We start from the raw sequence: 41,786 nt of genomic DNA on the forward strand, positions 1-41,786 counted from the left end.
ATTTATTCTGGAAATGTATAATCACGTAATGCACTACTAATGTCATCATATGAAAAGCCTTTTCTAGCCAAAGCCTGTGTTACTTTCTGCTTTCGCTCGTACCCCTCGTAGTTTTTACTGTAGCGTTTGGCAACTTTTTCTAGTGCTGTGTAGAGAAGTTGGGTCTCATTTTCTTCATCTGTTTCTAATTCAAGTGATTCTAAAGCAATTGAAGAGATAGAATACGTAAAACCTTTATTCATTAGGTTTTGAACAACTTTATCTCTCAGCTGTTTTTGGGTCAATCTTTGCCCATAAGTTCTGCTTGTTTTTTCGGCAAGTTTGTAGGCAACATCTATTTGTTTTTCCTCATCATAAATGTTAGAAAGTGCTTGGTCAATGATCAGGGGATCAATACCCTTTGTTATTAATTTCTGTTTAATTTGATAGGGCCCAGCGCTTCCCATTGAAATTTTCCCTTCAATAAAATTTTCAGCGTAGGCCTTATCATTAATTAGCTTGTTTTTTGCAAGAACATTTATGATCTCGTCAATTTGGTCAATATTGTCAATTTCGTGTTCACTAAGATATTTTCTTACTTCCGAACTTGTCCTCATTTTAAAGGAAAGGTAGTAGACTGCCAGTGATTTTCCTTGAGCAAATTGGTCATAAGATTGGATCTCTTCTAAATCAGTATCATCGATCTCTTTATCGACATTTAGAAAAAAGTGAACAATTGTATCCTCGGAAAGATATATTTTTTCTTCATCAAATCCAGATAAATCGATACGGTATAGTCTTTTTAATTTTTTTATTGCAGTGATTTTTCCCATGTCTATATTATATACGAAAATAATTAAAAATTGTCACCTATAAAACGTGTATTAAAACAATTATATGAAATGAAAGTGTAGTTTATAAACTTGTTTGTAAAAAAGGTGAGAGCAGTTTTGCACCTGACCCTTCAAACTTTAAAGGTATGCCATTTGGAGCCTTTGTTGATGGGTTGAATGGACAAGCTGAAACAATAGCTTCTAGTGCTAAGGGGATTTCTGAACCATCAAATAATAACTTTGTGGACTTTACGATGAGCTATAATGGTGCAACTAAAATAATGTCAGTTACCTATGGTGGGCAAACATGGACACAAGATGTTTCTTCTTTTGTTGGAACAAATCAGGCGATGTCTTTTTCAATTGCGGCCTCAACTGGTGCCCAAATGAATTTGCAACAATTGCGCAATGTTAACTTTACTTATACGGTGGCTCAAGGTACTGTTATTGCTAATTATGTGGATGAACAAGGAAACACGGTTGCTCCGTCAGAAACAACAAGTGGAGATATTGGTACTCCATATGTGACAAGTCAAAAGACTATTCCAGGTTATACGTTTATATCTTCAAATGGAGCAGCAACTGCGGGGAATTATGCTGCCAATGACCAAACTGTAAACTATGTTTACACTCGAAATCAAGGAACCATTGATGTTATTTATATCGATGAAACAACTGGAAAAATTTTGACTACAAAAGATTTGTCAGGTGGAACTGGAGATGATTCAGGTTATACAACGGCTGACACGATTAAATCTTATACAGATAAAGGTTACGAGTTAGTTTTAAATGATTATCCAGAAGACGGAACTAAATTTGCTGATGACCCTCAACATTATATTGTGAGACTAAAACATGGCACAGTAGTTGAGACGGAAAATAAATCAGTTAATGAAGTCATTCATTATGTTTATGATAATGGGGATAAGGCTGCTGACAACTATAAGGCAACAATTGTCTTTAGTCGGACAATCACTACTGACAAAGTGACGGGTGAGAAAACTTATAGTGACTGGACAGCTGATAATGGTGGAAGATTTGCTGCAGTTCTTTCGCCAATCATTAAAGATTACATCGCAAGTCAACTTAAGATTGATGAAATGACAGGAATTACGGTAGATACAGCGGACATTGAAAGAATTGTCGTTTATCATAAGGTGCCTGCGGGAATTATCGTTCCTCCAGTTCACCCAGATAAACCAAGTCAACCATCTAATAATCAATCAAAAACACCTACGGCTAAGGCTGTAAAAGATAGTAAGCCAACAGATGTTCTCCCAAGTACTGGTGATAGTCAAAAATCACAAATTGTTTTGACTCTGCTAGGAATTATGGCAGTGATTATTTCGCCACTTGCTCTTTTACTTAGACGTAAAAAACAATAATTAAAGAAAAAATAAAAGCTCTGACAGTGTCAGGCTTTTTATTTGGAGAGTAATATTCATAGATGAAAAAATAAGTTCAAATCTTTTAGATTTCAAGTAGAAAAAGACTACAAAAAGAAATTGTGAAATGTTATAATAGTGTATCACACAATCCTTTATTAGTGATTTTTTTATAATGGATTGAAAATGGTCATTTAATTGACGAACTAGAGGGAAAATAATTAAAGAATGATAAATTTAAAAATAGGACAGAAACTTCAACTCGAAATCGAGCGAATGGGGATAAATGGGGAAGGAATTGGCGTCATTTCAGGACGACTTGTTTTTATTCCTTATGCACTTCCAGGGGAAGAAGTTTTAGTTGAAATTACTGAAAATGCTAGAAATTTTAGTCGTGCAAAATTGGTTAAGATTATTGAAAAATCACCAAACCGTGTGAAACCACAGGATAGAGCTTATCATGAAATGAGTCAATCTCACATCATGCATCTTTCTTATCCAATGCAATTGGAATTTAAGCGTGATGTTATGCGTCAGGCCTTAGAAAAATATAAACCAGCAGGTTGGCGTAATTATGAATTGCGTGCAACTTTGGGAATGGAAAATACACTTGGTTATCGTAACAAATTGCAGTTCCAAGTGCGTCGTTTGAATGACGGAACAGTGATTGCGGGACTTTATCAAGAAGGAACGCATCATTTGGTTAACTTAGATAACTGTTTGGTTCAAGATCCCAAAACCCAAGAAATTATCAATCACATTTGCCGTTTGATTGAAAAATTTGATTTACCTGTATATGATGAACGTAAAATCGGCGGAATTCGTACGGTCATGGTTCGTCGTTCACAAAAAACAGGTGAAGTACAAATTATTTTTGTGACTTCAACACCAATTATTTTGGACGGACAAGTTTGGCCTGAATTACGTGAAGAACCTTCAAAACGTCAAAAAAATTCTTTTGTTAAATTTGATAAAATGTTGTCAGCACTGACAGAAGAATTTGAAGAAATTGTGACGGTTGCGGTCAATTTCCACCCAAGAAAAACCAGTGAAATCTATGGCGAACGCACACAAATTTTATTCAATGAAAAAGAAACAATTACCGAAGGCGTTTTGGATTATGAATTTGAATTAAGTCCTCGTGCTTTCTACCAATTGAACTCTGAGCAAGCCAATGTACTTTATGGTGAAGCAGTTAAGGCTTTGAATCCTAAAAAAGATGACCGTGTCATTGATGCATATTGTGGTGTAGGTACGATTGGTTTTGCGGTGGCTAAAAAAGTAAAATCGGTTCATGGAATGGATATTACACCAGAATCAATTTTTGATGCGCGTGAAAATGCCAAACGTTTGGGGCTTAAAAATTGCCACTATGAAATTGGTAAAGCGGAGCGAATTATTCCAAACTGGAACAAATCTGGTCATAGAGCAACTGCAATGATTGTTGACCCACCACGTACAGGGCTTGATGATGCCTTACTTGAAACAATTACTAAATTCCCACCGGAAAAAATGGTTTATGTCAGCTGTAACGTTTCAACTTTGGCAAAAGATTTAGTCGTTTTGGCCAATTATTATAAAGTAGAATACATCCAATCAGTGGATATGTTCCCACATACAGCAAGAACTGAAGCAGTTGTTAAATTGACAAAACGTGATGAACCTTTGAAAATTGTTAAATTTGAACATTTGGAAGAAGAACGTAAAGCTGAAGCTTTTGCTAAAGGTAAAAAACGTGGACGCCGTCCGCAAAAATATGGTAAATATTGAGAAATTTTGCTGACAGAATTATTAGTTGCTAGTAGCTAAAGTTTAAGTGAAAATTTACTGACAGAATGGATATTTTAGTTGTTCATTCTTTTAATTACGATTTACCTGGCCGTTGTTCACTCGTTGACGATGGATAGAATGCTCAGCTTTGCTGTTCATTCTTTTATCCACAGATAAAATACTCCTTATTCAGTCGTATTTTACTGACAAGATTTTCGTCAGTAAATTTTATAGTTAAAATTAGAAAAGTAAGAAAAAATTATGAAAAAATTTATTGTTGAACCTGAATTTTGGGAACTTTTTCCTGAGACAAAAGTCGGAATTGTTTTAGCTAAAAATATTGATAATAGTATGGAATCAAGTGCTGAAATCAAAAAAAATCTTGATGAGGCGAATGAAAATGCAGAGCAATTTTTAGAAGCGGCTGTTTTTAGTGAAAATCCTGTAGTCTCTGTTTGGCGCAAGGCTTATCAAAAATTTAAAACAAAAAAAGGGGCTAGAAGTTCGATTGAAAATCTGCTTAAACGAGTAGATAAAGGTAAAGCTGTGGGTTCGATTAATCCTTTGGTTGATATTTACAATAGTATTAGCTTGAACTATGGGCTACCTGCTGGTGGTGAGGATATTGATACTTTTGCAGGAAATCTACGTTTGACAAAAGCTGTTGGTGGCGAACATTTCTTGGCTTTGGGTGATGATGAAGCTGATAATGCTTTGCCTGGTGAAATCTGCTATCTTGATGATGAAGGGGCAGTTTGTCGCTCATGGAATTGGCGTGATGGTCAAAGAACGATGCTGACAGAACAAACCAAAAATGCTTTTTTGATTATTGAATCTGTTGACCCTGAACGCGGTGAAGTTCTAGATGCTGCAACTCAAAAATTAGCTGAATTGAGTGAAAAATATTTAGGAGGAACGGCACAGGTACTCCTAGTCACTAAAGAAAATCCAGAAATTTCTTTAGACTAGCGTTTTGTGACATCTAAAAAAATTAGATTTACTGACAGATAAGAGATTTGATAGGAAAGTTGATGACACTGTCAATAAAAAGAGCCGTCAGTAAATCTGACGGTTCTGTCATTAATTATTTTTATGATAAAATGGAAAAAATCCGAGGTTTTATATGATTTATATGAGAAAAGCAGGCCCGAAAGATTTGCTGTCAATTATGAAAATTATTGAAGAAGCAAGAACTTTTTTGGCTGATTCCGGGAGTGACCAATGGCAAAATGCCTATCCAGCAGTTTTTGATATTGAAGAGGATTTTGCGAAAGAACAGGCCTATGTCTTGCTAGTTGATAATAAAATAGCCGGTTATTGTGCAATTATTACAGGTGAAGAACCAGCTTATACTCAAATTACTGACGGCGCTTGGTCAAATCAAAATTTTGATTATGTGACCATTCATCGAATTGCTTTGTCTAACGAATTTCGTGGACAATCTTTGACAAGATATCTATTTTCAAATATTTTTACCTTGATGTTATCTAAAGGATACTCTGATTTTCGCCTAGATACTCATCCGGTCAATAAATTGATGCAACATGTCTTTGAACGTGAAGGCTTTGTAAAACGAGGGCTTGTTCAATTTGAAGGTGACCGTTTTGCTTATCAATTGGAGCTTAATAAATAGATGAATAAAAAAGAACTTATTGATTTTTGCTTGTCTCTTGGGCCGACTTTTGCAGATACTCCCTTTGCCAAAATGGAGAAGGGTCAGCCAACGGTAGTGATGCGACATTTAAAGAATAAAAAATCATTTGCTTATATTTCTGAGCGAGAAGGCCGAGTCAATATCGCAATCAAGCAGAAGCCAGAAATCGCAATCGAATTGCGAGATTTCTTTGTGGATATTAATCCAGCATTTCACATGAACAAAACGCATTGGAACGATGTTTTACTTGGTGGAGATGTTGCTGATGAGCAAGTTTGCAAAATGGTTGACCAAAGCTATGATTTAATCAAACCCAAAAGATAATGATGAGCCAACAGCTCTGAATTTTAATAGGAGAAAAAATGACTTACGAACAAAATTTTTTAAAAGATTTTCAAGAATGGGTGGACCAACAAGTTCAAATTTCTGAACTTGCCATGAAAGCAGCTGAAAAAATTGCCACAGAAGACGGTAAAAAAGAAGCGAAAGAAGCTGCTATTCGCTATGAAAGTCGTTTAGACGCTTACCAATTTTTGCAAGGAAAATTTGAAAACTACAAAAATGGTAAAGATTTCCATGACGTTCCAGATTTTGGAACAAAAACATTTTAATGAGTGACTTCTATTTTTAGAGAAGTGACTTCTAACCATTAGATAAAAGGAGATTCAAATGAATTTTAAGAAGATGGTTGGTAATCAAGTGCGAGTAAGAGCTCTCGCTTAGATTACCGCAAAGTCTTATTTCTTTGCGGATAAGAACAAATTGAGTTCACCCTCCTTGAAGTGGATGAAAATGGACAAAATGGAACTTGTGCCTTGCACAGAACCACATTTTCTCAATTTTCATAACTTCAAAGCAGTCGGGTTCACATCTTAAGGAATAAGAAAATGTTAAAACCATATGAATATAATCGAATTAAATACCTGACCTTTGACCTCGTCAATGTCTATCACTCTGTCAATGATAAATCGACAGTTGAGGCAGTTTACGCCCAAGTCGCCACAGAAATTTTGCAAATCGCTGAAAATGCTGACAGCCTTGTCAGTGAAAATAATCTGTCAGTAAAAGTTGATATCCAAGAATACTTATCAGCCATTGATAATCCTAAATTATCAAGAGAACAAGCTGAAAAATTACTGACAGAACTTAAAACTTTAGTCGAAGCTTTTCATTTACCGAGTGAAGCTCAAATGAAAAAAGCTTTCAAAAAAGTTAAAAAGTTAAAAATTCCAGCGACAAGTCAATGGGACTTACGTGATGTCACTTACTTTGCTTGGAATGAAGTTTCAAGCGGCCGAAAATATCTTTTGACCGCTGACGGGCGTGGTTTCTATGGCAATATCTCTGGCAGTATGAAAAATATCTGTGCCATTTGCCAAAAAACAAGTATTGTCACTCAATTTCTAGCGACAACAAAAAGAGGCGCTGACGGGACCTATACTAAAAATGGCACCTATATTTGCTTAGATTCTGAACAATGTAATCAGCAAATTCAAGCCAAAGAAGGCTTGGAGCATTTTTTAGAAATCATTAAAGAAAAATAAAAATTTAGAAGTATCTTGTAAAAAAACAAGAATTCTGCTAAAATAAAAACAAGTTGACGAGGAGTAATAGAGCAAGACTTATAGAGAGAACACGGTTGGTGAAAGTGCTCAGTTAAACTTTATGAAGGTTGCGTCATTTCAAGAAATAATTGCTGACAAAAGTCCTGTCAGTAATTATGACATAAAATGAGTGTCTGTCAGTAAATCTGTCAGGAATTTAGGTGGTACCGCGCGTGAGCGTCCTATTTTTAGGAGGCTTGTGGGCGGTATTTTTTTTGAAGAATGTTAGGAAATAAACAAAAATTAGAGCTTCGAATCGACATTAGCAGTTTGTAAAAAAAGATGTGTGTACGGTAATTTAATCAAGTTTTAGAACAAAATTATATTTGTTTGGGAACATTAATTTTTACTCAATGACTAAGAAGGATAATTATGACAATATTAATTAAAAAATTTTGGAGGAAGAATAATGTCAAAAGTAAATACCGTTGTAAAAAAAGTGGCATATTCGACTGAAGGACTTTTATCAATAGGTGATATCCAAACAGTATTATTGACTGATTATCCAACTGTTTATTTTATTTATGACAAGGAAAATTTAAAATATTCGGTTTATGTTGGTGAAACAAATGACGTATTTCGTCGAACAAAGCAGCATTTAATTGAAACAAGAGAAGATTGGCAAGAATTAAATACTTCCCAATCTTCCCAAATGCTTATTTTGGGAAATGAGTTTTCAAATAAGTCAGTCACACTAGATTTGGAAAATAAATTTATGAATTATTTCTTGGGTGTGCCTTCGATAAAAAGTGATAAAGGTATCAATAATCGTAGAGGAAATCCACAAGGAAAATATTATACAAAAGAAAGAATAGATGAAATTTTTAAAGAGGCGTGGAAAAAATTAAATCATGAAGAACCTAACCTTTTCCCCGATTTTAAAATAATAAAAAATTCTGCATTATTTAAGTCATCTCCTTTCAAAGAGCTCAGTGAATCTCAAAATAAAGCTCAAAAACAAATTATCATGAGAATTGAAGAAACAATTTCTCAAGAAAAGGATGCCCTAATACTTGTAACAGGTAATGCAGGGAGTGGAAAAACAGTTTTATTGTCTAGTGTTTTTTACAACTTACAGCTTGAGTCAAAGGGAGAGGACAATGTCCTTTTAAATGGATTGAAATCATTCGTGTTAGTCAATCATAATGAACAACTATCCGTTTATAAGCAAATATCAAGAAAACTCGGACTTGACGAACAACAGATAATGAAACCTAATTCATTTTTGAAGAAATATGAAGGAAAAAAAGTAGATATTGTTATAGTAGATGAGGGACATTTACTTGCGACTAGAAATGGCCAAGCTTTTCCAAAAAAATACGGTTCAACACAATTAGAAGCTTTGAAAAAAATTGCAAAAGTTGTGGTCCTAGTTTTTGATGAACACCAAATATTGACTGGCGAACAATTTGTGGATAGAGAAGAGATATCTATATTGATAAATGAGGCTAATCTAGAAAATAAATTAATTGAGTTACATGATCAACATAGAATGCAGATGTCGGTGAAAACAAATAATTGGCTAAATGATTTTATTTGGAAACATAAAATTAATGAGATTCCAAATGACGATAAATATGACTTGAAGATTTTTGATTCCCCCTCAAAAATGTATGAAGCTATAAGAAACAAATCCGATGACGAGGCATATGGGCTTTCAAGGATGCTTGCTTCGTATGATTGGGATTGGAAAGCAGATGGTCAGAAATGGTGTGTAAAAATTAAAGATTTTTCGCTCCCTTGGAATTATTATTATACCAACGCCAAAAACAATATACCTTGGGCAGAAAACCCAAAATCAATTGCTGAAGTTGGGAGTACATTCACCATTCAAGGCTTTGATCTAAACTATGCAGGAGTCATCATTGGACCCAGTGTTAAATATGATCCTCAGAGAAAGGAAATATTTTTTGATGCAAGTGCTTCAAAAAATACAAAAGCAATAGAGAAAACACATGGGGAAAAAGCCATCAATCAGAACCTCAATAATGAACTTAATGTTTTATTGACTAGGGGTGTCTATGGACTCTATCTTTATGCGTGCGACGAAAATTTACAAAATGCTTTACTTGAAGCTCAGAAAGGAAATTCTCAATGATTATTGATGATATAAATAAGTTTCGAGATGATAGAAATTGGCGACAGTTTCATAATGAAAAAGATTTAGCTATTTCTATTTCACTCGAAGCTTCGGAACTATTGGAATTGTTTCAATGGAAAACTGCTACTGAAGGAACTGCAGATATTGAAAAAGTTAAAGAAGAATTAGCGGATGTTTTGATTTATTCATATATGATGGCTGATAATTTGAACTTGGATATTGATTCAATTATTAAAGAAAAACTGATAAAGAATAATAAAAAGTATCCAATTAATAAAAGTAAAAATAATAATAAAAAATATACTGAACTATAAGCTATATTTGTAAAATATAATGGAGGAATTAATGAACGAACTAACCCCAAAATTCAACCCGACAGAGGTTGAGGCAGGACGCTACGAAAAATGGCTTGAAGCTGATGTTTTCAAACCTTCTGGAAATCCCGATGCAGAGCCTTATAGCATCGTTATTCCACCACCAAATGTGACAGGAAAACTCCACTTGGGTCATGCTTGGGATACAACGTTACAAGACATCATCATTCGCCAAAAACGGATGCAAGGTTTTGATACGCTTTGGTTGCCAGGAATGGACCATGCGGGGATTGCCACTCAAGCAAAAGTTGCTGCCCGTCTTGCCGAAGATGGTATTTTACCACAAGATCTTGGACGTGAAAAATTCCTTGATAAAGTTTGGGAGTGGAAAGATGAATATGCTGCAACCATCAAGGAACAATGGGGAAAAATGGGGATTTCTGTTGATTATTCTCGTGAACGTTTTACTCTTGATGAAGGACTTTCGCAAGCGGTTCGTAAAGTTTTTGTCCAACTTTATAATAAAGGTTGGATTTATCGTGGCGAAAAACTCATCAACTGGGATCCAAAAGCGATGACTGCTTTGTCAGACATTGAGGTCATTCACAAAGAAATTGATGGGGCTTTTTACCACATCACTTACCAAATTGAAGGAAGTGATGAGTTTGTTGAAATTGCCACAACACGCCCAGAAACTTTCCTTGGTGATACAGCTGTTATCGTCAATGAAAAAGATGAACGCTATAAACATTTAGTGGGCAAAAATGTTATCCTCCCAATCATTAATCGTGTCATTCCGATTTTGACAGATGACCATGCTGATATGGAAAAAGGAACTGGGGTTGTAAAAATTACACCTGCACATGACCCTAATGACTTTGAAGTTGCGATGCGTCATGATTTGCCAATGATTAACATGATGAACAATGACGGAACCATCAATGAAAATGGTGGAAAATATGAAGGACTTGACCGTTTTGAAGCCCGCAAACAAATTGTTGCTGACCTCAAGGAATTGGGGCAGTTGGTTGATATAAAACCAGTCCGCCATGAAGTTGGGCACTCAGAGCGAACAGGAGTGGTTGTTGAACCACGTTTATCAACACAATGGTTTGTCAAAATGGACGAATTAGCTAAGAATGCAATTGCTAATCAAACAACAGAAGATGCAGTAGAATTTTATCCGCCACGTTTCAATGATACTTTCATGCAATGGATGGAAAATGTTCATGATTGGGTTATTTCACGTCAACTTTGGTGGGGACATCAAATTCCAGCTTGGTATAATGAAGCGGGTGAAATGTATGTTGGTGAAGAAGCACCTGAGGGAGAAGGTTGGACACAAGATGCCGATGTACTTGATACTTGGTTTAGTTCAGCTTTGTGGCCGTTTTCAACAATGGGTTGGCCAGACGAAAACTCAGCAGACTTCAAACGTTATTTCCCAACAAGTACCCTTGTAACAGGTTATGATATTATCTTCTTCTGGGTTTCACGCATGATTTTCCAATCTTTAGAATTCACTGGTAAATCACCATTTCACAATGTTTTGATTCATGGTTTGATTCGTGACGAAGAAGGACGTAAAATGTCTAAATCGCTTGGTAACGGAATTGACCCAATGGATGTGATTGAAAAGTATGGAGCTGATGCACTCCGTTGGTTCCTATCAAATGGTTCTGCACCAGGACAAGATGTACGTTTTTCTTATGATAAAATGGATGCCGCTTGGAATTTCATCAATAAAATTTGGAATGTTTCACGTTATATTTTGATGAATGCAGAAGATGTCAGCGCTGATGCTGTTTCTTCGGCTTTGACAAAAGTTGCAAATAAAACTGCTGGTAATGTCACTGACCGTTGGATTTTGACACGTTTGAATGATACTGTTGAGCGCGTGACTGAACAAATGGATAAATTTGAATTTGGTGTTGCTGGTCATATTCTTTACAATTTCATTTGGGATGAGTTTGCAAACTGGTATTTGGAATTAACAAAAGAAGTTATGTTTGGTGAGGAAGAAGCTGAAAAAGACATTACACGTGCAGTATTGCTCCATGTTTTAGATCAAGTTTTACGTCTATTACACCCAATTATGCCTTTCTTCACTGAAGAAATCTTTGAAAAATTACCAAACACTTCTGGTTCAATTGTTGTTGCCGAATATCCAAAGGTACGTCCAGAATTTAATGACGACAAGGCAAGCGAAGGTGTGGCCATGTTAATCGAATTAATAACAGCCGTTCGTAATATTCGTGCTGAGGTTAATACTCCATTGTCTAAAGCTGTCCCAATGTTGATTAAATCTGAACATGCAGATTTCTTGAATGCTGTTTCTCCTTATATCAGCCGTTTCACTAATCCTTCAGAATTAACAATTGCTAAAGACTTGGCGGTTCCAGAACAAGCGATGTCAGCGGTCATTACTGGAGCAGAATTATACTTACCCTTGGCTGGTCTGATTAACATCGAAGAAGAAATTGCTCGACTTGAAAAAGAACTTGCCAAATGGCAAAAAGAGTTAGATTTAGTGAATAAAAAATTGGGTAATGAACGTTTTGTTGCGAATGCTAAAGCAGAAGTTGTTCAAAAAGAAAAAGATAAATTAGCCGATTATCAAGAAAAATTTGATACTGTGAAAGCTCGTATCGCAGAATTGAAAGAAAACTAATATAAAAAAACCAGTAGCTTTTGAGATACTGGTTTTTTATATTTCTACAAAAATATCAATAAAAATCCACCAAGAACAAGAAGACAGATAAGAAATGTAGTGATTCTTTTACTGGTTTTTGTATGTGGATTAATACTTACGCCTAAATTAAATTTTCGTGTAATCCAAAAATCATTTTCTTTGCTGACCGTCTGTTCACCGTATTTTTGCGTGAAGAAAAACAATAGTGCAATGCTAAAACATTCAAATCCAGCGGAAGTTTTGACAAAAATTGGGGCAAAAATGGATAAAATCACTGTGCTGATAAAAGTTAAAACGAATAAGGAGATACTGAGAATAAGACCAAGTTTATAATTATTATTTTTCATAATTTTTCTCTTTTCATCGATAATTATAGCACTTTTAATCATCTGTAAATCATTAATTTTATAAAAACTATTGTAAAAATTAAAAATAAAATTATAATGGAGGAAATAAAGACAAAAGGAGAGTTTTATGGAGGCTAAACAAAAGCAATTACAAAGAATTTTTAAAATTTTGCGTTCACTTTTTAAAATTGGAGAACTTGTACTTATAATAGGGTTCGCTATTATTTTTATTGCCCTTATTTTTGCTGTTGTCAATAAAAAAATTCCAAATTTTGGTTTGTTAGAAGTTTCAAACTCAACGACAAGCTCTTGGGTACTTCTTTCCATGGGAAATTCGACAAAAAATGTTCAATTTGCTAATTTTATAATTCGCTCAATTATGGGACTTATTAATATTTGCTTTTATCTGATTATCACTCAAAAAGCAATAAAAATTTTTTCGGTTATCATTGATAAGACACGAGATTTTTGGTTAGAAGTTGCGGGTCACTTAAAAATTATTTCATATTTGATGGCAGTTGTTGCAACGGTTTTCCCAATTGTTGGAGGCGTTTTTGGAATAATTTTTGCTCAAAATGGAAATGTAGGTGTGGATATTTTGACATTGATTTTGGCAATAATTTTTTATAGTCTTTCAATTGTTTTTGAATACGTCAAACTTTTGTCAGGTCAATTGGACGAAACATTATGAATGAGATGGGGTACTGACGGAACAAAAAATTACTGACAGAATTTCCTGTCAGTAATTTTTATCTCTAAGCTTTGCTGATTTCTTTTTTATAAAGATTTCCCCAAGCTGCCATCGTATCATGGATGGGTTTGAGGGTTCTTCCAAGTTCTGTCAGTGAATATTCAACACGAGGAGGTACTTCTGCATAGACTTCACGATGAACCAGCCCGCTTTCTTCGAGGGCACGTAAATGTTGGGTCAAAACTTTTTGTGAAATATGTCCAACTGAACGTTGAAGTTCGCCAAAGCGCATGGTTCGCTCTAATAAATCACGGACAATGAGCATTTTCCAACGGTCGCCCATCAAAACAAGTGCTGTTTCAACAGGACAATCTGGAAGTTCAGAAATTTTTTTCATTTTTTTATTACCTCAAATCGTTGATATTATACAATAGTATCTAAAAGGGGTGTATCTAACTTTCAAGTGCTTACTTTACATAGTGATAGTACAATGATATTATACACTTAGGTAGTCAAAAAAGCAAGCTACTTTAAAATATAAAAAAATAATAAAAAATGGAGGATTTAACATGAAATATTTAGTAACAGGTGCGACAGGTGGATATGGTACTTATGCACTCGGATTTTTGAAAGAATTGGTTCCAATTTCTGATATTGCGGTTTTGGCTCGCACAGAAGAAAAAGCAGCCCCACTCAAAGCGGCAGGTTTCGATGTACGTTTGGCAGATTATTCAGATTTAACTGCTTTAGAACAAGCATTTACAGGAATTGACCGTTTGCTTTTTGTTTCAGGAGCGCCGGGAAATCGTCAAGCTGAGCATCAAAATGTGGTTGATGCAGCCAAAAGTGCTGGAATTTCTTATATTGCTTATACAAGTTTTCCTCAAGCAGAAAGGGCAACAAGTGACTTAGCTGCTGACCACATCTATACTGAAAAGGCGATTGAAAAATCAGGAATTGCCCACACATTTTTACGTAATAACTGGTACTTTGAAAATGAAATGCCAATTATTGCTGCTGCACTTTCAACTGGAAAATTTGTTTACAATGCACAAACAGGTAAAGTGGGCTGGGCTTTGAAACGCGAATATGCAGAAGTTGGAGCAAAAGCACTTGCTGGAGCAGATTTTCCAGAAGTTTTGGAGCTTTCAGGAAAAAGATTAACTTACGCCGAACTTGCTCAAGCACTAAAAGCAGTTTCTGATAAGGAATTTGAAGTAGTCGCTGCTGATGACAAAACTTTTGTCAGTCATTTAGTTGAAACTGGACTTCCAGATTTTGTAGCGGAACTTTTCCTCGGCTTCCAAAAAGATATTGAAGCAAAAGATTTAGATGTGGAATCTAAAGATTTTGAAAAAGCCTTGGGACATTCACTGACAGATACAAAAGAAGCTTTGAAAGAACTTTTGGCATAATAAAAAAATTACTGACAGACCTGTCAGTAATTTTTATTTGAGTCTATAAGATAATTTCTCAACAAATTCATAAGCAGCTGGACAGTAAAGTGTATTTTTTATCGTTAAATTATTGATTTGATAAATCTTTTTACGGTCAGTATGGGGAAATTCGCGACAAGCTTTAGGACGAACTTCGTAAATGCTACAGAGATTGTCAGAACCAAGAAACGGACAAGGCATGGTTTGAAAAACTTTGTCACCATCTTCGTCAGTTCGGAGATATGCGGCTTCAAAGTCACTCACTTTCATTTTTAAATGCTTGGCGACGCGTTCAATATCGGCCTCTGTCCAAAGAGGGCCTAAGGTTTTGCAACAATTAGCACATTTGGTGCAATCAATTTCTAAAAAAACCTCTTCATGAACTTCTTTAACGATTTTATCTAATTGCTTTGGTGGTTTTTTGGCAAGTCCAGCTAAAAATTTCTTATGTGTCTTTTGTTTTTGTTGGGCTAGATTTTTATAACGGTCAAGGTCAATTTCAAATGTATATTTCATCATTAATATTTTAGCAAAAATTTACATGAAAGACTGATTTGTCAGTCGTCAAAGAGATTTGACACCCTCAAAATTGTTAGGAATTATCTTATCAGTAAATCTTTTGATAACAATAAATATTCATTGAAATCTTAAACTAAATTTTTATAAAAAAAGCTGTCTCAGAGCTGGAAAAGTTTCACAGATAGAAAGCTAAACAAATAAGCGCTTACATAACCTTTAGTATTGTTAAAAAGCCGAAAAAGTGATAAAATGAACTAGAAAATTCGAAGATAAAACAATGCAAAAGTTGTCGTTCTTCAATAGCTAAATTCTCGTAAAAAGCGAGAAATTGAAAGGAATTAAAATGGCTCATATTAAATTTGACTATTCAAAACTCACTCCATTTGTAGCTGAAAATGAATTAGACGAAATCCAATGGCAAATCGACGGGGCAGCTAAATTGCTCCACGAAGGAAAAGGTGCTGGGAGCGATTATATCGGATGGCTTGACCTTCCTGAAGATTACGACAAAGAAGAATTTGCTCGTATTCAAAAAGCAGCTAAAAAAATTCAATCTGATTCAGAAGTTCTTATTGTTATCGGTATCGGTGGTTCATACCTCGGCGCACGTGCAGCAATTGACTTTTTGAGCAACAGCTTTGTTAACTTGCAAACTGCCGAAGAACGTAAAGCACCACGTATTCTTTATGCTGGTAACTCAATTTCTTCATCATACTTGGCTGACCTTGTAGATTACGTTGCTGACAAAGATTTCTCTGTAAATGTAATCTCTAAATCAGGTACAACAACAGAACCAGCGATTGCTTTCCGTGTCTTCGAAGAAATGTTAGTTAAAAAATACGGTCGTGAAGAAGCAAACAAACGTATTTACGCAACAACTGATAAAGAAAAAGGTGCTGTAAAAGTTAATGCTGACGCAAACAACTGGGAAACTTTCGTTGTTCCAGATTCAGTTGGTGGACGCTTCTCAGTATTGACAGCTGTTGGACTTTTGCCAATTGCAGCTTCAGGTGCTGATATCACAGCTTTGATGGAAGGTGCTAACGCTGCGCGTAAAGAATACACTTCTACAAATGTTCATGAAAATGATGCTTACGCCTATGCTGCACTTCGCAATATCCTTTACCGTAAAGGTAAATTCTCAGAAATCTTGATCAATTACGAACCAAGCCTTCAATATTTCTCAGAATGGTGGAAACAATTGGCTGGTGAATCAGAAGGGAAAGACCAAAAAGGAATTTACCCAACTTCAGCTAACTTCTCAACAGACCTTCACTCATTAGGACAATGGATTCAAGAAGGAACACGTACTGTTTTTGAAACAGCAATCCGTATTGAAAAACCACGTAAAAACATCAACATTCCAGAACTTGACGCTGACCTTGATGGACTTGGATACTTGCAAGGTAAAGATGTTGACTTCGTTAACAAAAAAGCAGCTGACGGCGTGCTTCTTGCTCACACTGACGGAAATGTTCCAAACATGATCGTGACATTGCCTGAACAAGACGAATTCACACTTGGATATGCAATTTACTTCTTTGAACTTGCTATCGGTGTTTCTGGTTACTTGAACGGAATTAACCCATTCAACCAACCAGGTGTTGAAGCTTACAAGAAAAATATGTTCGCTCTTCTTGGTAAACCAGGATTTGAAGAACTCAGCAAAGAATTGAATGACCGCCTTTAATCTTTGATTAAAAGTGTCATAAAAATCACTGACAAGATTTCTGTCAGTGATTTTTTGTATTCATTTCTTACTGATAAATCCTGTCAGTAAAATTATTATTTAAGTGGCTTAATATCAGGGCGAAGTTCTACTGTGAGGCCAACATTACTTGCATAAACCCAAGAATTTTTATCAAAATTCGCAAAATTCTTAGTTTGTCCTGTTAAAATGACCCCCGAAAATTTAGCTGATTTAAGAGTAGGATATTTTTTAACTTGTTTAAGTGCATCTTTACTTGGGCTAAAGTCGTTAATTGTGATTTGGTTCTTTTTCGCAATAGCAGCTACTGACTTTTTAAAATCTTGATAAGTAGTATTGTCTAATTTTCCAGTGAGCTGTGAATTATTACCATTTTCAGCATAATTGCTATTACTCATCAAGCCAAACCAGTTTGTTTGTCCAGCAGCATCAAGAGATTTCGAATCATTGTAACCAATCCAATACCAATTAATTAAAAGATTTTTGGGAATCATTTTTTGGATTTCGTTGTAACTATAAGCTTTATCAAAGGTGACAGCAACTTCCGCCAAGTGGTTTGAAAGTTGTGAAATTTTGTCTGCATCATGGGTAGGCAGAATTCCATAATAGTCTTTAGATTTGTAGTTGGCATTTGTAGAGAAAAAACTAGCAATTTTTTGATTAGTTGTTTGGGTAAAATAGGCATTTGAATTTACTGACGGACTCAAGGTATTAAGACTTAAGCCCCCAACATTCGAAACATTAAAGGAAAAATTATAAGATTCCCAGGACACATGATAACCATCAATATCTTTATAAGTATCTGAATGAAGATTAGAGCTAAATACGCCATAGTCATCGATAATCCGATTATTATAAGCAACATTTGGGGCGGAAGCGGTGAAAATAGCTGTAGAGTAATCAAAAGTTTTAAAGAAATTTTTTTCCATGATAGCAGAGTTCACTCGCCAACCAATAACTATAAATGCTGAAAATACAGTCAAAGCAATCCAAGTAGTTAACCCCCAACGTTTTATTTTTGTTTTTAGGGCAAAATTATGAAAATCTTTGTTGAGATTAGAAATAGATTCAGTTTTTTGAAGTTTATGTCGTGTTTTATTGATTACAAAAATAAACAGACGAATCAGTCCGAAAAATAAAGTGAGAACTAAAACAAGGTAAGGGAAAATTAAGAGAGTATGCATTTTTAAATCCTTTCATGAGACGATTAGAGGAGCCACTGGTCATAACCAGCTTTTTCAAGTTGTTTTTTAAGCTTTTTTCGAGCTCGATAAAGGTCGATTTTGATTTTGCTTAAACTACATTCAAAATATTCTGCAAGCTGTTTAGTTGAACAATTTTCATAATAGTATGCATTTAAAAGCTCTTTATAATAAGGCGGAAGTTGTTCAATGATTTTTGGAAGTGGGCTAGACTCGACTAAAAAAGCTGCTGTTTCCAATTCTTTTTCCAAATTTTTAATAATTTTTTGATAATGTTTACTTCGATTATAACTATTAATATAAGTTCGGATAGATGTTCGATACATAAAAGCCCGTAATTTGTCAGGTTCAATGAAAATATCCAGACTTAAAATTTTAACCAGAGTATCCTGTACGGCATCTTCGGCATCGACCAACTGACTTCCCCGAGAGATAAGGTATTTAGTGATTTCTATCGCATAATCATTGACGTCATTTTCATATTCTTTTAAATTCACCATTTCCTCCTCTCTCATATATATAACAAATCAAATTAAGTTTGGTTACAGTTTATTTTAACAAAAATTGATATAAGTAGAAGAATTATTTTGATAAAGATGTAATTCATCTAGTTTTAGAAGTATAAATATGCTACAATTATAGATAAATTAATAAATTTAGAAAATTTAAAAGAATTTAAGGAATAAGATGAAAGAGTTTTGGAATTTAGACAAAAATTTGCAACTCCGTTTAGGAATTGTTTTTTTAGGTGCCTTTTCATATGGCACCGTTTTTTCTTCAATGACCATTTATTATAATCAACATTTGGGAAGTGCAATTACAGGGATTTTGCTTGCCTTATCTGCAGTAGCCACTTTTGTCGCAGGGATTCTTGCAGGCTTTTTTGCTGACCAAAATGGTCGAAAACCAGTGATGGTTTTTGGGACGGTGATTCAACTTTTGGGAGCTCTTTTAGCTATTGCCTCAAACTTACCTGGTCACGTGAATCCTTGGTCAACTTTTATTGCTTTTTTGCTGATTAGTTTTGGTTATAATCTTGTGATTACTGCAGGAAATGCCATGATTATTGATGCATCGAATGCTGAAAATCGTAAAGTTGTTTTTATGTTGGATTATTGGGCGCAAAACTTGTCAGTTATTTTAGGAGCAGCATTAGGTGCTTGGCTTTTTAGGCCAGCATTTGAAGCACTTTTAGTGATATTACTTTTAACTGTCTTAGTCTCATTTTTCTTAACCACTTTTGTAATGACTGAGACTTTTAGACCGATTGTAAAGGCCAAAGAGGAAGCAGAAAATATTTTTCAGGCCTATAAGACAGTGCTACAAGATAAAACTTACATGATTTTTATGGGTGCTAATATTGCGACCACTTTTATTATCATGCAATTTGATAATTTTTTGCCTGTTCATTTATCAAATAGTTTTAAAACAATCACTTTTTTTGGTTTTGAAATCTATGGACAACGGATGCTTACGATTTATTTGATTTTAGCTTGTGTATTAGTGGTCCTATTAATGACCACCCTAAATCGATTGACCAAGGACTGGTCACACCAAAAAGGATTTATTTTGGGAAGTTTATTTATGGCAATTGGGATGATTTTTTCATTTTTGACAACGACGTTTACCCCTATTTTCATTGCCGGTATTGTTTATACTTTAGGTGAAATTGTTTATACACCAAGTGTTCAAACTTTAGGTGCAGATTTGATGAATCCAGAAAAAATTGGGTCTTACAATGGCGTTGCCGCAATTAAGATGCCGATTGCCTCCATTCTTGCCGGTTTACTTGTTTCGATTTCACCAATGATTAAAGCAACAGGAGTTTCTTTAGTTTTAGCATTAACTGAAGTTCTAGCGATTATTTTAGTGCTTATTGCTGTAAATAGACACCAGAAAACAAAAATTAATTAAAAAAATGACTTCTAAAAACAGGAATTTATCTTGAAAAGGAGTCAAGATAGATTTTTTATTGAAAAAAATAGAAAGAAATAAAATGAAAGATTTTTTTGGATTACATCCAACACTTAAAATTCGTTTAATTATGAATTTTTTTGGGACGCTTTGCTTTAGTACAGTGGGTGGCTCAATGACAATTTACTACAATAAATATATGGGAGCGGGAATCACGGGATTACTTTTAGTCATTAGTTCAGTCATGGTTTTCTTGGTTGGACTTTATGCTGGTCATTTGTCCGACGTTCAGGGAAGAAGACCTGTGATGATTTTCTCAACTGCCATTACTGGTTTTGGTGGAGCTTTAGCAACATTTGCAAACTCATCTTTTTACTTCAATCCTTGGGTCACTTTTTTAGGATTTCTTATTATTAATTTTGGTTTTGGCTTTTTTAACACCGCAAGTCAAGCGATGATTGTAGATTTGACAACAAGTGAAAATCGGCGAGTCGTTTATAGTATTCAATATTGGATTATCAATTTTGCAATCATGATTGGTTCAGGACTTTCAGGCTGGTTTTTCCGAGATTATTTGGTTTGGTTACTTTTAGCTATCACAATTGAAGAAATCGTTAGTTGTTTGGTTGTAATTTTTTGGATTGATGAATCCTTCAATCCAGATACTCAGCAGCATAAGCAAGAATCAAACATTATTAAAGCCTATTTCACAGTTGCTAAAGACCGTATTTTCATGTATTATTTATTTGCTTCGGTCTTTATTGCGATGATTTTTAATCAAATTGATTATTATCTTCCAGTCCATTTGAGTGATAGTTTTAGAACAGCAAGGATTTTTGGAATTGAAGTTTATGGACAACGGATGCTGACAATTTTCCTAATGGTCAATACCTTAGTCATCGTATTATTTATGGGGAGAGTCAACAAACTAACCAAAAACTGGTCACGAAGTAGTGGAATATCCATTGGAATTATTTTGCAAGGTTTGGGCTTCATGATTGCATTTCTTGGTCGTGATTTAACTTGGGAACTGATTGCAGCATTGATAGCAACAATCGGTGAAATGATTTTGGTTCCATTTTCACAGGCTCTGCGGGCCGATTTAATGGACGGAGACCAAGTGGGAACTTATACAGGAGCTTTTTCAGTGACTCAGCCTATCGCTTCGGTCTTGTCAGGAATCCTTGTGTCCCTCTCAAGTCTTTATGGAAATATTGGAATGACCATCTTCATGTTTTTCATTATTGTATTAGGTGTGCTCCCTTCACTACGAGCAATTCGGATGCATGAAAGTCATTCATGAGTTAAATATAGGTAAAAATAAGTTTCAAAAGTTAGAATGAAATTCTGATTTGAGAAACTTATTTTTTTGTCAGTAAAATAATAAGAAAATTTTTACTGACAGAACCTTTAGACCAAGGCTTACAGGGAGATTAGGCTCTCCATTTGAAATTTTGTGATATAATTATTTTCATGAGAGTAGTTTCAGGAAATTATGGCGGAAGACCGCTGAAAACATTGGCGGGAAAAACAACAAGACCAACCACCGATAAAGTTAAAGGAGCCATTTTTAATATGATTGGCCCTTATTTTGAAGGGGGACGTGTTCTTGATTTATTTGCAGGCTCAGGTAGTTTGGCAATTGAAGCCATTTCAAGAGGAATGGATCACGCCATTCTTGTCGAAAAAGACAGAGCAGCTCAACAAGTCATTTTGGAAAATATCAAGATGACCAAAGAGCCTGAAAAATTTCAATTATTAAAAATGTCAGCAGAACGAGTCTTATCAAACGTGTCAGAGACTTTTGATTTAGTCCTCTTAGACCCACCTTATGCTAAAGAACAAATTGTTGAAAACTTAGAACTTTTGCAAGAGAAAAAACGACTGACAGAAAATGTAATTGTCGTCTGTGAAACAGACAAGGAAGTTGAACTCCCTGACCAAATTGGGAAATTAGAGCTGACCAGACAAAAAACTTACGGAATTTCTAAAATTTCAATTTATGAATTTTGACTTTTACTGACAGAAATTCTGTCAGTAAATTAAGAAAGAAAAAAGTAATGACAGAAAAAATTGGACTCTTTACAGGAACTTTTGACCCACTGACAAATGGTCATTTAGACGTTATCAAACGTGCCAGTCAACATTTTGATCAACTTTATGTTGGAATTTTTAAAAATGACCAAAAAAATCCACTTTTTCCAACTGATAAACGAGTGGAAATGCTAGAAGAAGCACTGACAAGTCTGTCAGTAACTCATAAAGTCAAAGTCATCAAACATGAACGTGATTTGACAGTGAATATTGCTAAAAAACTTGGCGTGACAGCTCTAGTTCGTTCTTTGCGTAATAGCCAAGATTTAGAATATGAAAAAAATATGTTCTATTTTAATATGGAGATGACAGGCATTGAAACCATCTTTTTCTTAGCAAAACCAGAACTTGAACCATTAAATTCCACACGGATGCGAGAATTACACGCCTTTGGTCAAGATGTCAGTGCTTGGGTTCCAGAAAATGTGAGTCGTGAATTAAGGAAGTTAGATGAAAAAAAATAAAAAAATTAATCCCAAATTAAAATGGGGAATCTCGATTGGTCTAATTGTTGTTGCCCTTTTAGCTTTATTTTATCCAACAAGTTACTATGTGGAAATGCCTGGAACAACCGAGCCTTTAGGGGAAATGGTCAAAGTTGAAGGCAAAAAAGATGAACATAAAGGTGATTTTTTCCTGACGACTGTCCAAATTGCACGAGCAAATCTTGCTACAATGATTTACAGCCATTTTAATAGTTTTACAAGCATTTACAGTGAGCAAGAAATGACTGGTGGACTTAACGACGCACAGTTCAACCGTGTCAACCAGTTTTACATGGAAACGGCACAGAATACAGCGATTTATCAAGCTTTTAAATTAGCTAATAAACCTTATGAACTTAAATATGAAGGCGTTTATGTCCTTGATATTGCCAAAAATTCGACCTTTAAAAATAAGCTAGAACTTGCAGATACGATTACAGCAGTCAATGGTCAACAGTTTACATCAAGTGCCGACATGATTGCTTATGTTTCCAAACAAAAAGTCGGTGATTCAGTAACAATTGAATACACGAGAATTGACGGCACAAAGCACAAGTCAACTGGCAAATACATCAAAATTGCTAATGGAAAAACAGGAATTGGGATCAGCCTAGTTGACCATACTGAAGTCGTGACGACTCCAAAAGTTACTGTCAACGCGGGTTCAATCGGTGGTCCCTCTGCGGGGATGATGTTTACACTAGAAATTTACAGTCAGTTGACAGGAAAAGATTTGCGAAACGGTCGTGAAATTGCTGGAACTGGAACGATTGAACATGACGGAAGCATTGGCCAAATCGGCGGTGTTGATAAAAAAGTAGCCACAGCGAGTAAAGAAGGGGCAAAGGTCTTCTTAGTGCCTGACTCAGGCACCAAAAAGGAAAGTAGCAACAATTACCTTGGAGCCAAAGCTGCCGCTAAAAAACTAAAAACGAAGATGAAAATCGTTCCCGTCAAAACTATTCAGGACGCTTTAGATTATTTAGAAAAATAAAAACTACTGACAGCTTTTCTGTCAGTAGTTTTTTTATCGGATATTTTTGGAATATATGACAAAAGCAAAATAAAATAACTTTTTTTATAAAAAAGTTTAGAATTGAGGTTTTGAAAGTAAAACAGGGGTTAGATTAAGAAAATAAAGAAGAGAAAAAGAGAGATAATATAGTAAAAACTTAGGTTTTCTCATGAACTAACAGTTAATAGAACTTTGGCATATATTCCAAATAAAATTTACAGAGAGTTTGAAAGTTGTAAAATAGTGCTATTAATCAAAAATTATAAACATTTGATTAATAGTACTATTTTATAATAAGGAGAAGTTAAATATGGAAATTCAATTTTCAGAAGAAGAATTTGTGCTTATGGAACAAGTTGAAAAAGAGGCAGTAATTAATTTTACTGAACGCTTATCTCTAAAACCAACTAGCCCTGTACGCTTGTACTAAGCAAAAATGGAGGAAAGTTTAACTTTCCTCCATAGTTTTTAGGAGAGTATGAAATGATTTATGAAATAGTAGATGCTCAGAAACAATTGATAAAATATAGGAAAAATGAAAAATTTGTTAAGATAAATAATTCAACGCTATATATAAAAAAAGTGAATGACAAATTTTCAGTAGTTATTAATTCTTTTCAAAATAAATTATTTTTGCTTGAAAATAAAAAAATTAAAAATAAGTTTATTGAAGTACCCGAAAGTTTAAAAAGTATATTTGAGTTTCCTAAAATAAGTGAAGTACAGCTAAAAGATGATGAACGATATCAAAAATATGAAGATTATATTAATATAAGTATCGCCATGTCCTATTCTTGCAATCTCAGATGTAGTTATTGTTTTCAACAAAAAAATAAAAACCTGAATCGAAGAGTTATTAGTGAAGACTATCTGGAAAAAATATTCGCTAAAATAATTGAGCTACAGGATAGATATCATAAAACTGTAGATATAAATTTATTTGGAGGAGAACCATTTCTTCCTAAAAATGAAGAAATAATCAATAAAATATTTGATTTTGCACTTAAAAGAGGTTGTTATATAAGTGCGGTGTCAAACGGAATATTTTTACCCTACTATGCTAAAAAATTAATAATTTATAAAAATATAATAAGTTCAATAGCAACAACGATTAATTCTACACCAGATGATTATAAAAACAGTAAAAAAATAACAAAAGTAGCAAATAATCCAGAAAAATTAGCATTAATAGTGGGGCTATTACTCAAACATGGTGTTCAGATTTCTGTCGGAACTAATGTAGATAAACTCAATATCAATGAACTTCCAAACTTATTAAAATTTTTTGAAGAACAAGGATTTTTAAAAAATGAAAAGTTTAATTGGCGCATTGGAAGAGTAGATGACCGATTTTATGATTCAAATTATCCTTATATTCTTACCGAATCAGATATTTTAGCAAAACTACAAACTTTGTCGCCACTTCCCGGTAATGTAACAGCAGCATTTATGCAAACAAGTGCTAATTTGGCTCAAAAATTGGGCTTCTTATTCGGGCAACAACAATTAAAAGGAGAGTTTAGTTATTGTTGGGCCCTATCTCCTTATAACCAGATATATTATGTTGACAATGATTTGAAATTGTTTAGATGTACGGTTACTGTTGGAAGAGAAGAACTAGCAATAGGAAACCTCGAAAATACTGCTATTCAAGAAAATAATGTCCAGTTAGAATCATATTTGGATTTTGACAAGTGTAAATCATGTAAGATTGGTGGATTTTGCTCTGGTGGTTGTAAAGTTTCAAGAAATATTGATTTCAATAGACAATGTAATTATGAGCGCAAAGCATTTGATAAATTTATTGATAACATCTTACTTCCAAAAGTAAAGGAACTAACCAATGAAATCTAAATCTCTAAAATTTCTCTATCTTTCCTTCTTTTTTGGAGGTCTAGTTCTATATGCCCCTGTTTCGCTCTATCTAAGAACGAGCCGAGGAATCACGATTAACGAGTTTTTTATTCTTCAAATCATTTTTTATTTATCAATTGCCCTGTTTGAGGTTCCATGTGGAATAGTAACTGATAAGATTGGTTATAAAAAGTCAATTATATTATCAGCTTTGATGATTTTACTTGCACGCAGTATTTTTTTGGTGGCACACGGTTTTCTATTATTCACATTGGAAGCCTTAATTGAAGGAATCGGTGGTTGTTTTGCCTCTGGGACAGTATCAGCTTTATTGTTTGAAAAAGTTGGGGATGACAAATTTTCCAGAAGTCTAGCTATTTTAGATAATTTTGGCACGGCTGGGTTTATTCTGTCAACAATACTTTTTTACTTTCTTTATGGAGGAATAAAATTAGAAGGATTATTAGTGTTGACCATTATTTCAACCCTTCTCAATTTAATTTGTTGTTTTTTTATTCCCAATGGGATAGCTAGAAATAAACATCTAAAATCAAAAATTGATTGGAAAATATTGACTTCAAGAACTTTTTTAATTTTATCTGCTGGAGATGCGGTTATTGGTTTTGGAATAATTTTAACCAATTTCTTTTTTGTCACTAAACTTAACGAAGTAGGAATCAATGCAAAATATATGTCTATTATCATTTTGGGCTATTCAGCTTTTCAAATGCTTGTCCCTTACATCTTAGATATTTTGGAAAAATTCAATCAAAATCTAATCTATAAAATGCTATGGTTTACAATGGCAATACTTTTTATTGCTTTGGCTTTGATAAAAAACAATATTTTAGTTCTAATAATTATGCTTATAATTCCATTGATTGTCGCTATTCCAGGCTATTTTTTAGCTTTATTTCAAAACTCGGTAGTGGATAAAAGAAAAAGCGAAGAGCAGCGAGCAACGGTTTTATCACTCTTTTCCATGGGACAAAACTTTGTAACTTTACTTGTCTTACTAATCTTTTCAATAATTCATATTTCTAATGCTTCTGTGGTATTTTTAATTGGGGGAGTCATTATTGGAATTTATGCTTTGATTAATTTGGGGATAAAGTTTGAAGAAGAACATTAAATCCCAAGTTTACGAAAGATAAAACTTGTCAGTTATGAAAATCATAATCAAATACAAACAACTTTTTCTATTTAAACTCTTTTTATCCCTCCTTCCCTATTTTTTTATTAGCATATTAATTATGAATGCTTTAGGTTATAGTTATTCGGAAATTATGAGTATCAGTGCAATGACACAAATAGTGGCAGTCATTTTTAATTTTCCTCTTGGAATTTATGCGGAACAAAGAAATAGAAAAAAAGTATTATTACTTAATAATATTTTATCAATTAGTGCTTTTATACTCTTCTTATTTGAAAATTTTTATCTAGCAATCCTAGCTGCAGTTATACTTGGGGTATCAGAAGCCTTGTCCTCTGGAGTAATGCAAACTTTTTCTTATGAACAATTTCTGGATGATAAGACTTATCGAGAATATCTAGAAAAAAGTAACTTCATCCAATACCTTGCGGTAGCAGTAATGACTATTATCACACCAGCGATACTACAATTTAACCGTTTTTTACCAATCATCCTATCGATAGTATTTATCATTTTATCAACTATTTTTTTATGCTTCATAAAATCAGGAAAAAAGAGAAGAGAAAAAACAAGAAAAAGTAAATCTTAGTCTAAGGATTTTGCAAAAAGAATTAAAAACCTCAAAAACTCTAAGCCTGTTCGTTATATTAGGAATAACGATAACAACACTCATCATGTCTGCAAATAGTTGGAGTAGTATTTTATTAAAGTATCATCATTTTTCACTTAAATATTTAGGACTTATTTTGTTTATTTTTAATCTATGTATGGCAATTGGTAGTCGAATAAAATGGGGAAAAATATCCTTAGTTCTTTTCCTCCCCCTCCTATCCATTCTTTTGTTTTTCACAAAATCTTTATTTATGACAATTATCCTGTTTTCGGCTTTTAGATTGATAAATGGTAGCTATAACAATTTTTTCATTGGTGAATTTAATAAACGAATAAAAAATAATCGAGTAATTTTCTGGTCAATCTATGATACTTTTTTATCTTTCTGGTTTATTTTAGCTGATTTGTCAAGTGGTTTTATTTCTCAAAATCTAACGGTTGAATTTATTTATTTAATCTTTGGTTCAATCTCCTTATTTATTTTTTTAATCTATATTTTGCTTAGTAGTAGTTTACAAGCTAAAAGCAAAGTTGTATAATAATTTCAAATAATTTAATAAATTTGGAATATATGACAAAGAGAAAATAAAATGGAAAAAAATTTAAAAACCGGAAAAATCATTGCTTTTATCAAAGAAACGAAGCATCTAAAATTAAAAGAAATGACTGGTGGTTCTTTTTCAGAATCTCAGCTCGCAAAATTTGAAAAAGGAGAAACAGAGATTACGGTGGGTAAATTATTTACCGTCCTAGAAAATTCAAATGTCTATTTAGACGAATTTCAAAACCTTTATAACGACTATGAACAATCAGATGAATACAACTTTCGTCACAAGTTGGCGGTTGCTTATGCGCAAAAAAACATCGAGAAAATCATAGAAATTCATAATTTTTGGAAAGAAAAATCTCAAAAAAATCCTGAAAATAAATACTATAAAATTAATGAAACAGTAGTTAAAACCAACTTAGTAATGGTTCAAAATGCAGAGGATATCAAAAAAGATACTGACCTTTTGATGAACTACCTTGAATCTGTCAGTGAATGGGGACGCTATGAACTGTGGGTTTTTGGCAATTGTCTTCGACATTTTGATGATAATGCACTAAAGTATTACGGAATGCAAATTTTAGGAAAATCAAATTATTATCATTCAATTCATCTCAATCAACAGATCGTAATAAGAACATTTTTAAATCTCATTGATACTTGGCTACGGCGAGAAAACTTAATACAAGCTTTTAAATATATCAACCATTTAAAAGAAATAGGAATAAGTATCAATTTTTTCTATGAAAAAATTCTCTTTGAATATCACAAAGCTCATTATAAGGTATTGCAGAAACAAAACGGAGCGATAGAAGAAATGAAAAAACACGCGCAAACTCTTGCAGATTATGGTTTCCCACTAGAAGCAAAAGCACTTTTTGAAGAAATTGAAAGATTATGACCTTTTGGCATATATTCCAAAACTTTTTCACAGAATTTTCAGAGTGCTAAAATTGTATTGTCAGTTAAAATAATAATTTTGATTGATAAATATAATCATTTTGAAAGGTAAAATTATCATGGAAGAAAAAACATTTTCTATCAAGAGCAGTTCTGCTGAGGAATCACTTACAGATACTGTTAAATTCAATGTTACTTGTTGTGCGAAAACTCAAAATAATAAAGATACTCCAAGTCCAGGAGATAGCTTTGTACGTACCGAAGAAGTAGCCTGATTTAATGGGGTCGTGTTATTCATGGCCCCATATTTTCGAGTTAAGGAAAATAATATGGAAAAAATATCACTTTTAGCCTACGAAAAAGAAGAGAGATATATCAATTTATTAACTCATAAAGTTGTTCTTAAAACTGAGGAGTATCAATTATATGTTAATGGAATAAAATTTGATGAAGAAATAGATGAAAAAGTTTATCTAAAATATCTATTTTTGTCTTCACTCTATGGGAATAGGTTATTTTTAACAATTAAGAGTAAAGAACTTGATGATGTTATTGATAATATTAGTCAATATCCTAAAACTCTCGCGCTAATATTGTCTCTTAGTAATATTCAAGATTTTCAATTAATAAGCCAAAAAATATGTGAACAAATTCTCTTGGTAAAAGTCGGAGAATCAATTTATATAAATAGAGATAACAAGTTCATTGAACTAAATAATAATTTGGTGATAAGTCAAAACGAATTGCGAAGTATTAGTGCAGTTTTGTTTTTACCAGATTATTGTTTTATGAAATATAAACTTGAGGATAAAAACTGGAAATCACTAATGGATAATAAAGTCAAAGTTTATTATGATGCGGAGAAGCAATTTGATACCCAATTTCATTCGATTATAGAAAATATAGTGGAGAAAAATAAATGAAAGTCAATAAATACGTGAATATGATTGAATTAAATGATTCATCGCTTTTGCTGTACCATCAAGTTACAAAACAGTATATTATTTTCGACACTCTATCAAAGAAAACATTTTACAAAGCAGTTGCTGAAAATTCTTTACCAACTCATTTAAAAAAAGAATTAATTCATAAATATTTTATAGTTGCTGACGATTACGATGAAAATGGTCAATTACTAACCCCTGTGAGAAATATGTTTACCTATTCAACGGCAAATTTAGACATTATAGTGCATTTAAATTATGATTGCAACTTAAAATGCAGTTATTGCTACCAAAATGTGATAGCAGAAAAAGTTGTTATGAATGATAAAACGGAGAAAGATGTTATAAATTTCATTAGAAAAATAGTTTTAGATAAAAATCCTGAATATATTTACCTAAATTTTATTGGTGGAGAGCCAACATTACATACCGACAAAATGATTAGAATTATGGCAGCTTGTAATAAACTCAATAAGTCTTTTTACTTTAGCGCAGTATCCAATGGAACCTTTGGAAACATCAAAAAAATTGAGGAGTTATTACACTTAGGGTTGAATGATTATTTTATTACTCTTGATGGTGCCCAAAAAGACCATGATAAATATAGATTCTATGAAAGTGGGAAGGGGTCGTTTTCAACTATCATTAGAAATTTAAAAAGAATTCAAGAAAAATTTCCAGAAATTAAGATTAAATTAAATTCCAATTTGAATGACGACAATAAAAACCACGTGACAGAATTACTAGATGTTTTAGAAGAGAAGGAAATAAAATATCCATTGGTTTTTAGCAAGGTTATAAGTACAGCAAATGGAAAATTTGACAAAACGATTGAAGATAATGACTCTTTTTGGTATATAGCTCATAAGCAAGCCGTTCACAGAGGTTATAAATTCAAACCTTACGGTCGAGAAATTAATTTGGCTTGTATGATGAAACAGACAAATTGTTATATTATAGGCGCTGATGGTTTTCTGTTTTCTTGTATAGAAGCTGTTGGCATGAATGAGTTTAGACAAGCTCACATCAATGATTATGGTTCTGCAATGTTTGAAATTATCCGTTCTCAAGCTCAGAATATAGGATATGCTTATGATACTTGCGCTAGTTGTACATTTCTTCCAAACTGTGATGGAGGTTGTTATTACAAGAGAAGTCATGATGATTTTAAGTGTCCAAAAACCGATTTTACAAATAATGGACTAATGCTAATAAAAGAAATTTTTGAGGCCAAATTATGAAAGAAATAATAAAAGTTGCTCATCTCTCAAAATCATTTGAAGATAATCCGATTATCAAAGACATTTCTTTTTCTGTCAATGAAGGAGAAATTTTTATTATCTTAGGAAAAAATGGTGCAGGAAAAACGACATTGATTAAGATGTTGCTCCATATTCTTGCACAGGATTCCGGAGAAATCGACTACTACGGGCAAGCTATCGACACTTACGGTCAAAAACTTTATGAAATGACCTCAGCAGTCTTAGAAAATGCAGAAAATACTTATGGTTATCTAACAGCCCTTGAAAATATCGAATATTTCGCAGCACTTTACAAACGAAAAATCAAAAAGCAAGAAATCTTGCAGCTTTTAGAACAATTTGATTTGGCAGAAGCAGCGAACAAACGCGTTTTCAACTTTTCACGAGGAATGAAACAAAAATTATCTATTATTTGTAGCTTACTCAATGATGCAAAAATTTTGTTTTTAGATGAGCCGACTTTGGGACTGGATTTTAAAGCCAATCGTGACTTACTGGATATGGTCAAGAAAATGTCAAAAGAACATAATAAAACAATTATCCTAACCACACATCAAACCGATGTCATCAAAGCCCTTGCCGATAGAGTTCTCTTATTAAACAAAGGAGAAATTTCATTTTTAGGAAAATATGAATCTTTTATTCAAGAAAATTCTCTTGTCTATTATCTTATTAATACAAATACTGAAAGCTATCAACTTACAGATGAAAAGTTGGCAGAAGAAAAATTAAAAAAATTGATAGAAGAGGATGAAAAAATTATCTCTTACAAAAAACATGACCGATCAATAGAAGAAATTTTAATTGACTATTATAAAGGAGGGTAAAATGTTTAGAGCAGAATTTAAACGAGAACTAAGAGAAACTTTAGTCTTTTATCCAGATTTCATCTCAAGTTTAGTAATGATGATTATTCTTTTATTTGTTTTTATGATTCTCGGGCAACATTTTACAAGTTCGAGCTATATTGGCTATGCTTTTTGGTTTTTACTTAGTGGTGTTTTGACTGTTGCGTCAGAATCGATTTCTTATGAAAAACAGGTAGGAACCTTTGAACAGTTAATTTTAAAACCTATCCGATTGATTCACATTTTATTTATTAAATCAATTGTTTGGGGAATTTTTAATTTTATTAGAATAATGATTGCGACGGTCATTGTCTGTTTTTTCTATCAGATTCATATAAATTTGACTTGGGTTTCTTTAACCGCTTTAGTCATTAATTTTTTTGCAATTGTTGGATTTTCCATGATATTCTCAGGACTGACCTTAAAGTTTACTAAAATCGCTTCTTTTGTCGGAATTATTCAGTATCTCTTACTTTTTGCATCAGGCACTTTAATCTCTTTGGACAAGTTGCCAGCAGTTTTACTTGTCTTAACCAAAGTTTTACCCATTAATCTTGGCTTAAACGTAAGCCAAAATCCCTTTGAATTGACTACTTTTCTACTCCTTATTCTACAAATGATTATCTATATGATTATAGGAACATTCACTTTTACTTATGTCTATAATCGTGCAAAAAAGAACGGAATCAATTCACGATATTGAAAAATGCAGAAAAACGCTCTGACAAATTTATCAGAGCGTTTCAATTATTTTATCAATAGATGATTAGTATTAGTATTGATCTAACAACAACTGTTTAATCTCATCAATTCTTGGTTGACGTGGATTAGCAGGAGTACATTGATCATCATAAACAAGGTCAGCCAATTTATCAAGTTCACGTTCAAGGTGAGCTTTATCGACACCATTTCCTGAAAGGGTGATATTAATATCAATGCTATCAGTCAATTTTTTAAGTTCAGCAACCAGAGCTTGCACAGCTTTTTCATCTGAATCATCTTTACCAGCAAATCCCATAAAGCGTGAAATTTCAGCATAGTCCTCTTGAGCACGATATGTTTCATAACGTGGGTAAGGGGTACGTTTAACGTTTCCTGTTACAGCGTTAAATTTAATGACATGTGGCATAGCAATGGCGATGGCAAGACCATGAGGAAGTCCAAATTCACCACCAATTTTATGAGCAAGTGAGTGGTTAATTCCAAGGAAAGCATTAGCGAAGGCCATACCAGCGAGTGTTGCAGCATTGTGCATGTTTTCGCGGGCTTTTTGTCCTTCTTTAGTTGGATGCGCTGGGTCATATTGATAAGACTCAGTCAAGTTTTCAAAGATGAGTTTGATCGCTTGAAGTGAAATTGGTTTTGTATAGTCAGAAGACATAACAGAAACGTAAGATTCAAGCGCGTGTGACATCGCATCAATACCAGACCAAGAAACAGTACGTTTTGGTACAGTCATAACAAACTCAGGGTCAACAATGGCAACTTGTGGTGTTAATTGGTAGTCAGCAAGTGGGTACTTAACATGAGTTTCATCATCAGTGATAACTGCAAATGGAGTCACTTCAGAACCAGTACCAGAAGTAGTAGGAATTGCAACCATTTGTGCTTTATGTGGATGGTAGAATTTAATAATACGTTTACGAATATCGACAAATTTTTGAGCTAATTCTTGGAAAAGTTCTTTCAAACTTGCATCATCAGAAAGGTCAGCTTCACCACGAGCATCATATTCATAAATCAAACGACCAATCTTACCAGCATCGAGAGCAGAACCACCACCAAGACAGATGACAGTGTCAGGCTCAAATTGTTTCATTTGACGAGCGATTGCAATTGCTTCGCTCAAAGTTGGGTCAGGTTGAACAGAGCCATAAATGCTTGTTTCAACTTGAGTTGGGCGGATAGCAAGTTGTTCCAAAACTTTATCAACGAAACCAAATTTAACCATACCAGGGTCAGCAACGATGAAAGCTTTGTGAACGTGTGGCAATTCTTGTAAGTAAGAAATTGCATTTTTTTCGTAGTAAATTTCTTTTGGCAAACGAACCCATTGTGGGCGATTACGACGTTTAGCCACTGTTTTAACATTCAATAGATCGTATGTACTCAAATTGTGTGAAAGTGAATTTTTCCCCCATGAACCAGTTCCAAGTGTAAGTGATGGACGCATTGCATCAGTATAGATATCTCCGACCCCACCAATAGAATCTGGTTGGTTAACGAGGATACGAGAAGCTTCAACTTTTTCGCCATATTCTTTAACGAATGGATCATCCATTGCACCGATTTGAATTGCAGCATTATGTCCAGCACCTTGATAAGCAAGTAAGCTACGTACAATTTCAATTCCTTCTTCACGCGTTTCAGCTTTATAGATTGAAAGCAAAGGAGAAAGTTTTTCTGAAGAAAGTGCTTCACCAATATTTTTCTTATCAAGTTCAAAAAGAAGAACATCTTTATCTTTAGGAACTTTGACACCAGCTTGTTCAGCAATCCATTGACCAGAACGACCAGCAACAGGACCAGTTACTCCAAAACCTTCACCAGCACGTTCAACAAAAACGAAACTTTCAATAGCTTTGTAGTCTTTTTTAGGAACCATATAAGCGCCTTGTTCTTGCATTTTAGCAATAAATTCATCATAAACTGAAGCATCAATAACAGCTGAATTTTCAGTGGCACAAATCATCCCATTATCAAAACGTTTTGAAAGCAAAAGGTCTTCAACGGCACGTTCAATATTTGCAGTAGCATCAACATAAACAGCACCATTACCAGCTCCAACACCGAGTGAAGGGTTACCAGATTTGAGTGCGGCGTTTACCATTCCTGGGCCACCAGTTGCAAGGATTGTTGCAAGTCCACGGTTTTGAATCAAGGCGGTAGTCATGTCAAGGCTTGGTACTTCAATCCATTGAATGAAGTCTTCCGGTGCACCAGCTTCAATCGCAGCATCATAAACAATTTTTGCTGCATGGCTTGAACATTTTTGAGCTTGTGGGTGGAAAGCGAAAACAATAGCATTACGTGTTTTTGCAGTCAATAAAGATTTAAAGATTGCTGTTGATGTTGGATTAGTTGTTGGAACGATACCAGCAAGAACACCGAGAGGGCTTGCGATTTCAACAGATCCAGCAACCTTGTTTTCAGAAATGACACCAACGGTTTTGTCATTTTTAATTGCGTTATAAACAGATTCAGAAGCAAAGTGGTTTTTGGTATCTTTGTCTTCGACAACACCACGACCAGTTTCGTTAACGGCTTCATGAGCGAGTTCTAGAGAATGTTTGCTTGCTGCAAGAGCCATTGCAGCGACAATAGTATCGACTTGAGTTTGTGTATATCCTTCAAATTTAAGAACAGCAGCTTGTGCTTTTTTGACTAATTTGTCAGTATAAGCAACAGCTTCTTGGAATTTTGCGGCTTTTTCTTCAGCGCTTAAAACTTTCTTTGCAGCTGGAGCGGCTTTTTTAGTTGCCATATTTGTAGGTTCTCCTTTGTGATTTCATTCACTTTCTTTTACGTGAATAGTTTAACAAAGTTTTTTATAGATGTCAAGCAATATTGTGATAATTTTTACAAAAATACTCATCAAAAGTTTAGAAAACGGTTTATAACAAGCTTTACTGAAGAAAAAAAAGATTGCTAATTCTTTGATAGGAATTAGCAATCTTTTTAGTTTATCAGTCAAACTTTGTGAAAAAATAAATTTTTATAGTGGTAAAACGCAAGTGATTTCAGGAGCGTAAAAATCTTTTTGTTCCAAAGTTAAAGTACCGGTTTTTTTATCTCGCAAGAAAAGAGATAAATTATCAGATTCTTGATGAGCGACAATGATATAATCTTCAGTTTTGTTGAAATTAAAATCACGAGGGATATGACCTTCAGTATTTGTCCAGCCAATAGTTTCAAGTTTTGTACCAAGAGGGCTTACTTTGTAAGTTGTTAAAGAATCATGTCCACGATTAGAAGTATAGAGGAATTTACCGTCAGATGAAATACGGATGGCAGCAACACCATTTGCTCCATGATAATCTTCAGGTAGGGTGCTAATTGTTTGAAGACGAGCAAAGCGTCCTTTTTCTTCATTGTAACTTAAAACTTCAATTGTTGAATTTAACTCTCCAACCAAATAAGCGATTTTACCATTTGGATGGAAAGTAATATGACGAGCACCCATTCCTTTTTCTGCCCGATAAATTGTAGCAATATTGAGTTTACCTTCACCAATGACATCATAAACAGTGACTTCATCTGTTCCCAAATCACAGGTGACAAGTCGTCCGTCAGGAGTCAAATCAGAATAATGAACGTGTGAGCTAGCTTGTTCAGGACGTGGCCCAGAACCGGTATGTTTTACTGTATCCGTTAATCGGAGTGAGCCGTTAGCTTGAATCTTATAAACACGAACTTCTCCAAGATGATAGTTCGCTCCGTAAACTAATTGGCGCGCTTCGTCCACGGCAACATAGCAGAGTGGAGCTCCCGTGGTTGTGACATTTCCGAGATGAGTGGCAGTTTCGCCATCAAAATCAAAGGCGGCGATTCCTCCGCCATTACTATCTGCTGCACAAGTATAGAGGTGTCCCTTTTCATCGAGAGTGATATAAGTAGGGTTTTGAACCGCAGCGACTTCATTTAATGATGATAATTCAGCAGCTTTAGTGTCCAAAAGAACACTGTATACGCCTTTAGATACACGTTTTGTATAGCCGCCTAAAAGGATTTTTTCTTTCATATTTCTCTCCTCATAAACTAATTTATTTACTATAATTATTTTATCACAAAAAAAGCGGTTTCAGCAAAAATATTAATTTTTTTCTTAGAAAAAAATTTAAAAACTTACTCTTTTAGTGATTATAGAGCCTAAATTAACAATTAAATTTGTCAGACAATAGGAGTGGCTAGAAAAATAGATTTACTGAACAATAGAAACATGAATAGATACTTGCAAAAATAGGTCAAACAATGTATAATGATAGAGTTGCTATGCAACCATCTCGCATTTCGTCTCGACAAAGTCGTAGTGTACGCAAGTATTGCGGCTGCGGATGACAGATGAAAGAGGAAAAACTATTTTAAAAGGAGACATTAACATGTCAGTTATTTCAATGAAACAGCTTCTTGAAGCTGGTGTTCACTTCGGTCACCAAACTCGTCGTTGGAACCCAAAAATGAAACCATACATCTTCACAGAACGTAATGGTATCCACGTTATCGACCTTCAAAAAACTGTAAAACTTGTTGACGATGCTTACAACTATGTAAAAAACGCTTCACAAGAAGGTGCAGTAGTTCTTTTTGTTGGTACTAAAAAACAAGCTGCAGAAGCAGTTAAAGAAGAAGCTCTCCGCGCTGGTCAATACTACGTAAACCACCGTTGGTTGGGTGGTATGCTCACTAACTGGAACACTATCCAAACACGTGTGACACGCCTTAAAGAAATCAACAAAATGGAAGAAGAAGGAACTTTCGAAGTTTTACCTAAGAAAGAAGTAGTTCTTCTTAACAAAGAACGCGAACGCCTTGAAAAATTCATCGGTGGTATCGCTGATATGCCTCGTATTCCAGATGTTATGTACATCGTTGACCCACATGCTGAACAAATCGCAGTTAAAGAAGCTAAAACTTTGGGAATCCCAGTTGTAGCAATGGTTGACACAAACGCAGATCCAGAACCAATCGACGTAGTTATCCCTGCAAATGATGACGCTATCCGTGCTGTTAAATTGATTACAGCTAAAATGGCAGACGCTATCATTGAAGGACGTCAAGGTGAAGATGCAGCGGAAGATTTCGTAGCAGAAGAAGCAGCTTCAGAAGAATCACTTGAAGAACTTGCTGAAATCGTTGAAGGTAAATAATTTTAACCTCAATTTATACTAATTAAGTAACTACAACAGGCGAGGCCTTACGCCTCACCTGTTTTTTTAAATAAAACTACTGTCAATACTGACAGAAAAAAACACATAGGAGATTTACAAAATGGCAGTAACAGCAGCTCAAGTAAAAGAATTACGTGAAAAAACTGGTGCAGGAATCATGGACGCTAAACGCGCTCTTGTTGAAACTGACGGAAATATGGAAGCAGCAGCAGAACTTCTTCGTGAAAAAGGGATTGCGAAAGCAGCTAAAAAAGCTGATCGTGTAGCCGCTGAAGGACTTACAGGAATTGCCGTAAACGGAAATGTTGCAGCGATTGTTGAATTGAACTCAGAAACAGACTTCGTAGCAAAAAATGATCAATTTGTTGCCTTGGTTAAAGAAACAGCAGAACTTATTGCGTCTAAAAAACCAGCAACTAACGAAGAAGCATTGGCACTTGAAACAGCTTCAGGTATTACTCTTGAAGCAGAACTTGTTCAAGCGACTGCTACAATCGGAGAAAAAATTACTTTCCGTCGTTTTGCAGTAATTGAAAAAACTGATGCTCAACACTTTGGGGCTTACCAACATAACGGTGGTAAAATTGGGGTTGTTTCTGTCATTGAAGGTGCAGATGAAACACTTGCTAAGCAAGTATCAATGCATATCGCTGCAATGAACCCTACTGTTCTTTCAGCTGATGAACTTGATTCAGAATTTGTTAAAGCTGAATTAGCACAAATGAACCACAAAATTGATGAAGACAACGCTAGCCGTGTACTTGTTAACAAACCAGAACTTCCACACCATGAATTTGGTTCTAAGAGCCAATTGACAGAAGAAGTTCTTGCAGCAGCGAAAGCTTCATTTGAAGAAGAACTCAAAGCTGAAGGAAAACCAGAAAAAATCTGGGACAAAATTCTTCCAGGTAAAATGGCTAAATTCATCGTTGACAATACAAAAGTTGACCAACAATTTGCTCTTCTTGCACAACTTTACATCATGGATGACAGCAAAACTGTCGAAGCTTTCCTTGAATCAAAAGGAGCTAAAGCAATTGCGTTCACACGTTTTGAAGTTGGTGAAGGAATTGAAAAAGCTGAAACAGACTTCGCAGCAGAAGTTGAAGCAGCAAAAGCAGGACTTTAATTTAATTAAAAAGCAGCCTCTAGAGGTTGCTTTTTTTATTTTGAAAATAAAAAACGGCTTTTCGGTTAGAAAACTAAGAAAATAGTGTATTTCTTTGACGCAATATGCTATAATTATATTTGAGATTTTCTATCTATTTAAAATCTATCTAACCTAAGTAATTAAACTATTTTTAAGTAATTAAATCATTTTATGGAGTAAAGCATGTCAAGTACTGTCATTATCCTCATTGTTGTCTTATTAGTTATTCTCGTAGCCTTTTATGCTTTTGCAATATTAATGCGAAAGAAAACAGAAGACCGTATACTAGCCTTAGAAGAGCGAAAGGAATCGCTTTTCGATTTGCCTGTTCAAGAAGAAATTGATTCTGTTAAAAAAATGCATCTTGTCGGACAATCGCAAACGATTTTCCGTGAATGGAACCAAAAATGGCTTGACTTATCATCAAATTCTTTTGCTGATTTGGAAGAACATATTTTTGAAGCTGAACAATTAAACGATTCATTCCATTTTTTCCGTGCTCGTGAATCTGTAGCGGATAGTGAGGCACAAATTGAATTAATGGAAGGTGATGTCGAAGGAATTCGTCAAGGTGTTGCTCAACTTGTTGAACAAGAAAAGCGTAATTCAAATAAAATTCAAGAATCCCTTGATTTATATGATAACTTACGTAGCGATATTGCTGACAATGCAGATTTGTATGGAACAGTTATTACTGAACTTGAAAAACATTTAGCCAATATCGAAACAGAATTTTCTCAGTTTGTAACGCTAAACTCAACGGGTGATCCGATTGAAGCGGCTGAAGTTTTGGAGACTGCTGAAGAACATACGATTGCTTTACGTGCAATTACAGAGCAAATTCCATCATTTATTAAAACAATTGAAAAAGATGTTCCTAAACGACTTGAAGAATTGCAAGAAGCGAGTGATAAATTCGTTGCAGAAGAATACATTCTTCCCGATAATGTCAACATTAAAGAAAGAATGGATGATTTACATAATCATCTCGTTGAAAGTAGTTCATTATTAGAACAATTTGAACTAGATCGAGTAGAAGCTGAACTTGGTTTAATTCAAGAAAAAGTTGAAGAACTTTATGCTATTTTTGAAAGAGAATATAGCGCACGTCGAAATGTTGAAAAACGTTCATCAGTTCTCAAAGAATATATTGAACATATCAGAGCAAATAATAAAAATCTTCTCCTTGAAATTGATCATGTTACACAAGCCTATATCCTTTCTGGAAACGAAAAAGGATATGTTAGAGGTTATCAAGAACATTTAGAATCTCTTGACTCAGATGTCGATGAAATTCTAGGAAATATTCAAGCTAAAACAATGCCTTACTCAATTCTTTCACGTAGAGTAAATTCAGTAGTCAATGCGCTTGAAGATATTGAGAAGAACCAAATTAAGATTAGTGATACCCTTACAGGACTCAGAGATGAAGAAAGAGCAGCTCAAGAAATTGCAGAACGCTTTGATTCTGAACTCCGTACAATAAAACGTTATGTTGAAAAATGTAATCTCCCTGGTCTTCCTAAAGATTATCTCGACTTGTTCTTCACAACAGGAGATCGAGTACAAAATCTGTTCAAAGAATTAGGACGAGTTAGAATCAACATTGATACAATTAATCATCTTGTTGACGTAAGCACTGAAGATATGCACGTTTTAAAAGAAGCAACGACTAATTTGACTGACCATGCGGTATTAGCTGAACAATTGATTCAATATGCTAATCGTTATAAAGCTGCAAATGAACAAGTAGCACAAGGGATCTCAAGAGCGCTTCAATTATTTGAAAACAGCCGTGACTATGATGGTTCATTTGATGAAATTTCAAAAACACTAGAACTTGTAGAACCAGGTGCAGCTTCTAGAATTTCAGGAGTTTATTTTAAAAATAAACCTACTCCTGATTACTTATAAAATAAAAAAAAGCAAGGTTAATAGCCTTGCTTTTATTTATTGGGTTATAAATTCTGAATATTCGTATAATATCGTTAGGTAAAACACGTAAAAATTATTATAATGTAATAAAAGCCATAAAAATGTCTTGGAAGGATAGATATGAAAATAGCTCATTATAATAAGATACTCCCTGACTGTTTATTAGATATACATTCTCCACCCCTATCTTTTTACTAATAAATCAAATAAAGATAATATAAAAGGAGGACTTTCCAATGACATATTACTTGGAAGAAGAGGATTTTGAAAATCTGTTTTCAGAAATGAAACCTATTGTTATGAAATTAATGAAACAAATTCGCATTAGAACATGGAAAATAGAGGATTATCTTCAAGAGGGGATGATTATTTTACATCTTCTATTAGAAGAGCAGAGCGATGGTCAAAAGCTGCATACAAAATTTAAGGTAAAGTATCATCAAAGATTAATTGATGAGCTAAGACGGAGTTATGCAAAGAAACGAAGCCATGACCATTTTATAGGTTTAGATGTTTATGAATGCTCAGACTGGATAAATTCAGGTGATACTAGTCCAGATAATGAAGTGGTCTTCAATCATTTGCTGGCAGAAGTATATGAAGGTTTGAGCGCACATTATCAAGACTTACTACTTCGACAAATGCGAGGAGAAGAACTAACTCGCATGGAACGGTATCGCCTTCGTGAAAAAATAAAGGCCATCTTATTTTCAGAAGATGAAGATTGAAGGGGGATTCCCTATTTTTAATGAAAATAGGGAGTTTTTTTGATAAGAGAAGAAAAAAGCAAGTAAAAAAAAGACTTATTTTTTTAATTTGACAAAGCTAGTGGTGGCATGAAATGAAGCGAATACAGGAGAGGGAAAAAGCGAACGTAAGATAAAAAAAGGTATAAAAGTCACAGTTAATTCTTGACAAGTTTAGTTAGGTTTGATAGAATATAATAGTTA

At 34.1% G+C, this 41,786-nt stretch carries 39 protein-coding genes; 31 read left to right on the forward strand and 8 right to left on the reverse strand.

All coding sequences use genetic code 11. The features are described from left to right. Window positions 1-2 precede the first annotated feature (2 nt). On the reverse strand, window positions 3-812 hold the full coding sequence (gene recX, locus AB6B24_RS11240; protein ID WP_311854160.1) for a recombination regulator RecX: 810 nt from the start codon (window positions 810-812) through the stop codon (window positions 3-5). A 146-nt stretch (window positions 813-958) separates the two neighbouring features. On the opposite strand from recX, the gene AB6B24_RS11245 reads away from it, so the two are divergent. From AB6B24_RS11245 to AB6B24_RS11290, 10 genes are all read left to right on the forward strand, one after another. Beyond that, window positions 959-2,197, forward strand: a complete 1,239-nt coding sequence (locus AB6B24_RS11245) for a MucBP domain-containing protein (protein ID WP_311806108.1) — start codon at window positions 959-961, stop codon at window positions 2,195-2,197. Between the two features lie 228 nt (window positions 2,198-2,425). Next, window positions 2,426-3,967 carry a 23S rRNA (uracil(1939)-C(5))-methyltransferase RlmD gene (rlmD, locus tag AB6B24_RS11250; protein ID WP_003132635.1) on the forward strand — a complete coding sequence of 514 codons (1,542 nt, stop codon included), beginning with the start codon at window positions 2,426-2,428 and terminating at the stop codon, window positions 3,965-3,967. Between the two features lie 261 nt (window positions 3,968-4,228). Further along, window positions 4,229-4,936, forward strand: a complete 708-nt coding sequence (locus AB6B24_RS11255) for a B3/4 domain-containing protein (protein WP_311806106.1) — start codon at window positions 4,229-4,231, stop codon at window positions 4,934-4,936. Window positions 4,937-5,090: 154 nt separating this feature from the next. Continuing rightward, on the forward strand, window positions 5,091-5,600 hold the full coding sequence (locus tag AB6B24_RS11260) for a GNAT family N-acetyltransferase (protein WP_195936367.1): 510 nt from the start codon (window positions 5,091-5,093) through the stop codon (window positions 5,598-5,600). Continuing rightward, window positions 5,601-5,945, forward strand: coding sequence for an MmcQ/YjbR family DNA-binding protein (locus AB6B24_RS11265; protein WP_058203265.1), 345 nt, complete (start codon window positions 5,601-5,603; stop codon window positions 5,943-5,945). A 38-nt stretch (window positions 5,946-5,983) separates the two neighbouring features. Next, complete coding sequence (locus tag AB6B24_RS11270; RefSeq protein WP_003132639.1) at window positions 5,984-6,232, forward strand: DUF1912 family protein; 249 nt, start codon at window positions 5,984-5,986, stop codon at window positions 6,230-6,232. A gap of 276 nt (window positions 6,233-6,508) precedes the next feature. Further along, entirely contained in the window at window positions 6,509-7,165 is a 657-nt protein-coding gene (locus AB6B24_RS11275) for a FusB/FusC family EF-G-binding protein (RefSeq protein WP_081213773.1), read from the forward strand. 469 nt (window positions 7,166-7,634) lie between these two features. Then, window positions 7,635-9,323 (forward strand): DNA/RNA helicase domain-containing protein, encoded by a 1,689-nt coding sequence (locus tag AB6B24_RS11280; protein WP_311806102.1) that lies wholly within the window; start codon window positions 7,635-7,637, stop codon window positions 9,321-9,323. Next, window positions 9,320-9,640 carry a nucleotide pyrophosphohydrolase gene (locus AB6B24_RS11285; protein WP_029344561.1) on the forward strand — a complete coding sequence of 107 codons (321 nt, stop codon included), beginning with the start codon at window positions 9,320-9,322 and terminating at the stop codon, window positions 9,638-9,640. Before AB6B24_RS11280 ends, AB6B24_RS11285 begins: the two co-directional genes overlap by 4 nt. Before the next feature lie 19 nt (window positions 9,641-9,659). Beyond that, window positions 9,660-12,311 (forward strand): valine--tRNA ligase, encoded by a 2,652-nt coding sequence (locus AB6B24_RS11290; protein WP_311806100.1) that lies wholly within the window; start codon window positions 9,660-9,662, stop codon window positions 12,309-12,311. A gap of 44 nt (window positions 12,312-12,355) precedes the next feature. Here AB6B24_RS11290 and AB6B24_RS11295 read toward each other — a convergent pair whose 3' ends face one another. Then, complete coding sequence (locus tag AB6B24_RS11295) at window positions 12,356-12,679, reverse strand: hypothetical protein (RefSeq protein ID WP_311806098.1); 324 nt, start codon at window positions 12,677-12,679, stop codon at window positions 12,356-12,358. Window positions 12,680-12,806: 127 nt separating this feature from the next. Here AB6B24_RS11295 and AB6B24_RS11300 point away from each other — a divergent pair, with 127 nt between their 5' ends. Continuing rightward, complete coding sequence (locus AB6B24_RS11300) at window positions 12,807-13,370, forward strand: hypothetical protein (RefSeq protein ID WP_311806994.1); 564 nt, start codon at window positions 12,807-12,809, stop codon at window positions 13,368-13,370. A 64-nt stretch (window positions 13,371-13,434) separates the two neighbouring features. Here AB6B24_RS11300 and AB6B24_RS11305 read toward each other — a convergent pair whose 3' ends face one another. Beyond that, window positions 13,435-13,767, reverse strand: a complete 333-nt coding sequence (locus AB6B24_RS11305) for a helix-turn-helix domain-containing protein (RefSeq protein ID WP_023164672.1) — start codon at window positions 13,765-13,767, stop codon at window positions 13,435-13,437. A 172-nt stretch (window positions 13,768-13,939) separates the two neighbouring features. Between AB6B24_RS11305 and AB6B24_RS11310 the strand changes: the two genes are divergently transcribed. Further along, window positions 13,940-14,785, forward strand: coding sequence for an NAD(P)H-binding protein (locus tag AB6B24_RS11310; protein ID WP_195936358.1), 846 nt, complete (start codon window positions 13,940-13,942; stop codon window positions 14,783-14,785). Window positions 14,786-14,818: 33 nt separating this feature from the next. Here the strand turns inward: AB6B24_RS11310 and AB6B24_RS11315 are convergent, their stop codons facing one another. Further along, window positions 14,819-15,325, reverse strand: coding sequence for a YkgJ family cysteine cluster protein (locus AB6B24_RS11315; RefSeq protein WP_021467077.1), 507 nt, complete (start codon window positions 15,323-15,325; stop codon window positions 14,819-14,821). A 343-nt stretch (window positions 15,326-15,668) separates the two neighbouring features. Between AB6B24_RS11315 and AB6B24_RS11320 the strand changes: the two genes are divergently transcribed. Next, window positions 15,669-17,015 (forward strand): glucose-6-phosphate isomerase, encoded by a 1,347-nt coding sequence (locus AB6B24_RS11320; protein WP_010906353.1) that lies wholly within the window; start codon window positions 15,669-15,671, stop codon window positions 17,013-17,015. 95 nt (window positions 17,016-17,110) lie between these two features. Here AB6B24_RS11320 and AB6B24_RS11325 read toward each other — a convergent pair whose 3' ends face one another. Then, a complete protein-coding gene (locus AB6B24_RS11325) occupies window positions 17,111-18,217 on the reverse strand; it encodes an anti-sigma factor C-terminal domain-containing protein (RefSeq protein ID WP_311806094.1) in 1,107 nt (368 codons plus the stop codon). Window positions 18,218-18,240: 23 nt separating this feature from the next. After that, window positions 18,241-18,735, reverse strand: coding sequence for an RNA polymerase sigma factor (locus AB6B24_RS11330; protein ID WP_017865181.1), 495 nt, complete (start codon window positions 18,733-18,735; stop codon window positions 18,241-18,243). A gap of 187 nt (window positions 18,736-18,922) precedes the next feature. Between AB6B24_RS11330 and lmrP the strand changes: the two genes are divergently transcribed. From lmrP to AB6B24_RS11400, 14 genes are all read left to right on the forward strand, one after another. Then, complete coding sequence (gene lmrP, locus AB6B24_RS11335) at window positions 18,923-20,149, forward strand: multidrug efflux MFS transporter LmrP (protein WP_311806092.1); 1,227 nt, start codon at window positions 18,923-18,925, stop codon at window positions 20,147-20,149. 82 nt (window positions 20,150-20,231) lie between these two features. Continuing rightward, entirely contained in the window at window positions 20,232-21,452 is a 1,221-nt protein-coding gene (locus AB6B24_RS11340) for an MFS transporter (protein ID WP_039116754.1), read from the forward strand. Window positions 21,453-21,622: 170 nt separating this feature from the next. Further along, window positions 21,623-22,162: a 16S rRNA (guanine(966)-N(2))-methyltransferase RsmD gene (rsmD, locus tag AB6B24_RS11345; RefSeq protein WP_058206116.1), complete on the forward strand. Its 540-nt coding sequence runs from the start codon at window positions 21,623-21,625 to the stop codon at window positions 22,160-22,162. Between the two features lie 47 nt (window positions 22,163-22,209). Continuing rightward, entirely contained in the window at window positions 22,210-22,707 is a 498-nt protein-coding gene (gene coaD, locus AB6B24_RS11350; RefSeq protein WP_010906348.1) for a pantetheine-phosphate adenylyltransferase, read from the forward strand. Beyond that, the gene (locus tag AB6B24_RS11355) at window positions 22,694-23,722 is read left to right on the forward strand and encodes a SepM family pheromone-processing serine protease (protein ID WP_311806088.1); all 1,029 of its coding nucleotides are present in this window, start codon (window positions 22,694-22,696) and stop codon (window positions 23,720-23,722) included. The genes coaD and AB6B24_RS11355 overlap by 14 nt, the downstream gene beginning before the upstream one ends. A 504-nt stretch (window positions 23,723-24,226) precedes the next feature. Next, the gene (locus AB6B24_RS11360; RefSeq protein WP_311806086.1) at window positions 24,227-25,597 is read left to right on the forward strand and encodes a radical SAM protein; all 1,371 of its coding nucleotides are present in this window, start codon (window positions 24,227-24,229) and stop codon (window positions 25,595-25,597) included. Beyond that, a complete protein-coding gene (locus AB6B24_RS11365; protein ID WP_311806084.1) occupies window positions 25,587-26,729 on the forward strand; it encodes an MFS transporter in 1,143 nt (380 codons plus the stop codon). The genes AB6B24_RS11360 and AB6B24_RS11365 overlap by 11 nt, the downstream gene beginning before the upstream one ends. Before the next feature lie 121 nt (window positions 26,730-26,850). Continuing rightward, window positions 26,851-27,339: an MFS transporter gene (locus AB6B24_RS11370; protein ID WP_311919141.1), complete on the forward strand. Its 489-nt coding sequence runs from the start codon at window positions 26,851-26,853 to the stop codon at window positions 27,337-27,339. 613 nt (window positions 27,340-27,952) lie between these two features. Then, window positions 27,953-28,810 (forward strand): transcriptional regulator, encoded by an 858-nt coding sequence (locus AB6B24_RS11375; RefSeq protein WP_311806997.1) that lies wholly within the window; start codon window positions 27,953-27,955, stop codon window positions 28,808-28,810. A gap of 118 nt (window positions 28,811-28,928) precedes the next feature. Continuing rightward, window positions 28,929-29,084: a hypothetical protein gene (locus tag AB6B24_RS11380; RefSeq protein WP_163647355.1), complete on the forward strand. Its 156-nt coding sequence runs from the start codon at window positions 28,929-28,931 to the stop codon at window positions 29,082-29,084. A gap of 54 nt (window positions 29,085-29,138) precedes the next feature. After that, the gene (locus tag AB6B24_RS11385) at window positions 29,139-29,732 is read left to right on the forward strand and encodes a hypothetical protein (protein WP_163656940.1); all 594 of its coding nucleotides are present in this window, start codon (window positions 29,139-29,141) and stop codon (window positions 29,730-29,732) included. Beyond that, window positions 29,729-30,994 carry a radical SAM protein gene (locus AB6B24_RS11390; RefSeq protein WP_311806071.1) on the forward strand — a complete coding sequence of 422 codons (1,266 nt, stop codon included), beginning with the start codon at window positions 29,729-29,731 and terminating at the stop codon, window positions 30,992-30,994. Before AB6B24_RS11385 ends, AB6B24_RS11390 begins: the two co-directional genes overlap by 4 nt. Further along, window positions 30,991-31,842 carry an ABC transporter ATP-binding protein gene (locus AB6B24_RS11395; RefSeq protein WP_311806069.1) on the forward strand — a complete coding sequence of 284 codons (852 nt, stop codon included), beginning with the start codon at window positions 30,991-30,993 and terminating at the stop codon, window positions 31,840-31,842. Before AB6B24_RS11390 ends, AB6B24_RS11395 begins: the two co-directional genes overlap by 4 nt. A gap of 1 nt (window position 31,843) precedes the next feature. Further along, a complete protein-coding gene (locus AB6B24_RS11400) occupies window positions 31,844-32,566 on the forward strand; it encodes an ABC transporter permease (RefSeq protein ID WP_033900892.1) in 723 nt (240 codons plus the stop codon). A gap of 69 nt (window positions 32,567-32,635) precedes the next feature. Here AB6B24_RS11400 and adhE read toward each other — a convergent pair whose 3' ends face one another. Continuing rightward, entirely contained in the window at window positions 32,636-35,347 is a 2,712-nt protein-coding gene (gene adhE, locus AB6B24_RS11405) for a bifunctional acetaldehyde-CoA/alcohol dehydrogenase (RefSeq protein WP_003132664.1), read from the reverse strand. Between the two features lie 231 nt (window positions 35,348-35,578). Next, complete coding sequence (locus AB6B24_RS11410) at window positions 35,579-36,604, reverse strand: lactonase family protein (RefSeq protein ID WP_010906341.1); 1,026 nt, start codon at window positions 36,602-36,604, stop codon at window positions 35,579-35,581. Window positions 36,605-36,962: 358 nt separating this feature from the next. On the opposite strand from AB6B24_RS11410, the gene rpsB reads away from it, so the two are divergent. From rpsB to AB6B24_RS11430, 4 genes are all read left to right on the forward strand, one after another. Next, complete coding sequence (gene rpsB, locus AB6B24_RS11415; protein WP_011836067.1) at window positions 36,963-37,730, forward strand: 30S ribosomal protein S2; 768 nt, start codon at window positions 36,963-36,965, stop codon at window positions 37,728-37,730. A 121-nt stretch (window positions 37,731-37,851) separates the two neighbouring features. Continuing rightward, a complete protein-coding gene (gene tsf, locus AB6B24_RS11420; protein ID WP_195936349.1) occupies window positions 37,852-38,880 on the forward strand; it encodes a translation elongation factor Ts in 1,029 nt (342 codons plus the stop codon). Window positions 38,881-39,084: 204 nt separating this feature from the next. Further along, entirely contained in the window at window positions 39,085-40,815 is a 1,731-nt protein-coding gene (gene ezrA / locus AB6B24_RS11425; protein ID WP_195936348.1) for a septation ring formation regulator EzrA, read from the forward strand. A gap of 257 nt (window positions 40,816-41,072) precedes the next feature. After that, on the forward strand, window positions 41,073-41,564 hold the full coding sequence (locus AB6B24_RS11430; protein WP_153242305.1) for a sigma-70 family RNA polymerase sigma factor: 492 nt from the start codon (window positions 41,073-41,075) through the stop codon (window positions 41,562-41,564). The last annotated feature ends 222 nt before the right edge of the window (window positions 41,565-41,786 follow it).

The sequence above is a fragment of the Lactococcus sp. AK05 genome (genome assembly GCF_041026685.1).
Taxonomy (GTDB): Bacteria; Bacillota; Bacilli; order Lactobacillales; family Streptococcaceae; genus Lactococcus; species Lactococcus lactis.

Excerpts from the sequence above, each read along its gene's own strand:
- recX (WP_311854160.1), bottom strand. The coding sequence starts at position 812 with ATGGGAAAAATCACTGCAATAAAAAAATTAAAAAGACTATACCGTATC.
- AB6B24_RS11245 (WP_311806108.1), top strand. The coding sequence starts at position 959 with ATGCCATTTGGAGCCTTTGTTGATGGGTTGAATGGACAAGCTGAAACA.
- rlmD (WP_003132635.1), top strand. The coding sequence starts at position 2,426 with ATGATAAATTTAAAAATAGGACAGAAACTTCAACTCGAAATCGAGCGA.
- AB6B24_RS11255 (WP_311806106.1), top strand. The coding sequence starts at position 4,229 with ATGAAAAAATTTATTGTTGAACCTGAATTTTGGGAACTTTTTCCTGAG.
- AB6B24_RS11260 (WP_195936367.1), top strand. The coding sequence starts at position 5,091 with ATGATTTATATGAGAAAAGCAGGCCCGAAAGATTTGCTGTCAATTATG.
- AB6B24_RS11265 (WP_058203265.1), top strand. The coding sequence starts at position 5,601 with ATGAATAAAAAAGAACTTATTGATTTTTGCTTGTCTCTTGGGCCGACT.
- AB6B24_RS11270 (WP_003132639.1), top strand. The coding sequence starts at position 5,984 with ATGACTTACGAACAAAATTTTTTAAAAGATTTTCAAGAATGGGTGGAC.
- AB6B24_RS11275 (WP_081213773.1), top strand. The coding sequence starts at position 6,509 with ATGTTAAAACCATATGAATATAATCGAATTAAATACCTGACCTTTGAC.
- AB6B24_RS11280 (WP_311806102.1), top strand. The coding sequence starts at position 7,635 with ATGTCAAAAGTAAATACCGTTGTAAAAAAAGTGGCATATTCGACTGAA.
- AB6B24_RS11285 (WP_029344561.1), top strand. The coding sequence starts at position 9,320 with ATGATTATTGATGATATAAATAAGTTTCGAGATGATAGAAATTGGCGA.
- AB6B24_RS11290 (WP_311806100.1), top strand. The coding sequence starts at position 9,660 with ATGGAGGAATTAATGAACGAACTAACCCCAAAATTCAACCCGACAGAG.
- AB6B24_RS11295 (WP_311806098.1), bottom strand. The coding sequence starts at position 12,679 with ATGAAAAATAATAATTATAAACTTGGTCTTATTCTCAGTATCTCCTTA.
- AB6B24_RS11300 (WP_311806994.1), top strand. The coding sequence starts at position 12,807 with ATGGAGGCTAAACAAAAGCAATTACAAAGAATTTTTAAAATTTTGCGT.
- AB6B24_RS11305 (WP_023164672.1), bottom strand. The coding sequence starts at position 13,767 with ATGAAAAAAATTTCTGAACTTCCAGATTGTCCTGTTGAAACAGCACTT.
- AB6B24_RS11310 (WP_195936358.1), top strand. The coding sequence starts at position 13,940 with ATGAAATATTTAGTAACAGGTGCGACAGGTGGATATGGTACTTATGCA.
- AB6B24_RS11315 (WP_021467077.1), bottom strand. The coding sequence starts at position 15,325 with ATGATGAAATATACATTTGAAATTGACCTTGACCGTTATAAAAATCTA.
- AB6B24_RS11320 (WP_010906353.1), top strand. The coding sequence starts at position 15,669 with ATGGCTCATATTAAATTTGACTATTCAAAACTCACTCCATTTGTAGCT.
- AB6B24_RS11325 (WP_311806094.1), bottom strand. The coding sequence starts at position 18,217 with ATGCATACTCTCTTAATTTTCCCTTACCTTGTTTTAGTTCTCACTTTA.
- AB6B24_RS11330 (WP_017865181.1), bottom strand. The coding sequence starts at position 18,735 with ATGGTGAATTTAAAAGAATATGAAAATGACGTCAATGATTATGCGATA.
- lmrP (WP_311806092.1), top strand. The coding sequence starts at position 18,923 with ATGAAAGAGTTTTGGAATTTAGACAAAAATTTGCAACTCCGTTTAGGA.
- AB6B24_RS11340 (WP_039116754.1), top strand. The coding sequence starts at position 20,232 with ATGAAAGATTTTTTTGGATTACATCCAACACTTAAAATTCGTTTAATT.
- rsmD (WP_058206116.1), top strand. The coding sequence starts at position 21,623 with ATGAGAGTAGTTTCAGGAAATTATGGCGGAAGACCGCTGAAAACATTG.
- coaD (WP_010906348.1), top strand. The coding sequence starts at position 22,210 with ATGACAGAAAAAATTGGACTCTTTACAGGAACTTTTGACCCACTGACA.
- AB6B24_RS11355 (WP_311806088.1), top strand. The coding sequence starts at position 22,694 with ATGAAAAAAAATAAAAAAATTAATCCCAAATTAAAATGGGGAATCTCG.
- AB6B24_RS11360 (WP_311806086.1), top strand. The coding sequence starts at position 24,227 with ATGATTTATGAAATAGTAGATGCTCAGAAACAATTGATAAAATATAGG.
- AB6B24_RS11365 (WP_311806084.1), top strand. The coding sequence starts at position 25,587 with ATGAAATCTAAATCTCTAAAATTTCTCTATCTTTCCTTCTTTTTTGGA.
- AB6B24_RS11370 (WP_311919141.1), top strand. The coding sequence starts at position 26,851 with ATGAATGCTTTAGGTTATAGTTATTCGGAAATTATGAGTATCAGTGCA.
- AB6B24_RS11375 (WP_311806997.1), top strand. The coding sequence starts at position 27,953 with ATGGAAAAAAATTTAAAAACCGGAAAAATCATTGCTTTTATCAAAGAA.
- AB6B24_RS11380 (WP_163647355.1), top strand. The coding sequence starts at position 28,929 with ATGGAAGAAAAAACATTTTCTATCAAGAGCAGTTCTGCTGAGGAATCA.
- AB6B24_RS11385 (WP_163656940.1), top strand. The coding sequence starts at position 29,139 with ATGGAAAAAATATCACTTTTAGCCTACGAAAAAGAAGAGAGATATATC.
- AB6B24_RS11390 (WP_311806071.1), top strand. The coding sequence starts at position 29,729 with ATGAAAGTCAATAAATACGTGAATATGATTGAATTAAATGATTCATCG.
- AB6B24_RS11395 (WP_311806069.1), top strand. The coding sequence starts at position 30,991 with ATGAAAGAAATAATAAAAGTTGCTCATCTCTCAAAATCATTTGAAGAT.
- AB6B24_RS11400 (WP_033900892.1), top strand. The coding sequence starts at position 31,844 with ATGTTTAGAGCAGAATTTAAACGAGAACTAAGAGAAACTTTAGTCTTT.
- adhE (WP_003132664.1), bottom strand. The coding sequence starts at position 35,347 with ATGGCAACTAAAAAAGCCGCTCCAGCTGCAAAGAAAGTTTTAAGCGCT.
- AB6B24_RS11410 (WP_010906341.1), bottom strand. The coding sequence starts at position 36,604 with ATGAAAGAAAAAATCCTTTTAGGCGGCTATACAAAACGTGTATCTAAA.
- rpsB (WP_011836067.1), top strand. The coding sequence starts at position 36,963 with ATGTCAGTTATTTCAATGAAACAGCTTCTTGAAGCTGGTGTTCACTTC.
- tsf (WP_195936349.1), top strand. The coding sequence starts at position 37,852 with ATGGCAGTAACAGCAGCTCAAGTAAAAGAATTACGTGAAAAAACTGGT.
- ezrA (WP_195936348.1), top strand. The coding sequence starts at position 39,085 with ATGTCAAGTACTGTCATTATCCTCATTGTTGTCTTATTAGTTATTCTC.
- AB6B24_RS11430 (WP_153242305.1), top strand. The coding sequence starts at position 41,073 with ATGACATATTACTTGGAAGAAGAGGATTTTGAAAATCTGTTTTCAGAA.